This is a genomic window from Burkholderia sp. WP9, from assembly GCF_900104795.1.
GTDB lineage: Bacteria > Pseudomonadota > Gammaproteobacteria > Burkholderiales > Burkholderiaceae > Paraburkholderia.
In genome coordinates this window covers 1-57,671 of the sequence record NZ_FNTG01000004.1, presented here as the reverse complement: position 1 = coordinate 57,671, position 57,671 = coordinate 1, and the positions used below count along the sequence as shown (strand labels likewise).

The 57,671-nt window shown below is 60.4% G+C and carries 46 protein-coding genes, 11 pseudogenes and 1 other annotated feature (1 of these 58 running past the window's edge); of the genes and pseudogenes, 21 read left to right on the top strand and 36 right to left on the bottom strand.

From position 1 onward, the window contains the following. From BLW71_RS38535 to BLW71_RS38525, 3 genes are all read left to right on the top strand, one after another. Positions 1-124, top strand: partial view of a zinc-finger-containing protein gene (locus tag BLW71_RS38535; protein WP_091809787.1) — the 3' end only. It extends 335 nt beyond the left edge of the window; only the last 124 of its 459 coding nucleotides appear in the window; the start codon falls outside the window, past its left edge; it ends in the stop codon at positions 122-124. 54 nt (positions 125-178) lie between these two features. Then, positions 179-538, top strand: coding sequence for a hypothetical protein (locus BLW71_RS38530; RefSeq protein ID WP_502686871.1), 360 nt, complete (start codon positions 179-181; stop codon positions 536-538). Between the two features lie 277 nt (positions 539-815). Beyond that, on the top strand, positions 816-1,124 hold the full coding sequence (locus BLW71_RS38525) for an H-NS histone family protein (protein WP_091809785.1): 309 nt from the start codon (positions 816-818) through the stop codon (positions 1,122-1,124). A gap of 35 nt (positions 1,125-1,159) precedes the next feature. Here BLW71_RS38525 and BLW71_RS38520 read toward each other — a convergent pair whose 3' ends face one another. Beyond that, positions 1,160-1,429: a hypothetical protein gene (locus BLW71_RS38520; protein ID WP_091809783.1), complete on the bottom strand. Its 270-nt coding sequence runs from the start codon at positions 1,427-1,429 to the stop codon at positions 1,160-1,162. 17 nt (positions 1,430-1,446) lie between these two features. Next, entirely contained in the window at positions 1,447-1,725 is a 279-nt protein-coding gene (locus tag BLW71_RS38515; protein ID WP_091809781.1) for an HU family DNA-binding protein, read from the bottom strand. 623 nt (positions 1,726-2,348) lie between these two features. Between BLW71_RS38515 and BLW71_RS38510 the strand changes: the two genes are divergently transcribed. Beyond that, positions 2,349-3,017, top strand: coding sequence for an MlaC/ttg2D family ABC transporter substrate-binding protein (locus BLW71_RS38510; RefSeq protein WP_091809779.1), 669 nt, complete (start codon positions 2,349-2,351; stop codon positions 3,015-3,017). Between the two features lie 256 nt (positions 3,018-3,273). Here BLW71_RS38510 and BLW71_RS38505 read toward each other — a convergent pair whose 3' ends face one another. Continuing rightward, complete coding sequence (locus BLW71_RS38505) at positions 3,274-6,627, bottom strand: DEAD/DEAH box helicase (protein ID WP_091809775.1); 3,354 nt, start codon at positions 6,625-6,627, stop codon at positions 3,274-3,276. Positions 6,628-6,911: 284 nt separating this feature from the next. Between BLW71_RS38505 and BLW71_RS41350 the strand changes: the two are divergent. Further along, positions 6,912-7,082: pseudogene (locus tag BLW71_RS41350) on the top strand (hypothetical protein); the annotation flags it as partial. Positions 7,083-7,327: 245 nt separating this feature from the next. On the opposite strand, the gene BLW71_RS38500 reads toward BLW71_RS41350, so the two are convergent. From BLW71_RS38500 to BLW71_RS38485, 4 genes are all read right to left on the bottom strand, one after another. Continuing rightward, positions 7,328-8,374, bottom strand: coding sequence for a DedA family protein/thiosulfate sulfurtransferase GlpE (locus tag BLW71_RS38500; RefSeq protein WP_286162263.1), 1,047 nt, complete (start codon positions 8,372-8,374; stop codon positions 7,328-7,330). Positions 8,375-8,488: 114 nt separating this feature from the next. After that, a complete protein-coding gene (locus tag BLW71_RS38495) occupies positions 8,489-10,498 on the bottom strand; it encodes a bifunctional DedA family/phosphatase PAP2 family protein (RefSeq protein ID WP_091809770.1) in 2,010 nt (669 codons plus the stop codon). A gap of 277 nt (positions 10,499-10,775) precedes the next feature. Next, the gene (locus tag BLW71_RS38490; RefSeq protein WP_091809767.1) at positions 10,776-11,675 is read right to left on the bottom strand and encodes an IS3 family transposase; all 900 of its coding nucleotides are present in this window, start codon (positions 11,673-11,675) and stop codon (positions 10,776-10,778) included. Beyond that, a complete protein-coding gene (locus tag BLW71_RS38485) occupies positions 11,672-12,061 on the bottom strand; it encodes a hypothetical protein (RefSeq protein WP_091810110.1) in 390 nt (129 codons plus the stop codon). Before BLW71_RS38485 ends, BLW71_RS38490 begins: the two co-directional genes overlap by 4 nt. 71 nt (positions 12,062-12,132) lie before the next feature. Between BLW71_RS38485 and BLW71_RS38480 the strand changes: the two are divergent. Both BLW71_RS38480 and BLW71_RS38475 read left to right on the top strand, forming a co-directional pair. Then, positions 12,133-12,825 (top strand): annotated as a pseudogene (locus BLW71_RS38480) (IS21 family transposase); the annotation flags it as partial. A gap of 266 nt (positions 12,826-13,091) precedes the next feature. Further along, the gene (locus BLW71_RS38475; RefSeq protein WP_091809765.1) at positions 13,092-14,111 is read left to right on the top strand and encodes an IS110 family RNA-guided transposase; all 1,020 of its coding nucleotides are present in this window, start codon (positions 13,092-13,094) and stop codon (positions 14,109-14,111) included. A gap of 350 nt (positions 14,112-14,461) precedes the next feature. Here the strand turns inward: BLW71_RS38475 and tnpC are convergent, their stop codons facing one another. The 3 genes from tnpC to BLW71_RS42600 are packed head-to-tail and all read right to left on the bottom strand — an operon-like array spanning position 14,462 to position 16,851. Then, on the bottom strand, positions 14,462-16,033 hold the full coding sequence (gene tnpC, locus BLW71_RS38470) for an IS66 family transposase (protein WP_091808530.1): 1,572 nt from the start codon (positions 16,031-16,033) through the stop codon (positions 14,462-14,464). A 30-nt stretch (positions 16,034-16,063) separates the two neighbouring features. Further along, complete coding sequence (gene tnpB / locus BLW71_RS38465) at positions 16,064-16,417, bottom strand: IS66 family insertion sequence element accessory protein TnpB (RefSeq protein ID WP_353615908.1); 354 nt, start codon at positions 16,415-16,417, stop codon at positions 16,064-16,066. Continuing rightward, positions 16,405-16,851: a transposase gene (locus tag BLW71_RS42600; RefSeq protein WP_286162208.1), complete on the bottom strand. Its 447-nt coding sequence runs from the start codon at positions 16,849-16,851 to the stop codon at positions 16,405-16,407. Before BLW71_RS42600 ends, tnpB begins: the two co-directional genes overlap by 13 nt. Positions 16,852-17,017: 166 nt before the next feature. Here BLW71_RS42600 and BLW71_RS38455 point away from each other — a divergent pair. From BLW71_RS38455 to BLW71_RS38445, 3 genes and pseudogenes are all read left to right on the top strand, one after another. Then, positions 17,018-17,425: pseudogene (locus BLW71_RS38455) on the top strand (IS21 family transposase); the annotation flags it as partial. A 4-nt stretch (positions 17,426-17,429) separates the two neighbouring features. Then, a pseudogene (locus BLW71_RS38450) lies at positions 17,430-18,371 on the top strand (IS1595 family transposase); the annotation flags it as partial. 20 nt (positions 18,372-18,391) lie between these two features. After that, positions 18,392-18,883: a transposase gene (locus BLW71_RS38445; RefSeq protein ID WP_218157159.1), complete on the top strand. Its 492-nt coding sequence runs from the start codon at positions 18,392-18,394 to the stop codon at positions 18,881-18,883. Between the two features lie 2 nt (positions 18,884-18,885). Here BLW71_RS38445 and BLW71_RS38440 read toward each other — a convergent pair. The 3 genes and pseudogenes from BLW71_RS38440 to BLW71_RS38425 form a co-directional block, all read right to left on the bottom strand. Beyond that, positions 18,886-19,143, bottom strand: a pseudogene (locus BLW71_RS38440) (transposase); the annotation flags it as partial. Between the two features lie 1,168 nt (positions 19,144-20,311). Continuing rightward, a complete protein-coding gene (locus BLW71_RS38430; protein ID WP_091809757.1) occupies positions 20,312-22,051 on the bottom strand; it encodes an IS1634 family transposase in 1,740 nt (579 codons plus the stop codon). Between the two features lie 148 nt (positions 22,052-22,199). Next, positions 22,200-24,290 (bottom strand): FUSC family protein, encoded by a 2,091-nt coding sequence (locus tag BLW71_RS38425; protein WP_091809755.1) that lies wholly within the window; start codon positions 24,288-24,290, stop codon positions 22,200-22,202. 378 nt (positions 24,291-24,668) lie between these two features. Here BLW71_RS38425 and BLW71_RS43045 point away from each other — a divergent pair. Beyond that, a pseudogene (locus BLW71_RS43045) lies at positions 24,669-24,776 on the top strand (IS6 family transposase); the annotation flags it as partial. A gap of 384 nt (positions 24,777-25,160) precedes the next feature. Here the strand turns inward: BLW71_RS43045 and BLW71_RS38415 are convergent. The 14 genes and pseudogenes from BLW71_RS38415 to BLW71_RS42855 all read right to left on the bottom strand — a co-directional run bounded on the left by BLW71_RS38415 (position 25,161) and on the right by BLW71_RS42855 (position 38,470). Next, complete coding sequence (locus BLW71_RS38415; RefSeq protein ID WP_091809750.1) at positions 25,161-26,615, bottom strand: efflux transporter outer membrane subunit; 1,455 nt, start codon at positions 26,613-26,615, stop codon at positions 25,161-25,163. Beyond that, positions 26,612-27,505, bottom strand: a complete 894-nt coding sequence (locus tag BLW71_RS38410; protein ID WP_091809748.1) for an efflux RND transporter periplasmic adaptor subunit — start codon at positions 27,503-27,505, stop codon at positions 26,612-26,614. The genes BLW71_RS38415 and BLW71_RS38410 overlap by 4 nt, the downstream gene beginning before the upstream one ends. Continuing rightward, positions 27,502-27,711: a DUF1656 domain-containing protein gene (locus tag BLW71_RS38405; protein WP_091809745.1), complete on the bottom strand. Its 210-nt coding sequence runs from the start codon at positions 27,709-27,711 to the stop codon at positions 27,502-27,504. The genes BLW71_RS38410 and BLW71_RS38405 overlap by 4 nt, the downstream gene beginning before the upstream one ends. A 22-nt stretch (positions 27,712-27,733) precedes the next feature. Next, a complete protein-coding gene (locus BLW71_RS38400; protein ID WP_091809743.1) occupies positions 27,734-29,785 on the bottom strand; it encodes an FUSC family protein in 2,052 nt (683 codons plus the stop codon). A 6-nt stretch (positions 29,786-29,791) separates the two neighbouring features. After that, entirely contained in the window at positions 29,792-30,244 is a 453-nt protein-coding gene (locus tag BLW71_RS38395) for a MarR family winged helix-turn-helix transcriptional regulator (RefSeq protein ID WP_091809742.1), read from the bottom strand. A 105-nt stretch (positions 30,245-30,349) separates the two neighbouring features. Beyond that, a complete protein-coding gene (locus tag BLW71_RS38390; protein ID WP_091809741.1) occupies positions 30,350-31,462 on the bottom strand; it encodes an NAD(P)/FAD-dependent oxidoreductase in 1,113 nt (370 codons plus the stop codon). Between the two features lie 90 nt (positions 31,463-31,552). Next, positions 31,553-31,930 carry a BON domain-containing protein gene (locus BLW71_RS38385; RefSeq protein WP_177205232.1) on the bottom strand — a complete coding sequence of 126 codons (378 nt, stop codon included), beginning with the start codon at positions 31,928-31,930 and terminating at the stop codon, positions 31,553-31,555. Positions 31,931-32,116: 186 nt separating this feature from the next. Next, positions 32,117-32,260, bottom strand: a complete 144-nt coding sequence (locus BLW71_RS38380; protein ID WP_286162262.1) for a DUF2474 domain-containing protein — start codon at positions 32,258-32,260, stop codon at positions 32,117-32,119. A 641-nt stretch (positions 32,261-32,901) separates the two neighbouring features. Next, positions 32,902-33,504, bottom strand: a complete 603-nt coding sequence (locus BLW71_RS38375; protein WP_091809738.1) for a hypothetical protein — start codon at positions 33,502-33,504, stop codon at positions 32,902-32,904. Next, on the bottom strand, positions 33,501-34,187 hold the full coding sequence (locus BLW71_RS38370) for an SCO family protein (protein ID WP_091809737.1): 687 nt from the start codon (positions 34,185-34,187) through the stop codon (positions 33,501-33,503). Before BLW71_RS38370 ends, BLW71_RS38375 begins: the two co-directional genes overlap by 4 nt. A gap of 26 nt (positions 34,188-34,213) precedes the next feature. Then, positions 34,214-34,810 (bottom strand): c-type cytochrome, encoded by a 597-nt coding sequence (locus BLW71_RS38365; protein WP_091809736.1) that lies wholly within the window; start codon positions 34,808-34,810, stop codon positions 34,214-34,216. A 25-nt stretch (positions 34,811-34,835) separates the two neighbouring features. Next, positions 34,836-35,462: a cbb3-type cytochrome c oxidase subunit II gene (locus BLW71_RS38360; RefSeq protein WP_091809735.1), complete on the bottom strand. Its 627-nt coding sequence runs from the start codon at positions 35,460-35,462 to the stop codon at positions 34,836-34,838. Beyond that, positions 35,459-37,105 (bottom strand): cbb3-type cytochrome c oxidase subunit I, encoded by a 1,647-nt coding sequence (locus BLW71_RS38355; RefSeq protein WP_091809733.1) that lies wholly within the window; start codon positions 37,103-37,105, stop codon positions 35,459-35,461. The genes BLW71_RS38360 and BLW71_RS38355 overlap by 4 nt, the downstream gene beginning before the upstream one ends. Before the next feature lie 903 nt (positions 37,106-38,008). Further along, positions 38,009-38,470, bottom strand: a pseudogene (locus tag BLW71_RS42855) (IS630 family transposase). A gap of 1,242 nt (positions 38,471-39,712) precedes the next feature. Between BLW71_RS42855 and BLW71_RS38345 the strand changes: the two are divergent. Both BLW71_RS38345 and BLW71_RS38340 read left to right on the top strand, forming a co-directional pair. Continuing rightward, positions 39,713-40,024: a high-potential iron-sulfur protein gene (locus BLW71_RS38345; protein WP_091809731.1), complete on the top strand. Its 312-nt coding sequence runs from the start codon at positions 39,713-39,715 to the stop codon at positions 40,022-40,024. Positions 40,025-40,054: 30 nt separating this feature from the next. After that, the gene (locus BLW71_RS38340) at positions 40,055-40,318 is read left to right on the top strand and encodes a hypothetical protein (protein WP_091809728.1); all 264 of its coding nucleotides are present in this window, start codon (positions 40,055-40,057) and stop codon (positions 40,316-40,318) included. A gap of 141 nt (positions 40,319-40,459) precedes the next feature. Here the strand turns inward: BLW71_RS38340 and BLW71_RS42585 are convergent. Continuing rightward, positions 40,460-40,761, bottom strand: a pseudogene (locus tag BLW71_RS42585) (IS6 family transposase); the annotation flags it as partial. 87 nt (positions 40,762-40,848) lie between these two features. Here BLW71_RS42585 and BLW71_RS38330 point away from each other — a divergent pair. Further along, positions 40,849-41,910: an IS110 family RNA-guided transposase gene (locus BLW71_RS38330; protein WP_091809726.1), complete on the top strand. Its 1,062-nt coding sequence runs from the start codon at positions 40,849-40,851 to the stop codon at positions 41,908-41,910. A 324-nt stretch (positions 41,911-42,234) separates the two neighbouring features. Continuing rightward, positions 42,235-42,537: pseudogene (locus BLW71_RS38325) on the top strand (transposase); the annotation flags it as partial. 328 nt (positions 42,538-42,865) lie between these two features. On the opposite strand, the pseudogene BLW71_RS38320 reads toward BLW71_RS38325, so the two are convergent. Beyond that, a pseudogene (locus tag BLW71_RS38320) lies at positions 42,866-43,291 on the bottom strand (IS6 family transposase); the annotation flags it as partial. Continuing rightward, complete coding sequence (locus BLW71_RS38315; protein ID WP_091809725.1) at positions 43,288-43,941, bottom strand: heme-copper oxidase family protein; 654 nt, start codon at positions 43,939-43,941, stop codon at positions 43,288-43,290. The pseudogene BLW71_RS38320 and the gene BLW71_RS38315, both read right to left, overlap by 4 nt. Positions 43,942-45,365: 1,424 nt before the next feature. On the opposite strand from BLW71_RS38315, the gene BLW71_RS42850 reads away from it, so the two are divergent. The 5 genes from BLW71_RS42850 to BLW71_RS38290 all read left to right on the top strand — a co-directional run bounded on the left by BLW71_RS42850 (position 45,366) and on the right by BLW71_RS38290 (position 50,094). Further along, positions 45,366-45,659 carry a DUF3331 domain-containing protein gene (locus BLW71_RS42850; RefSeq protein WP_091809722.1) on the top strand — a complete coding sequence of 98 codons (294 nt, stop codon included), beginning with the start codon at positions 45,366-45,368 and terminating at the stop codon, positions 45,657-45,659. Positions 45,660-45,966: 307 nt separating this feature from the next. Further along, complete coding sequence (locus BLW71_RS38305) at positions 45,967-46,413, top strand: gluconate 2-dehydrogenase subunit 3 family protein (protein WP_091809720.1); 447 nt, start codon at positions 45,967-45,969, stop codon at positions 46,411-46,413. A 55-nt stretch (positions 46,414-46,468) separates the two neighbouring features. After that, positions 46,469-46,813: a twin-arginine translocation pathway signal protein gene (locus BLW71_RS38300; protein ID WP_091809718.1), complete on the top strand. Its 345-nt coding sequence runs from the start codon at positions 46,469-46,471 to the stop codon at positions 46,811-46,813. A 74-nt stretch (positions 46,814-46,887) separates the two neighbouring features. Next, positions 46,888-48,888: a LodA/GoxA family CTQ-dependent oxidase gene (locus tag BLW71_RS38295; RefSeq protein ID WP_091809716.1), complete on the top strand. Its 2,001-nt coding sequence runs from the start codon at positions 46,888-46,890 to the stop codon at positions 48,886-48,888. 3 nt (positions 48,889-48,891) lie between these two features. Then, entirely contained in the window at positions 48,892-50,094 is a 1,203-nt protein-coding gene (locus tag BLW71_RS38290; RefSeq protein WP_091809714.1) for an NAD(P)/FAD-dependent oxidoreductase, read from the top strand. 213 nt (positions 50,095-50,307) lie between these two features. Here the strand turns inward: BLW71_RS38290 and BLW71_RS38285 are convergent, their stop codons facing one another. After that, positions 50,308-50,796 (bottom strand): GlcG/HbpS family heme-binding protein, encoded by a 489-nt coding sequence (locus BLW71_RS38285; RefSeq protein ID WP_091809711.1) that lies wholly within the window; start codon positions 50,794-50,796, stop codon positions 50,308-50,310. Between the two features lie 266 nt (positions 50,797-51,062). Further along, positions 51,063-51,947 carry an SDR family NAD(P)-dependent oxidoreductase gene (locus BLW71_RS38280; RefSeq protein WP_091809709.1) on the bottom strand — a complete coding sequence of 295 codons (885 nt, stop codon included), beginning with the start codon at positions 51,945-51,947 and terminating at the stop codon, positions 51,063-51,065. Positions 51,948-52,458: 511 nt separating this feature from the next. Between BLW71_RS38280 and BLW71_RS38275 the strand changes: the two genes are divergently transcribed. Further along, entirely contained in the window at positions 52,459-53,835 is a 1,377-nt protein-coding gene (locus BLW71_RS38275; protein ID WP_091809707.1) for an IS4 family transposase, read from the top strand. Here the strand turns inward: BLW71_RS38275 and BLW71_RS38270 are convergent. The 4 genes and pseudogenes from BLW71_RS38270 to BLW71_RS38255 all read right to left on the bottom strand — a co-directional run bounded on the left by BLW71_RS38270 (position 53,819) and on the right by BLW71_RS38255 (position 57,472). Then, a pseudogene (locus BLW71_RS38270) lies at positions 53,819-54,764 on the bottom strand (transposase). The gene BLW71_RS38275 and the pseudogene BLW71_RS38270 overlap by 17 nt on opposite strands. Then, positions 54,422-54,537, bottom strand: a sequence feature (AL1L pseudoknot). It overlaps the preceding pseudogene by 116 nt. A 189-nt stretch (positions 54,765-54,953) precedes the next feature. Next, on the bottom strand, positions 54,954-56,240 hold the full coding sequence (locus BLW71_RS38265) for an IS701 family transposase (RefSeq protein WP_286162259.1): 1,287 nt from the start codon (positions 56,238-56,240) through the stop codon (positions 54,954-54,956). A 287-nt stretch (positions 56,241-56,527) separates the two neighbouring features. Continuing rightward, positions 56,528-57,010, bottom strand: coding sequence for a transposase (locus BLW71_RS38260; RefSeq protein ID WP_177205230.1), 483 nt, complete (start codon positions 57,008-57,010; stop codon positions 56,528-56,530). An 18-nt stretch (positions 57,011-57,028) separates the two neighbouring features. Continuing rightward, the gene (locus BLW71_RS38255) at positions 57,029-57,472 is read right to left on the bottom strand and encodes a helix-turn-helix domain-containing protein (RefSeq protein WP_177205229.1); all 444 of its coding nucleotides are present in this window, start codon (positions 57,470-57,472) and stop codon (positions 57,029-57,031) included. Positions 57,473-57,671 lie beyond the last annotated feature (199 nt).

Here is a 57,671-nt window from a genome sequence, read left to right as displayed (position 1 = left end):
CGGTTTCGAGCCGGTGCCGGGATCGATCCACAACCTGTCACTCGAGCAGTGCGAGCAGGCAATCCGGTATGTTGAAGCATTCATCGCGCAACCCCGCGCCGTGCCGTCAGACGGCACGGTCTAGACAACCTCCGGCCGTGGCCGATGTCCCCGGTCAAGAGATCACCAACGAACCCTGATGCCCAAAGCTCTCCCTTTCGCGCGCAACACCACCGCGGCGCGCGCCCGACGCGCCAGAACGATGCTGTTGCCGATGCCACGGGCGACCGCAGATGAACTCGCGCTGCGGGTACACCTCGCGCTCGCAACGATGCGGGGCGGCACCAGCAGCGTGCGGGACGCGCAGACCCTCACGCAGGCGATGTTCCTGACGGGCTTCATTGCAGAGACCGGCTACGGCGCGGCCAAGTACGAGCAACTGGTCGCCGCGGAGGCCACCATTTCGGCCGCGTTCGACCGCGGCCGCGACACGGACGAGTGGCGGCTCGATGATGACGCGGCAGGCCTGTTCGCCTTAAATCGTCACAACCTACGATGAGCAACTGCGCCGCGCGCCGCTGTGGGCAGTCGCCAGCGAGCGAACGGCTCGATCGCTTCCAGGCCGGCGAGGCATATCAACGGACAGACCGCAAGCTGGCCTGAGCGTATCGGGTTGGTGCGACAAAACCGCGCGAAGGCCTTGCGCCAACCGAACAAGGGTTTATACTTAATTCGTCTCCTCCATGTCTCCTCCGATATGGATTCAGCCCGCCAATTGAGCGGGCTTTTTTCTGCCTGTTGCTACAATCCCGCGAACGAAAACCGGGTACTTCCGAATGAAAGGGAAAATCGCTGACGGTGAGGCACGCGAGCGGCTCATCATCTGGATCCGCCGACGCATGCAGGAGTTCGGCATCACATTCGCCGCACTGGAAACGTCCATTCAGGAAGATCTCGCGCACCCGCCGCTATACCGCGACGCGCGAGACCTCGACTGGAACGGGGTCGGTCCGATGCCCGACTGGCTGACGGCCGCCGGACACGCCGGCGTCGACCCTGACTTCTTCCGCATCGAGGAGAAGCCGAAGGAAGAACCACGGCGCAAACGGGATGTGCTCTACAGACAGGCAGACCTCTTCGAATAACCGCCCGTGAAAAAAAACCGGCTTCCGGGCTGGGTTCAGGGCAGGCGTGTGCGCAACGCGTTGCGGTCCAGCATCATCAAAGTGATCTGGACCAGGTGATCGCACAGCACGGCGTCGCTGGCGCCGATGCGGCAAGATCCCGTGCTCAGGTTGAGCCCGGCGAAGAAATAGTTGCGCGCATTCCGCTGCATTTTGCTGTGGCATTTCGGCGGCCCGAAGGCTTCGGCTTCGCAGCAGTACTGAAATTTTCCGCGTCGCCCCTGCCGGGGTGCGTAGTCACGCGGGCGGCCGCCGGCGACCTCCAACCGGCGGCTTTTGTCTGTCAGGCCGCGTTCACGGCGTCCTTGAACGCCTTACCGGCCGTGAACTTCACGGTCTTCGCGGCGGCGATCTGGATTTCAGCACCGGTCGCAGGATTGCGGCCAACCCGCGCGGCGCGGGCGCCCCTCGAAAACGAGCCGAAACCGACCAACTGGACGGTGTCGCCGTTAGTGACGGCAGCCGTGACTGCGCCAATGAACGCGTCAATCGCCTCGCCCGTTGCCGCCTTGCTTGCGCCTGTCGTTGCGGCCACTGCATCCGCCAGTTCCTGCTTGTTCATTACCGATTCCTTCCTGTGGTTGTGATGTCGTTACCGTAAACCATTACCGTGCCTGCGCGCAATCGCCGCCTACCTGGCGTTTGCGCCGTCGCTTCGAGGTCTGCGTTGAGAATGTTGCTGACCGAACCCCGTGCAGCCGATCACCAGCAGGCGGCGGCCGGCCACTTTCTGCCCCAGGACGCGCCTGGAGAGACATCCAATCGCCGGCTTCACCCCGGCAACAGGTCATTCGATTGGCGAAAAGGAACGTTGCTCCATCGACCTATATGGCCGCAATACACCCATGGCGTCGGCGCGTCCGCTACGGATTTCTAACCGACCGCGCCTCACCGCAGATGATCAAGCTCACCGACGAAGGTCGATCAAGTAGTACGATCAGTCGGTGCGCGACGTCGCGAAGAACGGCAGCCGGCTGACGGCAATGGAGGCGCAAGCAAAATCGCGTCTCCAAGACGATAATAGGGGCCGTGCTGATACATTGGCGGAACAGCCCCCGGATACCCGGCGCAATCCATCAGGCACCTGGTATGCCAGCGTCGCCGCATGAGCAGCGAAGCGTCGCGCGAACCGTGCCGTCACCGCTCCGGCGGTCTATCGGGCCCTTCTCGGAATCGAGGTTTGCGATGAAGCACTTCTGCCGAAGCACCATTGTCCGTTCCGCGTTCGTCGCATCGCTGGCGATTGCCGTCGGCATCGGGTCGCTGTGCGCGCCTGAGCACGCCTGGTCCACTCAGATCAACGACCAGACCGACCCGCAGACACTCATCGAGACGGTGACGCAGCAAATCCTCGACGAGTTGCGCCAGCAGGCGCTTACGCCGGACGATATCCCGCGCATCATGATTATCGTGAACCGGGACATCCTCCCATACGTTGACATTCGCCGCACCACGCAGTACGCGATGGGCCGCTTCTGGCGCACGGCGACACCCGGGCAACAGAACCGGGTGGTCGAGCAGTTCAAGCAGTTGCTTATCCACACGTATTCCGGCGCGCTCGCGCTGGTTAACACGGATCAGAAATTCGAGTACCCACCTTCGCCCGCCGAGTCGAGCGGCACCGACGCCGTGGTGCGCACGATCGCGCCAGGCAAAGACGGTCAGGTGCCGATCGACTACCGGCTGTACAAATCACCGCAGGGTTGGCGCGTCTATGACATGAACGTGCTCGGCGTGTGGCTGATCCAGACCTACCGTACGCAATTCAGCGACACGATCCAGCAAAGCGGCGTCGACGGGCTGATCCAGTTTCTCACCGACCGCAACAAGCAACTTACGTCTGGCGATCAGTGACGCGTGGCGGATTCTCGATGTAGGTCTCGACGTGCCCGTGGCCGACGAGCCTTTAACCCTTTAACCTGGTTAGTAAGGGGCGCGACAGGCTGCGGCCGGCTTTTCTTCCGTCGAAGTCGGCTAAAAGTGCCCATCCCCCGAAAACGGAAAATCTTCACTAAACCTTTACGAGGCTTGGCCTGCAGCGAGATCAGACAGCGAAAAATGGTTGATTGTGGCAACTCTTCCCTCTGGAGAGTCTCACAAGTTTCCCGCCCTATGTTCCGATCCTGGTGCGCGGCCGCGCCTTCGCTGCCGGTGAGATGGACGTCGTGAGCGGAATGGGTTCGAACAGCGCCTCGAGATCATCGGTCGAGAACTTGAAGGCGCCGGCGGCATCTTCGGACAGGATGGCGTCGGCAAGCGCTGCCTTCTGTTCCTGCATCGCGACGATCTTCTCCTCGACACTGCCGGCCGTAATCAGCTTGTAGACGAACACGGGCTTGTCCTGTCCGAGACGATGTGCGCGATCGGTGGCCTGATTTTCGACGGCAGGATTCCACCATGGATCGTAGTGAATCACGGTGTCGGCCGCCGTCAGATTCAGGCCGACACCGCCGGCCTTCAGGCTGATCAGGAAGAGTGGCGCCGCGCCTTGCTGGAAGCGCCTGATCGGTGTGCGGCGATCGGTTGTATCGCCGGTCAATACGACGTACGAAATTCCGGCTTCGTTGAGTGCGGCGGCAATCAGCTCGAGCATGCCGGTGAACTGCGAGAACAGCAGGATGCGGCGGCCTTCCTCGATCAGTTCGGGCAACATGTCGAGCAGCAGTGCCAGTTTGGCCGACTCCCTGATGCGGGCGGCCTGGCTGATCTTGACGAGCCGGGGGTCACAGCAGACCTGGCGCAGCTTGAGCAGCGCCTCGAGCACGACGATGTGACTGCGCGCGAGTCCCTTTGCGGTGACGGCGGCACGAACCTTTTCCTGCATCGCCGAGCGTACGGTCTCATACAGGTCGCGCTGCGCGCCTTCGAGTTCGACGGTGCGCACGATGATCGTTTTCGGCGGCAGTTCGGTGGCGACCTCGTCCTTGCGCCGTCGCAGCATGAAGGGGCGAACGCGCCGCGCGAGCAGATCGCGCCGCACGGTGTCGCCGCCTTTTTCAATGGGCGTGCGCCAGCGCTGCGTGAAATCCTTGTGGGCGCCGAGGAAACCGGGCAACAGGAAGTCGAACTGGGCCCACAGTTCGCCGAGATGGTTCTCGAGCGGTGTGCCAGTCAGGCACAGGCGGTGCCGGGCACGTAGTTCGCGGATCGTGGTGGCGGCCTTGGTGGCGGCATTCTTGACGTACTGGGCTTCGTCGAGGATCAGCAGGTGGTACTCGTGTTCGGCGAGCGCTGACTGGTCGCGCCACAGCAGCGGGTAGGTCGTGAGAATCAGGTCGTGTTTGCGGATCTGGTCAAAGCGCTCGTGGCGCTGCGGGCCGTGCAGATCGAGCACGCGCAGCTCCGGTGTGAAGCGTTGCGCTTCCTCACGCCAGTTGTGCATCAGTGTTGTCGGCACAACGATCAGCGCGGGCCGGTCGAGCCGGCCGGCTTCCTTTTCGGTCAGGATATGAGCGAGGGTTTGAACCGTTTTGCCAAGTCCCATGTCGTCGGCAAGCACGCCCGACAGGCTGTGTTCGCGCAGGAACTGCATCCAGCTGAGCCCCTGGCGCTGATAGGTACGCAATTCGGCTTGCAGTCCTCGCGGCACCGGCGTTTCACCCACGCCGGGCCCCGCCATCAGGCGCTGCGCAAGCTCCCGGATCGACGCGTCTCCATGAAACTGCCAGCGGCCGGTGCGGTCGAGCGCATCGAGCCGGGCGGCATCCCACTGCGAAATGCGCAGCCCGCCTTCACCCGGTGAATCGAACAGATCGATCAGCACGCGCACAACGGGTTTGAGCCGGTCAGCACGCAGGCGCAGCCGTTCATTGCGGTCGGTCTTCAGATCGACCGGTTCATCGTCGGCAATGGCGTCAAGCCCACCCGACAGCCAGCGGGAGTCGCGCCGGAACAGATCTGCCAGCAGTGGTTCGAGGCGAACCCTCCGGTCGTTGACCGTGATCCCCATCTCGACATCGAACCAGCCGTCACCGGCCTGATGGAGCGCACCGTCGATCGCCTCGATCTCGATGACATTGTGTCGAAACACTTCGGTCATCGCTACCTGCCAGCCGTTTTCGCGTAACCGGGGCAGAGCCCGCTTCATGAAGACGGCCCAGTCGCCGGCATTGTTGGGCCCTAGCATGCCATCCGGAAATGGACGTGGGCCATGGGCACGACCGGCTGGAATTTTTCGCAGCCCGGCCTTGTGCAGTTCTGCCAGACGGCACTGCTCGATATCGAGAGACCGTTTGATCTGCATCACTTCGCCGCTGGCGGTCCGCACGAGTGTGGTGTTGCTTTGCGCATCGATGTTGACCCCCGCATAATCGAAGCTGACGGTGGCAAAATCGAGCATGTTGGGTGTGTCGGACGTCCAGCCCGATCCGTAGGTCGGCAACGTGTTGAGCGACAAGGCGGGTACCGGGGTGGTGTCGATGACGCGCACGGCCGATACATTGTGCGCAGGCGGCAAGGGCAAATCGGGCGCAACTTCGCGCAGCACGTTACCAACCAGTGCGGCTTCGTCGAGCGAAATCGATGGCATCGCCAGGTACTCCGCGAGATCTTCAGCGGGCCACGGCATGTCCACTGTCCCGGCTTCTCCCGAATGAGGGTCCACGTACCAGCAGGGCTGCGTTGTGGTCAACAGCATCGTTGCAGGTGGTTCGGTATGCAGTACCGGTCGCACACGTGTGTCAGGCTGCGATCGCCAGGCGATCTGTCCGCAGCGCGAAGGTCCGGCATGCAGTACGCCGGGCGCACCAGAGTGCATGGCGCTCGCGCCCGGCGAGGCAAATGCACGCCCCGTGGCGATAAGCTTTTCCAGGATTGCCGCACCGGTTATGCCTTGCAGTCCAAAGCTGCCGGTGTACTCACGGGAGCGGTCCAGCCACAGCCCTCGCAGGATCGGCATGTCCTCCTCGGCAACAAACTTCGGCGGCTTGACGAGCGCGTTCTCCACGTTCTGCCACGCGTCGTCGAGTGAGCGGATCGTGCCGTCGGCGTTGACTCGGGCCTTGTATAGAAAAATTTCTGGGGATCCACGATACGATCCGGCAATCAGGTAGGCAAGCGCATGCGTTGCCCTGGCGGTCGCGGGCTTCTTGCCTCTGGGAGGTGCAGCCGTGCGCTTCGCCCGAAAGCCTTCGAGCCAGGTCACCAGTTCGGGGCGCACGCCGGTGGCGGGCTGCGTCGGGATCAACTCAAGACCCGCGATCAGGAGCGCAGCCACGTGCTTGCAGTCGACGCCGACCGGGCACGTGCATTCGCCTTCAACCCACATGTCGCGATGATCGTCGATATCGTGAAAATACGCACACACATCATACGGACGGGTCCTTGTGCCTTGCACCTGGCCACTCAGGGTGTCGGCGCTTCGCCAGCGCAGCCCGGAGACAGCGTGGGCGTACTCACGTGCTTTGGCGACTGTGTGGGAACCTAACCAGTCCGTGATTTGCTTGCGACTATAGGAGACAGACATGTTGATGGATTCGGGTTGACGAAGCGAGGGGCATTTTACGCGGGCCGGTCGCCGGGCAGCCCGTTCGTTTCCTGCGCGGACGGCACGTGAGTCGTCTGCGCACGGCGGCGATCATCTTCGGCATGCAGATGAGGTATGACCGGCATTCGTTAATATCTGAAGCTTCAGATATAGCAGAGATTTTTTTGGTTGGCGATCGCGGCTACTCACGCGTGAACAGGCCGGTCGGGGCCAGTCCGCGATCGGTAATCAAAAAAATCTCTGCTCTATCTCGTTGGAGACATATGCGCCATACCCATGCAACACACGCGCTAGCCAATGGTGCGACGCTGACAACCGTACGCGATAACCTGCGTCACGCGTCGATCACAACCACCTCCGTATACCTGGACGACGACGAAGTCCAGCGTACCCGGCAGATCGAGCGGATTTTTACGCGGCGGCCGCCGGTATGAGCACCGTCCACGAGACCATCTATCCGGTGCTGCCTGCTGAGCCGGGCGAAGCGGAGCTGAAAGCGGCATTGCACTCTGAGCGCTGCGGAAATCCGCTTCGTGCGCCGGCAATTCCGGCAGGAAGCCACTGAGCCATCCGGGACAGGGCGCGGGCCCGCATCGACCCGGATGTGATCAACAATGGCGGGCGGCACATTCACAAGCATCGGAAAGTAGCCGAGACGCTCGTCGTTAATCGCATACTTTTATTCTTTCCTTATGTTATCTTTGGGAGCAACGGCCCGCAGCGTAACGGCATCACGCTCGCCGGTTATTGATGCAGCAATGCCATCTGGTTCCGCACGGGCATCCGTCTGTGAAGGCAGTGGTTCGACCGGATAGCCGTGATGCTCCCATGCATCGAGTCCTCCCTTCAATGCGCGTATCCTCTTAAATCCTTTTTTGTGCATCTGTCGCGTGATTTGCTTGGCGGTCGCTTCATTCGGACATACGCAGTACACCACAATGTCGTGCTCGAGCAATCCCGCATCGACCTTGTCCGGCGTGCTAAGGTCGAGGAGGATTGCGCCCGGTATCCGATGCGGCTCGGCCTTCCTGACCGCTGCCGGACGCGCGTCCAGGATAACCGGCGGACGGTCGTCGCGCATCATTGCATCAAGCTGAACCGGTGAAATCCGGATATGGGCGAGCCACCTCCGGAATCGAAGGCGCTGAATCCACCGGTACAAGAAGTAAGAAACAAATATCAACCCAAGAACATCCATTACACTCGCGCCGTGAGCTCTCACAGCGGACATCAGTGTTGTCAACTGCCCCCGAAACAGTGCGCCGCCAAGCAGCCAGAAGCCCGACCACGCGAGCGCTCCCGCGAGGTCCCATGCCAGGAAGATTTTCTTGTCGATGAGCGTCGTGCCCAGGAGCGGTGGTGCGATGAGTCCCAGGCCGGGAACAAACTTCGACACAGACAGAATCGGTGCGCCAAACCGTTCAAACCACTCGCGCGTCTTCTTGATGCTCGAGTCTAGCGAGAGCGATATCCGTACAAGCGCGGTTAACACACGGCGCCCGTAGAGCCGCCCTATTGTGAACCATATGCAGTCTGCCAGAATCACCGCAAACACCGCGCCAGCAAGGACATACCAGAACGAAACCAGACCTGCCGAAACAGCTGCCCCTGCGAGAAGCAGCACCGGCGCAGCAGGTATCGGAACACCCAGTTGGGTAGCCAGCACGCTGGCGAACACTGCCCAGGCACCCCAGGTTGAAATCAACGATGGCGAAACTTCGGTCAAGGCCCTGCTCCCTATCATTCGAAATAAAAGCGGCGCTCTTGGGGTTGCGCCAGGTAATCAGCGGCCCATCAAGGCCCCCCCGCGACCGTTTCATGCCGCGTGAAGTGACTGGTCTTATCTGCGCGTAGTCGACAGCAGCATCAATGGCGTTCCGTTGGACTCCCCTGTAGAAATCACATTAACGCCCGGTGCGACAAGCAACGCCTGGTCATTCGCTTTTGACCATCCGGTTGTATCGCTACGCAGGATATTGAAGGGCCATGAAAGGGCTTTCAGGCGCTCATGCGTGAGCGAGCCAACCCACAGCGGCGCTGCTGCTTCACCTTTGCTGCCTGCTATCGTATAACCGCTTTTCCAGAATCGCAGCACGTCCCGTTCTTGGGGTGTCCTGCCGGGCCGAATGAACGTCAGGGTCGAAGGCACGCCGTTATTCAAGCGCGGCAGCACCGGCAGTTCCATGGCGGCAGCGTGCGGCACAACGAGGAACAGCACGTCAAGACCTGAGATCCTTGCGCTCGCCCAACCCAGTACATGGAGCCGCCGTGTCAGGTCCTCGCTGGTCGAGGCCCATTGGACTGTAAAGGGTTCCAGGCGTTCTCCGGTCATATCTGCGCGGCAACAGGGCAGCCTCTTCCAGAGAGCATCTGTCCATTGCCCTTGCGTGCCGAGCACTGTCTCACCATCCGCCGGACGTACATCGAGTTGGCGAGGCGGGTTAAAAGCAAGGTGCAGGCCCACGCTGCACACGGCGGCGAGCAGAAAGACGGCGGGCATGAAACCCCGCGACGCGGGCACGCTCGGGTTTTGCCAGACAGCGATGATCCCAATGATGGCCACCCACACTAACGCGAGCGTCACGCCTGCGACAGCGTCGGAAATCCAGAAGCGTCCGAAGTACAGCCCCTCGAATGCAGTGACGGCTACGATGGTCGCGCTCGTCGAGACGGCGAGAAAGCCGGTAAGGGTACCGCCCCTGCGCGCGATGAAAAAACTGATGAACCCGTAGACAATCACGGACGCGGAAACCTGGCTACTGGCAAAAATATACGTATGTGCTGGGAGAGAGCCGGGCGGCACGCGGTGAATCGTGAACTGGATAGCCAGGACCACGATTTCTGAAGAGGCGACGACGCCCAACCAGGAGGCCACGGTACGCCAGCGGCGCTCCCATGCCATCCAACACACCGCACTCGCCACCAGCGCAATCAGGGTCGACATGCTACTCAGCGTAGCGAAACCGGCCAGCACCGTATCACTCCACGGATTGCGGATCGACTGCATGAAGCGATACACCGAGACGTCAATCTGCAGGAAGGGTGCCGCGCTGATGACGTCCCGAAAAACCCGGAAGAATACAGCGCTACATAGAAGAGCGACCGCAGAGGCAACCACTGTAAAAGCGAGCGTGGTCCGGTCAAGACTCGATAGCTGTCGCGCCATGGAATGGAGTCGCCCATTGCGATTGCCGGCCCAGAACGACAGTCTGATACGCGCCTGTGATGCCCAGGTCATGGCTCGCCGCAACAGAAAGCGTGTAACCCGCAATGTCATCCATACCACTCCGGCCAGAACGGCCAAAACGATAACAAGGCGGAAAGACACAGCGCCCGCCAGTTGTATCGATGCTCCGAAGAGAATGCCCGGCAGGATGTGGGCAGGAGCCCATACCAGCGCCGACATAACATTCATCGCGTAAAAGCGGGCCGGCCGCATGCCAAACATTCCCGCGACGACAGGCACAACGGCGCGCAACGGACCAACAAACCTTGCAAACACGATGCTTTTATCGCCATACCTGACGAAGAAGGCGTGTCCTTTCTTGAGCATTGCAGGGTGCGTTCGAAACGGCCACATCCGGGTAATCGTGTCCCTGTAGCGACTCCCGAGCCAGTAGCTCAACCCGTCGCCTGCGACAGCGCCGGCAAGTGCACAGGCAAGACTCCAGCCAAGATCCAGCGACCCGGTTCCGACAAGCGCACCGCCCAGAAACATCACGGTGCTGCCCGGAATGACGGTGCCTATGACGGCGACAGCCTCGAGAAAGGCCGCCAGAAAAATCACTACCAGTGTCCAGGCCGGGTGACCGGCGAGCAGATGCGCGAGGTGACCGTATGCGTGCTCCATGCCATCTCCTGAGACTGCCGACGCCAGCACGCGCAGGCCGCAATCCCTGAACGCCAGACTGGGACCACCGCCGCTCTGGCTTCGAAATGCATAGCCGCCGCAGCGTGGGTCCGACAATATTCAATAACGTCGCGCGTGATAGATTGCTACGGATACAATATTTCGACGCGTAATCTGTGCTTCACTCCGCACTCATCGACACCGTCAGTTGCCATCCTTAAAGGATCTTACTGTAGCAAGTGTACCGGCTCCTGTTGTTTAGACACGCTTTTGCAGTTCAGGCGGCCAGCTTCATCAGCCCTTCCTGACGGGCTTCGAGGGGTGATTTGAAGCCCAGCTTTTCAAGACGCCAGTCGCGATTGTATCGATCCTTGAACGCAACAGCGGCGGCACGAACTTCCTCCAGCTTGTTGAAGATGCGACCATGAATCGCCTGTTCCTTCATGGTCCGCTTGAACCGCGCGCCGCTGCCCATGGTCTGCGGCTCGGCGACGAATGCGTAGCTCGGTGCGATGCCCCAGAACCTGACCCGATCGCGGAAGTCGTCCGAGGTGTATTGCGAACCGTGATTCATGCGCCGCGACAACCCGAGGCCCGCGTCGGCGGCTACCGAGCCAAACTCGCCCAGCAGCCCCTGGGAGATCGGCTCGAGGGCGGCGAAACGGTCACCGATTTTCGCGGCATGAATGCCGGTGCACATGCTGTCGCAGTGATCGACTGCCGAGAAGATCCACACCATGCCGTCGTCCACGGTGGCAATGCGCACGCCGTCGGTTCCCCACATCTCATTGGGGCAATCCGTCGTGATCCGGCCGTCGTGAAGGTTGTGTTCGCCTCGGGCCTGACGATGCGGCGAGAGCAGACTGTACTCGCGCATCAACCGCAGTACGCGGGTCCTGGAGACTCGGATGTCGCGCACGATGCGCAGCCGCACCCAGACCTTGCGGTGCCCCTCGCCGCTGAATGGCGAAGCTGCCAGATCGCCGCGGATGGCCGTCAGCAGGTCGGCATCGGGCATTTTCGGCTTCGGGGCTCGGCATCCCGGGATGATCGGCACCACGTTGGCGGCTGTCCTCGCACGCACGGCATAGATCGTCGAGCGCGGGAAGTCGAGCACCTGGCAAACCCGTTGCAATCCAAAGGGCTTGCAGACACTGACGGAGATCTCGTGGCTCATGTCGACGATCTCCGAGCAGTCAAAGGGCGACGGGCCTGCCGCTCGCGCTCCTTGTTCAGAATCTCGATTGTCATCGCGAGCTCGCTGACGCGCCGGACGGCCTCGTTGAGCCGGGCTACCAACGGATCGCTGGTCCGTGTCTTCAGTCCAGCCTCCATGCCGGACAGTGCCAGCTCACGCCATTGCTCGCGCTCGGCGAGCGTTACACCGACCTCGCGGGACACGGCGTCGACGGGTTCACCGCGCAAAAATCGAAGCACCACGCCGCGTTTGCGACCGGTCGACCAGCGTTTGACTTCGGCGGCGCCAGAGGCGCTTCCAGCCGCGCTACGCGCTCCTTCCGGCGCCTCTGGCGCAACCCCATTTGCATTGGCTTTCTTCAACATCAACCACTCCAGTTTGGAACACACGTTTTACCCCAAATCTGTGTCCAAAAAAACCGGAGGCGCCGCACGCTGAGATAGTTCCGCTGCTGCAGTCCGCTCCAGGCATCCGGCCGGTTGCGGTACTGGAAGAGATGCTTCGGCACCATCCGCATCTGTCGCGCGCGGCGTGCGCCGCACGCTGGAGCGACGCACGCCGCGTCTAGCGGGCTCTCCATGGCGCGGAACGTGAGGTCGTGTTCCCGAGATGCAAGCCTTGGGCGTCACCGTGGCCGGCGTCGCGCTGGACCATCGCATGTATCACTTTCGACTGGCCTGCTCGCGCTTTGAGCACGCTCACGTCATTCTCGGCGGCGAGAGCTATGTCGCGCTCGCCGAAGGGCTACAGACGCACTGTGGGCGCTCGGTGGTGCGCCGCTTGAGCATCGCAGCGATAGCCCGTCAGCGGCGTTTCGCAACCTCGACCATGAAGCGCGCGACGATCTGACCACGCGTTACGAAGCGCTGTGTGCTCACTACGGTATGCAGCCTACACGCAACAACCGCGGCATCGCCCACGAGAACGGCGCCATCGAGAGCCCTCACGGCCACCTCAAGAGCGCGATCAGTGACGCGCTGCTGCGCGGCAGCGCCGACTTCGCCGACTTCGCCGACCTGCGGGCTATCGCTGCTTCATCGACGAGATCGTCAGTCGCATCAACGCGCGCAATGGCAAGCGTATCGAGGCTGAAGGTCCCTTCCTGCAGTTTCTGCCTGACACGCGCACCCTCGGCGGTCGGTCAAATTCCTCCGGGTATGGTCACTTGAAACTCCCCCACCTGACGACCGTCGGCTGAGCAACTAAAGCTGCCGGGAGAGGTGTTGCAGGACGTCTATCTTCGTCTCCTTCGAAAAAGAAGGAGTTCAGGGAGTGAATTGAAATGAACGCGCTCCACCCGTAACCGCCAGAAAGGATCGTGGACCCCACAGACCAACGAAATCGATGCGCGGAGGTGCAAAATGCACCAATTCCCGATAACCGGAGGATCCAGAGATGAACTCTATGGCGGTGGGCGTTGATATTGCGAAGACGGTGTTTCAGGTGCACTACATCGATCAGGAAACTGGCGAGATCGTGAACAAACAGATCAAGCGGGCAAAGTTTCTCGAGTTCTTCGCGAACCGGGCTCCCTGTCTCGTCGGTATGGAGGCGTGTGGAGGGGCGCACCACTGGGCTCGGCAGTTCACGAAGATGGGCCATCAAGTGAAGCTGATGCCTGCCGCATTCGTCAAGGCTTTCAACATTCGCAACAAAAACGATGCGGCCGATGCGCAGGCGATCTGGCGGGCGGTGCAACAGCCCAGCAAACCGGTGGCGGTCAAAACAGAAATGCAGCAGGCTGTGCTGGCGCTGCACCGGATGCGCGAGCAGCTGGTGAAGTTTCGTACGATGCAGATCAACGCATTGCGCGGTCTGCTGACTGAATACGGCGAGGTGATGGGTAAAGGACGGACTGCGCTGGATAAGGCGATTCCTGAAGTGCTCGCCAGGGTGGCCGAACGGCTGCCGGCCGTGCTCATCGACACGATGCGCGAACAGTGGAACGGCCTGACGGCACTGGATGAGCAGATCGCCGGGATCGAACGGCGCATGCGCGAGTGGAAGAAGGACGATCCGGCTGTCAAGGCGATCAGCGAGATTCCCGGTGTTGGACTGCTGACGGCGACGGCGGCAGTCGCAATGATGGGTGATCCCAAGGCCTTCCGGTCGGGCCGAGAGTTTGCCGCATGGGCTGGACTCGTGCCGCGGCAGACGGGCTCGGGCGGCAAGATAAACCTGCATGGCATCAGCAAGATGGGCGACACCTATCTGCGCAAGTTGCTGATTCACGGCGCCCGCAGCGTGCTCACTCATGCGAAGGAACCAGGGCCGTGGATCAACCAGATCAGCAAACGCCGACCGCCGAATGTGGTGACCGTTGCGCTAGCCAACAAGATGGCACGCACGATCTGGGCGTTACTTGCCCATAACATGCCTTACCAGAAAGACCACTTGAGCGTGAAGCCGGCGTAAGCCACTGCTGTCATGGGGAAAATCAACGTTTAATGCAGTACGAGCTTCGAAGGTTGCGCAGGCAATCGTATGTGATGACACACAGGTAGGACCGTGACCCGCCAAGCCTGAAAGACGTGAAGAGCCTTGAGCTCGCGGAGTGAATGAGGCGCGGGTCAGCGGATTTCATAGTGGGCCGCAGCGTAGCAACTGCAATAAGCCCGGATATAGAGTAAGCGGCTCAGCAGGGCCGGTCCGTGATTCGCGCGCGCGTAGGGCATGATGTGAGGGCGTGGGGAGGTCCGGATAGATCACGTGAGATCGTGCCCATGATCGGCGATCGTGGACACGATCTATCTGGATCTACCCGGTCAAACGGTGGGCGTGGGCGCAGCGGCCGGATTCAGTTTGTCGGCCACGTTCCAGGGAAGCAGCTCGTCGATGCGGTTGACCTTGTGGTCCGCGATATGAGTGAGCACGTATTCGAGGTAGGCGCGCGGATTGATGCCGTTGAGCTTGCACGTACCGATCAGGCTGTACATCGCTGCCGCACGCTCACCGCCGCTGTCGGAGCCGACGAACAGGTAGTTCTTCCTGCCCAGGGCGACACAACGCAGGGCATTTTCTGCGAGCGCGTTGCTGATCTCGGCGCGTCCGTCCTCGCAATAGAACATGAGCGCCGCCCAGTGGTTCAGCGAGTAGTTGATCGCGCCCGCGAGTGCAGACTTCTTCGACAGCGTCGCAAGCTTGGCCCTGATCGTCGATTCGAACGTGGCAAGCAGAGGCTTGCTCTTATCCTGGCGCACACGCAACCGCTCATCGGGCGGCTTGCCGCGAATGTCGGCTTCGATGCTGTAAAGCTCGCCGATCATCTCGAGCAGCTTTTCGGTATCCGGAGTCGGCGTGCGTACGTGAACGTCATAGATGTACCTCCTCGCGTGATCCCAGCACGCCGCTTCGTGGACGTCGCCGCTCGCATACAGCTGATCGAAGCCGGAGTAGGCATCCGCTTGCAGGATTCCCTTGAAGTGGGCGAGGTGCGTCTGCGGATGAACACCCTTGCGGTCGGACGAGTACGAGAACCAGACTGCCGCAGGCTCCGTCGAGCCCGAGCGCCGATCGTCGCGCACATAAACCCAGAACCGACCGGTTGTCGTCTTCTGGTTGCCCGGCGTGAGGACGGGAACCGTCGTGTCGTCGCCATGGAGTTTGCCGGCAGCCAGCACGTAGCGCTGGATCGCCTCGACCAGCACCATGCACAGCTCGACGATCTGACCGATCCAGCGGCCCATGCTGGCGCGATCGAGGGTTACGCGGTCGCGGGCCGCGATCTCCGACTGGCGGTACAGAGGTTGGTGATCCGCGAACTTCGATACCGCGATATCGGCCAGCAGGCTCGGATGCGCGATGCTGCGCTCGATCGGCAGGCCGGGCATCGGCAGTTGTTCGATATGGCCACAGCCGGGGCAAAGCAATTTGCGCCGGATCGTGCGGATCACCTTGAATGCGGCGGTGACCCGCGCGAGCTGTTCAGATACGTCGTCGCCCAGCGGCTGCATGGTCGTCGCGCACCTGGAGCAGAGCGGATCAGGTTCGAGGACGATCTCCTCGCGCGGCAAGTGCGGCGGGAGCGACTCTCGCGAAGACGATTTGCTGGCCGGCGCATCCGGCGCCCTGTTTCGCTGGTTACGCGCCTCGGTAGCACCCCGACCGCCCGTCAGGTCCTCCAGTTGCGCCTCGAGCCGGTCGATCTGCTTCGCGAGTTGTTCGGACTTGCGCCCGAAGTACATTCGCCTGAGCTTGTCGATCTGCGCCTTCAGGCGCTCGATCTCGTCATCTCGTGCGACGAGTTCCTCCCGCATCTTCGCGATCGATGCCTGTTGCGCGAGCACCATGGCATGGAGCTCGGCGACGGTATCGGGAAGCGGCGCGTGATCGGGCATGCGTCGCAGTTTACGAGCCTTCGTCGCGGTTTACAACATCGACAGTGCGGCGGTGCGTCGTGGCTGTCGCCAGTCGATACCCTCGAGCAACATCGACAACTGCGCGCTCGTCAGATGGATCTTGCCGCCATCGGCCTGAGGCCAGATAAACCGGCCTCGCTCCAGGCGCTTTGCGACCAGCCAGAGCCCGTCGTCGGTCGCCCACAGAATCTTCAAAAGATCGCCGCGGCGGCCACGAAAGATGTACAGGCTGCCACCCAGTGGATTCTCCTCGAGTGCCGTTTGTACCTTCGCAGCCAGCCCCTGGAATCCGCAGCGCATGTCGGTGACGCCCGCGGCAAGCCAGATGCGCGTGCCCGCCGGCAGCGTGATCACTTCAGACATTCCTGCAGGAACATCTCGGCGCGCTCGGCCGACAGCCCACGAATCCGGACGCGGCGCTTGCCAATCTCCACTTCGATCTCGCATACCGGCGGCGGCGCCGATACGCAGTCCGCCGTCTTCGACGGCGCGCTCGCCGTTCCTGGCAACGCCCGCGGTGTCGGCATGGGCATATCAATCACATCGACGGCAAACAACTGCGCCGCGCCCACACGGGGCGGAGGCACCTCGTTCGAGTCGGGCAGCACGAGTTTGCCTTCCCGATATTGCTTGCGCCACTCGAAGACCACGTTGGCGTTCATGTCATGGCGTCGCGCCACGATCGAGACCGATGCGCCGGGCTCCAGCGTTTCCTTGATGACTTGCTGCTTGAATTCCCGGGGATATACACGATGCCCCTGCCTGGGGCGGGCATCCTTCGCTGCGCTCTCCGACATCTCGGCAAACCCTCCTGGTTCACGAATCAGCTCACATCATGAAGCTATCTCTCGCGAAGCGGGGAATGGCCCTGACGAGCCGCATACGATATAGAGCTGCAACCGATCCTGTCATGTCAGAACGCACGAGCGCTTGCTCAAACGGGGCGCGTTCATATAGAACGTCTTGAAGCCGCACCTGCAAAGCACCGTATTCACATTACTCGAGCGCAACAAGAGCCAGCGCCAGATCCAGCGGCTTACGGGCATCGACCGCAAGACGATCCGCCGCTATCAGGCGATCTTCGAGTCGGAGAAGTCCGCTTCGGCAAACTCCCCCATGGCGACCACCGGCTCTGAAGCGGCGGTCACGCAAACTCCTCCACCGCCGCGACCACCGGTTTCCGACGGTTCCAGCAAGGCCACAACGTTGAATTTCGCCCGCTCGGCAAGCGAACCGCATCGCGAATGGATCGAGCAGCAGGTCCGCCTGAGGCGCAACGCGCAGGCGATCTATCAGGATCTGGTCGATCAGTTCGCATTCACCGCGAGCTACGAGAGCGTCAAGCGTTTCGCGCGCGCCTTGCGCCACAGCCTGGTTCCCGACTGATGCAGACTGTCCGGACTACCTCGAATGGCTGCGATGGCCTTGCGGCTTCGTCTGCCCGTCCTGTGGGCATCCGGGAGGATGGCGGCTTGGGGACAACCGGTTCATGTGTACTGGATGCGGTAGCCGCATATCAGTGATGGCAGGCACCATCTTTGACCGGACACGTCCTCCCCTCACTGTTTGGTTTTCGGTCTGTTGGCATTTTGCCACCGCCAAAGGCGGGATCTCCGCGCTGAGTTTGAAGCGGACCCTGGAGATCGGCTCCTACCAGACAGTGTGGGCTATTCTTCATCGCCTGCGGTCTGTGCTGATTCGCCCCGATCGGGAGCGCCTTTGCGGGACAGTGGAGGTGGACGAAACCTACATCGGAGGCAAAGAATCCGGACTTTCGGGAGGCCGTGCCAAAGGGAAGAAGATCCTGACGTGTATCGCGATCGAAATCCTGGAGCCGAAGGGATTCGGGCGCTGTCGAATGGCGCCCGTGGCGGATGCCTCCTCAGAATCGCTTCGCTCCTTCGTCTTGGATAACGTCGAACCGGGGGCGACGGTCATCACCGATGCCTGGCAGGGTTACCGGTGCTTGGAGAAGAATGGGTACATCCATGACCGCCGTAGCCAGCGGGCCGCGACGACCCGGGGCGAGGACCCCGGAGAACTTCTGCCAGGTGTGCATCGAATAGCGTCCCTCGCAAAACGATGGCTACTGGGCACCCACCAGGGAGCGGTGGATTCTGCACACTTGCCCAGTTACCTGGACGAGTTCGTGTTCCGTTTCAACCGCCGCCGCTCACGTAGCCGAGGGATGCTGTTCTACCGGGTCATGGAGCTTGCTGTCGCCCATGGACCGGTTCGTTACCAAGACCTTGTTATGACCCAGCGCCCAAAGGCTGTGCGAAGGGACGCAACCGGGCTCAGCAGCCCAACGCGCTGAGCTTCGACGTGCGTAGTCTCATGTACCAGCTCGCTGGCGTCAATCTGACCGAGATCCATGGAATCGGGTCCTACCTGGCTGTGCGTCTGGTCGCCGAATGCGGCACCTATCTCAGCCGATGGCCAACTGCCAAACACTTCACCTCTCGGTTGACCCTGTCGCCAGGGTGCAAGATGAGCGGCGGCAAGGTCCTGTCCTCACGTACGCGCAAGACTACCAATCGCGTGGCTGCCCTTCTGCGGCTGGCTGCCGTCACGTTTGGCAAAACCAGCACGCCGCTGGGTGCGTTCTACCGCCGGCTGGCGGCTCGCGTTGGCAAGGCCAAAGCCGTCACCGCCACGGCGCGCAAGATCGCCGTGCTGTTCTACAACGACATGCGCTTCGGCATGCAATACGTTGACCCGGGAGCCGACCACTACGAACAGCGCTACAAGGAGCGTGTCATCAAGCAGTTGCATAGGCGGGCAGCCGAGTTCGGCTTCTGCCTCCAACCCACGGAAGGCGTTTCTTAGGAATCGTTCACCAATGTCAACTGCCCGATCTTCGCGTGCAGCACCTTCACGTCAATTAGCGGTACCGCCGGCGACACGTTACCCGCTTCGAACACATCGGCAACCCGCTCCTGCAGTTGCTTCTTCCAGTCCGTGTTCTGGTTCGGATGGACATCAAACTGCTGGGCCACCTCTGCCAGCGTCTTGTCGCCCTTGAGCGCTGCCAGTGCCACCTTTGCCTTGAACGCCGGCGAGTGTGTCCGTCGGTTTCGTTTCGTCATCTTCTGGTTCCTTGTCGCCGGCCATTATGACCGACTCAAGCCACAGCTTTTCCACTCAACGAACCGTCCCAATTCTTGGCGCCACCTCTGACAATTGGGAAGTCCGCCCGAACCACGGTTGACTTCCCCATTCAACCCGACCCAAACGCTCGTTATGACGTCCATTCCGCTTGCTCCCGAAGCCGGGTGCGCCTCTAGCATGTCGTGGCGCCCCCCTCTCAGGACGCGCCAGAACCTGAAAGAGTGATGCGACTCCAGCAAGCCAAACTAAGGATTTCGTACCCCTTCGCGACACTGGCACCCGGTGCTTTCCGGTCATGGCTCGCGCGCCGTCAATTCTTTGTTAACTCCCTCCGAAAAAAACGTTGCATTGTGGGTCTATCCGGCATGGTCTGACATGTTTTGCGCCGCTTTGTACCCTCGTGTCGGGCATGCCACCGTATGCTTCCATTCCCGCACCAGGGTCAGAAGCTTGAGTTGCGGTGTTTTCTTGTGGGGCGGGTTGAGAGGCTTGCTGCGTGCCTTGCGAATGCGCAACCCCAGCCATGACAAACAGCGCGCCAGCGAACGCGACGATCAGTAGTGGTTTCATGTTGGCTCCATTTTTACGTTGAGTTTTCCATTCACGCGATTCATTATTCGCGTACCCTGAGCTCGAAATCCACCTAGGATTTTCGAACGTGCGAGGACCCGCTTCGGGTCTGCGGGCCGAAATGCCCGAGGCCACGTTTACAGCTAGTTTGGGAAGATGCAGAGTGCAGTGCGCCCCGCCGGGTCGGGGGTGCGAGTTGGCGTGCGAATTGGCAATGTCAATGGACTTTGTGGTCCCCGACACAAAATAGTCGCCCCTGCAGATATGTTATAGCGCGTGGAATGACGAATCGTTCGCGAATCTTTGAGTCAGGCTTTCTGGACAACGCGGAGGAGGCTTCGGGGCAAGATTAGATCGGACGCCGACTGGTTGCGCAGCGTACCTTCCGTCACTATCGTCCGCTTTCCTCAGGCGCAGAGGGCTCATTGTTTTCATCGGGTTTTCGGTTGCTCATGTACGTGTAGTTACGCACATCGTGGCGTTCCGTCTTATTCAACAGAACCCTAGACCGAGCTTTGAGCGCCGGCGCGCATAATCCTTTGATTTATCACGGTTATGCGCGCGCGAGGGGGACGGCTACTGGGTACAACCAAGGCTGACGTTCAGAAGGCGAAAGGCCTTTTCCTGAACCGGTGTGGGCCGCGTGGACATGACGATTTTGGCGTCCGGATTCAGCGGCGTGTGGCAGATGTTGTAGGTGAGCGTCGCCAGGTCATCGAGCAGCGTACGGAAGCTATGAACCGGCAAGCCGTCCTCGCCAAGTTTGGTCGCGTCCTTGGCTTTGGCCTGGTCCGAACGTCGCGCCTTGGCCACCGGCGAAGGCCGGGCCGCACGCGCCTGCTCGACGTATTCATCGTCAAACAGCATCGGCTTTAACTTCTCGCGCATGTGCCACTCGACGTAGTAAGCGAGCATGCACAGAAAGACGTGCGCACGCACGCGCCCGGCATTCCAATGGAACACCGGGCGCACCTGCAGATCGACTGTCTTCAGCGAACGGAACGCCCGCTCCACCACCGCCAGACCCTTGTAGGCCGTTACGGCCGCCTCGGCTGACAGAGCCGCTGCCGGCAGACTCGTACGCACCACATACAGACCATCAAGTGCGGCCTCCTGCTGGATCTGTACCGTCTTGCGCTCCCAGCTAAAGCTCGAGTCGGTGATGCTCAGCTCGAAGTGCTTGGCCATCCTGTAGTGATCGATGACCCGGCCCACGCGCAAGGCAATCGCCTCGGTACCCTTGAGGCGGTTGCGGGCGCGCGTGGTCGCTTCGGCGATCTTCATCAGCTCTGCTTCGGTGGCCTGCAGCAAGGCCTCGCGCTTGCGGGTGCGCTCTTCGGCCAGCAGCGGATTGCGACACACGATAAGCCGCTCGCCGGGGAACGCCTCACTGGTGACTTCGAGCAGGTTGCGCTCATCGAACAGCGACGGCTGGAAGGGTCCCTTCTCCTGGGCGAGCGCGGCCATCTGTGGCGCGCGCAGGCTGCTCACCCAGTCCAGTCCGGCCGGGCGCAATACCGTGTCGATGCGCGCCTGCGTGAGCATGCCCCGGTCGCCCACCCAGGCAAGCTTCTCGATGCCATAGCGGTGCTTGAGCTTGTCCACCTGCGAGGCCACGGTAGCCGGATCGGCGGTGTTACCGGCGAAGACTTCGACGGCCACTGGGCAGCCCTCAGGAGTGCAAACCAGACCGAACACAATTTGCGGATCGTCGCGCTTGCCATCGCGGCTGTAGCCGTGAGCGGCGAGCTCGCAGCAGCGGCCGGTCACCCACGTGGAGGTGAGGTCATAGAGCACCAGCGTACTGCCACCCAGATGCTGCCGGGCAAGGCGCTTCTCGATGCCTTCCTGAGCCTCTCCCAGCCAGTCAAGCGCGGCATAGACCTGCTCGAGTTCGACCTCACCCAGCTTGAGCAGCCGTGACAGCGAGTGGGTCGCGGTCTCGTCGCGCAACATGCGATGGGTGGCGAGCTTGGAAGCAGGCGAGACCACCCGCGCCACCAGCAGCGCAATCACTACCGAACGTAGCGCGGCAGGCGCCGACGCAAGCCACTGCTCGGCGCCGCAGGCGCGCGCGGCGCCGAGCACCGCCGCCACGTGTCCGTGTGGCAGGCTGCGCTCGATCACGAAGGCCTCATCGGCGGACGACACCGCGACGCCGCCGCGCAGCAGGACCTTCAGTCCTTCGATGACCTCGGCGGGCAGCGAGGAGAGATTGGCGAGGGTGCGTTTTCTGACCGTGTTGCCGTCGCGATAGGACTCACGCAGCAGGATCGCGGGGGGCGAGTTACGGTTGGGGACGTGTTCGATATACATGAACACTTATTAAAGCATAATTTCGCAGAGAAGCAATACATTAATACTATTTTACATGGCTACATGATAGTCCCAAAAGATAGCCGAAACCCAGCGCTGATGGGGATTCCGGCTATTTGAAAAGTTAAAGCTCGGCCTAGACGGTGCATTACTCTGCGGGTCTCTCCTCGCGAGGCAATCCAGATGAAATCGATGGCGGAAAGAGTGACAGGCGCAGAGCAACGAGTGCATTGACCGTATCGCGCAAAAGCCGCTCCGAGCTTGCCGGGCCGGCTGCAGCATTGGCGGCGTGCTGTTCTGTGACCCGCTTGATGGCGGCATCGAGCGACCACATCAAACTTTCCTGAATCGGCCGGCGTGCACGGTGCTCGATACACCTTTCAAAATGCAGGCGCACGTCTTCCAGTACGCGATTGATGGCGCCCGGTGCATCGCCTCGAAGACGGGGGCGCAGACGACGCAGATCAAGAGCACTGAACGCGATGCGCAAGTCGCGGAAGCTATCGATGGACGGATGGTAACGATCGTCGGTCGCGGCTAGTCTCGGGATCAGTTGCATCAGGCGATCGAGCATACGGGCGGTGAGATTGCGCTGATCGTCGATTGGCCCTGTCGAGGCGCTGAACACTACATCTTCCCAGCTCGAGCGTATGAGCCGCGCCGCAGCCAGCTCGGCGCCGAATGGCCGCGTCACGCGTGTCCAGAGAAACGCGAACAACAGGCCAGCAACGCCTGCCATGTTCGTGTTCAGAAAGACAAGGAAATCAGCCTCGTAAGCGCTTTGAATGCTAATGAAATTGGCAGTATTGAACGCGGTGAGCATGGCCACCAGGCTGAAGCGCGGGCGCGCGATCTGTGTGCCGATCAACATGAACGGGCCAGCGAAGGCGATCACCAGCATGGGAAAGTCACTGATGCGCGGCAACACGGCAAACAGCCAGAAGCCTCCGACCACGAGGCTGACGCACGCGGCAATGAAGAACTTGAATACGCCCGAAGCAGGTTCGTCGAGTGCGGCGAACAACGAGCATGCAATCGCAGCTAGCGACACAGCGCTAGCGCCGTCGTGCCATCCGGAACCGATCCACAGGCTGCTCGCGGCGACGATCGCGAGCGCGGCCGTGCCGGCGGAGAACAGCAGGATGCCTCGATCGAAATAGCGTTCGGAACCGCCAAAGCGCCAATGACGAAAACGTGGTTTCCAGATGCCGCCTTCGTGCGGGATGTTCGCGCGCAATGAGCGGCAGTCCTGCCATACATCGACGAGTTGGCGCAGACGCCACAATGGATTCGATTCAAGCGCCCGCTCCCAGGTGCCGAGTGAATCGGCCGGCGGCTGAAGCTGGGCGATGCGCTGACGCAACGTGTCGGCTTCGCGGTCGAAGTATTGCGTCCCGCCTCTGGGAGCCAGCGGAGCGGCAAACCATTTGGCGACGTCGGCGAGCAGCGCCTCGAATCCGGCAGGTCGCTCCTGCCTGTCGCCGAGCAGCGCGATGAGCGGATCGGCAAGCGATGACACGATGGGCAGCAGCAATTGCATGCGACCGCTCAACGCATGACTGCGCGCGATGATGTGGGGTGGCGCATGGTCGTAAGCCAGCTGGCTCAACAGAAACTCGAGACCGTTGACGTTCAAAGCGAGACGTTGCCGACAGGCCGAGACGGCTGCGCTCGCAATCCGCCCGGAAAGCATTTCCGTTGCGTAGAAGGCGGCGTCGCGAAACCACGAGTCGGTGCGCTCAACGAGGGACGGCGCGAGACGGTTTGGAAAGATCGCCCCTCCCACTACGCTTGCGCACAGGATGCCCAGAATGATCTCTTCCGTCCGTGCGATTGCGATGTCGAAAACGGCGGTCGGATTCGTTACTGCCGGTAATGCGATGAGCGGCAGCGTATAACCGGCAAGCATGAAGACATAGCTGCGCGCGGTGCGATCGTAAAGTGCGAGGTAAAGCAGGATTCCGGTCCATAGCGCGACAATCACGCTGAAGAAATACGGGGCTTCGACGAACGGCGGGACGATGAGAATCGCGACGGCCGCACCGACGGCGGTGCCGACGACCCGATAAAGCGCTTTCGAGCGCGTGGCCCCAAGGAACGGATTGGAGACGATATACACGGTCGCCATTGCCCAGTACGGACGCGGCAACTCAAGCGCAAGCGCAAGATAGAGCGCGATCATCGCTGCAGTGAAGGTCTTCAGCGAAAACAGCCAGTCGTGCCGGGTGGGAAAGTTCATAGGCATCCGTGAGAGGCGACTTGCGCACAGCGCTTTTGCTGCCGGATCCTTCTCCACGCCTGACCGCGAGAGCCCCATGGATTTTGCCGACGCGCCTCGACTAACGGCAACGGTCGCAGCGTAATGGTTGCTTACTGACGCAGCTGGACCGAAGACGCCCGGCTGAAAGCGCGCCGGGCTTCCGGGTTGTGAGGTAAACCGTTGGCTACCGCCGGACTACTCGCAGCCGTCCCTCACCAGTTCAAATTCAGGTTTGCGAAAGCCGCTTTCCCGTCCAGCAGCCTACCACTTTGACAATCGAATAGCCCGAGTTGCCTCCGGTGCAAATCGGAGAAGCCGGTCGGTTAAGCTCGGGTTTTGACTAGCGCGAGCTAGGCTATGCGTAAGCTCATAAACATCGACAGGCTGTTCAGCAGTCGCCACTTTGACCGCGAAGTCATCGTGCGGTGTGTGACCCGGTATCTGCGTTACAAGCTCAGCTTTCGAGCCGCTTGTGCACTCGTATCTGTCACAGCTGCCCTCTACTCGTCCTACTCTCGGAATGTGGGGAGGATGCGCCGGCAGGGATGGCGTTGCAGGTTCTCTCTGGCCGAACGCGTTCGCGATCGGCCAGAGAGAACCTGCAACTACTACACTGTACTGAAAACTCTTCACGGCGCGCTCCCAATGATTGAACGGTTGCCCACACGGTGCATGATGCAACCCAGCGCCTGCTGCCCGACATCCCGGTTAGCAACGACATGTTTCACTGCCGCCCGCAGCTAGGTTAGTAGTGCGTGGCAAATTTCACAACCTGGCAAATCCGGTCCACGCTACGGGGCCGTCGACACGCCGGATCGACTCGTGCGATCACTTCGACCCGGCACGCTGTCAACGCGGGACGGCGTTTTTCACCGCGGGTGCCTGAGTGTCGGTGTTCCATCCGCCCCCGAGAGCCAGAAAAAGGTTGACCTGGTCCTGCGCAACCACGTCTTCAGCCTCCGCGACCTGCGCTTCGACGGAAGTCAACGTGCGGGAAGCGTCCAGATCCGACAGGAACGAATCGCGCCCGGCGATATAAAGCCGATGGGTTTCGGCCGCCGACCGGGCAGCCGAGGTGCGCGCACCCTCGAGAGCCTGCAGGCGCCTGAGGTCTGCGGCGTAAGTGGACAGGGTCGTGCGGGTCTCACGCAGCGCGTTCAGTACGACCCCATCGAAGCGGGCGAGCTCCGCCTGGGCGCCCGCCTGTGCTTCCTGCACGCGTTGGCGCGCGCCGTGGGCCGGAAAATTCCAGCTGATCAGCGGCCCAAAACCCCAGCGCTGGGCCGAGGGCGCACCGATATCGGCGATGGCTCCAGTTAGCCCCGCGGATGCGCCGAAGCTGACCGAAGGATAAAGTTCTCCAGTGGCAACACCGATACGCGCCGTCGCAGCAGCCAGCCGCCGTTCGGCCTCGCGTATATCGGGCCGGCGTTTCAGCAAGGCCGCGCCGTCACCCACCGGCAGACTCTGGCGAATCCGTGGTGTCCTGCCGCAGACTCGCACGGCTGCTGGCAGCGCTTCTGGCGCGATGGCCAATAACATCGCCAGCCGATATTGTGCTGCCTGCTGGCGTGCCTCAAAGCGTGGAATCTCCGCGCTCACCGTCTGGACCTGCGTTAGTGAGCGCGTGACGTCTGGCTGATTGCCCCGGCCCGCGAGCCGCAACCTTTCCGTCAGTTGCGCGCTTTGCTGCTGCAAGGCTAGCGAGTGGCGGGCAATGTTCGCGTCGTCCGCAGCCGAACAGCTTTCTATGTAGGCACGTGCGACGTCGGCGACGATCGTGATGCGCGCCACGTCCGCGGCCGCCTCGACGCTTTCGTCTTCGGCGCGCGCGGCCTCAATGCCGCGCCGCAACGTGCCAAACAGGTCGAACTGGTACGAGACGGATATCCCAAAATCGCCGATGTTCGTCACCGGCACTTTTTCCGTCAGCAGGAACGCCTGGGCCGATTCCTGCGCGCGCTGGACCGAAGCGGACGCGCTGCCGCCGAAGCCGATCGCTGCCTCCGCTTCGCTTACCTGCGCCCGCGAGCGCGCGAGATTGGCTGCGGCAACGCGCAGATCCGTATTCGAACGCAGCGCCGCAGCGATCAGATCGTTCATCACGGGATCGTCATACAGATGCCACCACGCAGCCGGCACCGGCGCGTCGGAGATTTCACCGCCATGCGCGCGACTCAGCGATGCCTGCGCGTCCGGCGTATTGACCGCGGCGCCGGCAGGCAGCCGGTAATTGGGGCCAACCGGCGCGCAGGCGGCCATGCATAGCACCCATAACGCAGACAGTGCGTGGTGGCTTTTCATCGTGCGCCGCCATGGGGTCGATCGTCGGGCTGGTCGATCGAGACGGTAGCCGTGCGGCCGGCAATCATCAGAAAGCCGGCCGGCACGTCGTCGAGCGCGATGCTGACCGGAATGCGCTGCGCGAGACGCACCCAGCTGAATGCGGGATTCACATCGGGCAACAGATTGCGGCCCTGGTCGCGGTCGCGGTCTTCAATCCCCGCCGCGATGCTGCGCACGTGACCATGCAGGACAATGGTCTCACCCATCAGCTCGATGGTGGCCTTTTGCCCGAGTCCGATGTGACGAAGCTTGGTTTCCTCAAAATAACCGTCCACGTGAAACGACGTGGTATCGACCACCGATAGTACCGGGCGCCCCGCCGTCACGAATTCACCCAGGCGTGGCGCCCGGTCATTCAGATATCCATCCGCCGGACTGACGATCACGGTACGGTCCAGGTTCAGCTGGGCCACGCCGATCGCAACATGGGCTTCATCGAGTGAAGCCTGCGCCTGCTGCATTTTTGTCAGACTTTCTTCGAGCGTCTCGTGGGCCACCAGTTCGCCAAGGTTACGGTTGCGCCCATATTCACGCCGCGCCTGGGCGAGGGTGGCGTCGCGTTGCCCGGCAGTTGCCTTCGCTTCCTGCAGCGCCAATGCGTAGCGCGCCTGATCAATGACGAACAGCACCTGCCCGTGCGTGACAGGCTCATTGTCGGTAACGGTCACGCTGGTGATCAGCCCCGACACGTCCGGCGCCACCTGCACGACGTCCGCACGAACACGGCCGTCACGCGTCCATGGTGAAAACATATAGTAGCTGACCACGTGCCATAGCACCGCTGCCGCGACCAGCACCACGATCACGGTCAGCAGGATCTGCGCGAAGGAGAACAGGGATTTCCTCATTTCCCGACCCATCGGGACGCGGATACCACCGCGCCAAGCACCATCACGTACAGGCCCAGGTCGAGCAGGGAACGGTGCCATACGAGCCGGTAAAAGCCGGTTCGGGCAAGCACCCTGCGCAGCACGATAAAGACGCACCAGGAAACGAACATCAATCCTGCCACCGCAGACACGAATACACCGACGATATCGATATCCTTGAACACGATCGCCTCCGCAGGCCGGGCGCTAGGTAGACCGTGACGCGGGCGCCGCCGCGATTACGGAGACGAAACGGGCCGGAAACAGCGACAGTTTCAGACCGACCAGGAAATGCACCGGATCACGCGAATAACGGGCGATGTCAGGCGAAGCTGCATAGGCAAACGCCGCTTCGATCCTGGGCAGCAAGGTCTCAGGAACCGGCACACGCCTACGGGCCTGCACACAGTTCACAAAGTGGGCGTGCAGGCCATCGAGCACGTCCTCGACGAGCTGCATGCCGTCGGCGCGCATGCGGCCGAGATGCACGCGCAGATCGAGTGCATTGAGGCCGGCTCGCAGTTCGCGAAAGCTATCCACCGAAGGGCGTTGATTGTCTTCCGCGGCCGCAACACGCGGCTGCAACTGCATGGTCCGGTCGAGCATCCTTGAAGCGAGTTCCCGAGGGTGCAAATCCGCGGCGGGGGAGGCTGCCGCCGCCACATCCGACCAGCCTGAAACGGTCAGGCGTCTCACTGACATCTCTGCGCCGAACGGACGCGTCACACGCATCCACTGATACGCCAGGAAAAGACCTATCGGCCCGGCAATATTGCCGTTCATGAAGGTCAGAAAGTTGGCGTCGTACGCATCCTGAAGGCTCACGAACGAAGCGACATTGATCGCAATGGTCATGGCTGCCGCATTGAACCGCGGCTGCGCCATCAACGTGCCGGCGCTGACAAACGGGATGGCCAGCAGCAGGATCAGCATCGGGAAATCATGCACGAGCGGCAGGATCGCGAACAGATAGACACCGGCAATCACGACGCTCACCGAGGTCCAGGCAAACATGCCGAAGACCTTCGGCGCAGGCTCATCCAGCGAAGCAAAGAGACTGCATGCAACCGCAACCATCGACACCATCCCCGCCCCATTCTCCCAGCCGGACAGGATCCACAGCGCACAGGCAAAGAAGATGGCGACCACCGCAGACCCCGCCTGAAAGACCATGAGGCCGCGATCGAAATAGGGCGTTGAACCGCCCAGGCGCCAGTGCAAGAAACGCGGCTGCCACGCCGGCGCATCAGGATTAGCCCACGTCTGTCGCAGCGTGCAGCAGTCCTGCCACAAGTCGATCAACTGCCGCAGACGCCAGAGGATGACCGACTGCAATGCCCGGGGCCATTGCGCAAGCGAATCGACCGACGGCTCGAGCCGGACCAGTTCCAGGCGCAGTTCGTCCGCTGTCGCGGCGGAGAGTCCGTCTTCCCACGTCCCAATCCATGCGCCAGTCCGCGCGATCAGCGCATCGAGGTCTGGACTCCACGCTTGCGGCAAGCCACGTAACGCGAGAATCGGATCGACCAGTGCGGAACTGACGGGCAACAGCACGGCCATTCTCCCCCGCAAGGCCCGGGCGTTTCCCAGCACGCCAGGTGAGACGTCGTCGTAGGTGAGCTGGCTCAGTGTCACCTCGAGGCTGTTGACCGTTGCGGCCAGCCGTTGCCTTCGATCGGACACGTCTTTGCCGGCGGGCTGACCCATCAGATAGGCGCGCGCTGCAGCAGCCGCATCCCGGAACCACCCGGTGGTGTTTTCCGCGAGCACCGGCGCAATCCTGCTCGGAAATAGCGCCCCGCTAAACACACTGGCGCACAGGATGCCCAGCAGGATTTCTTCGCTGCGTGCGACCGCCACATCGAAAATGCGCTCGGGCGTCGCGATGGTGGGAAGCGCAATCAGCGGCAGCGAGTAGCCCGCCAGCAGAAAGACGTAGGCCCGGGCGGTGCGATCGGATATACCGAGAAACAGCAGTGTGCCGGTCCAGATAGACGCGATCAGGCTGAAGAGCACGGGGGTCTGCACGAATGGCGGCACGAACGCCACCGCCGCGGCGGCGCCCAGTAAAGTGCCTGCGGCGCGGTACAGCGCTTTCGAGCGGGTCGCCCCCAGCAGCGGACTCGAGACGATATAGACGCTGGACATCGCCCAGTACGGGCGAGGCAACGCAAAGAAGAATGCGAGGTACAGCGCGACGGTCGCAGCACCGAAGGTCTTCAAGGAAAACAGCCAGTCGCGACCCGATGGCCAGTTCATCTGACATCACCCCGCTTCGCCAGACCCACGTCCCATTCCAGCAGCCGCCTCCAGTACGCGCATCGCCGCTTCCAGCTCCGCCCGGGTGCAACCGATGAAAATGTCGGCTTCCAGTGCAACCAGCGCGTTCCTCGCGGCCTTAGCCGCCTCGGCACCCTTGCGGGTCAGAGATAGAACTTTCGCCCGATGGTCGGCTTTATCAGACGTCCGGTCGACCAGTCCCGCGGCGGACAGCTGGTCAAGCGTACGAACGAGCGCTGACGTGCCGAGCCCGAGATGTTCGGCCACCGTGACCTGATAGATACCGTCGCCCAGACGGGCGATCATCAGTAGCGGCGCAGCGGTTGCACTCGACAGTCCGTAGGCTTTAAGTATTGCGTCACTAATCCGGCGCAAGTTCACAGCCGCCGGGACCAGCATGCCGCAAACCGTGAAACGCAGTTCGTTCAGACTCGTCATGATCCGTACCCACCCCTTTCGTGAACAGGACAGTTTTAAGTCTTGCGGCCAGACTTGCGTAAAGACGGCGATTCTGATTGGTAGAACTCTACGTCTGGTAGCAGGTTAAGCATTCAGGACTGTAGTCGCCACGTGTGACAGCGTAGAAGCTGACCGCAAGACCAAGCAGCACCGCAATCTGGTTCGCCGTCGACGAAGGTATCGCTTTCTCGAGGTCGCCAACAGTGGGCCGCGCATCAATAATGCCGGCTCCGGCAGGCCAGCGGAACAGGCCGTACAGTCGCCCAGCGCAAATATGTTGTCGTCCAGCGTCGTCTGGAGAGTCGGGCGGACCACAAGCTGGTTGATATGCTTTGCCTCAAGACCGTCGAACTTCCCGAGAAGCGAGGGCGCGCGGATTCCTGCTGCCCATACCTTGAGGCTGACGCGAATCAGGCCGCCATCCGCAGTCCTGAGAACGTCGGCGGTGACCTCAACCACCCGTGCCGAGAGCAGTACGGTTACACCCAGCTCTTCCAGCCTTTGCTGCACCGGCGTGCTGATGCGCTCGGGCAGCGCCGGCAGAACCTTCGGGTTGCCCTCCACCAGCGTGATCTGCATGTCCTGAGGCCGGTTGCCGTTCAATCCGTAAGCGGCAAGCTCGTGCGCGGCATTGTGCAACTCCGCCGCCAGCTCCACGCCGGTGGCACCCGCACCGACAATGGCCACACTGATCCCGCCCTGCTCATTGGGACGCGCATGCGCACTCAGGTAATGGTCGAGTAACCGACGGTGGAAGCGCCGGGCCTGATCGGGTGTATCGAGGAATATGCAATGCTGCGCTGCGCCTGGCGTAGCGAAATCATTCGTCCACCTCCCCACCGCGATCACCAGGCTGTCGTAACCAAGCGATCTTGCGGGCACCAGCTCGGCGCCGTCCTCCCCCGACGTTGCCGAAATCTGGATCAGCCGCTGTGCGCGGTCGAGCCCGCACAGCCTTCCGATCTGGAATTCGAAGTGATTCCATTTCGCCTGCGCAATGTAGTTGAGTTCGTTTGCAGCCGCATCAAGCGAGCCTGCCGCCACTTCGTGCAGCAGAGGCTTCCAGATGTGCGTCAGATGTGCGTCGACGAGCGTGATCTGCGCCTGACCGCGTCGGCCCAGTGTGCGCCCAAGGCGCGTGAGCAGTTCCAGCCCGCCTGCTCCGCCGCCCACGATAACAATACGGTGCAACGCCATGAGCGCCCCGAGTCAGTCAGCCTGTTCATTTGCCCGACGCGCCCCAATGACCCCGCGTCATCCACCTTCCGATGCGACCTGAAGCAGGCGCTAGTTTCCCTTCATTTTCACCGTAAGGTCGTTCCTCACACCCGTCACCCCGGGCACGCCAGCAGCGACCTGCGCCGCCCTGTCAATCTGATCCGACGACGGGACGGTGCCGGTCAGGGCAACCCGGCCATGCTTGACCAGCACGACAAAGCCGGACATGTCCAGTCCTTTGGTGTGCGCAAGGGCACGGCGCACCTTCTTTGCCAACTGACGGTCATCGGCTTTCGACGGCATCGCATGCGGCGACGAAGCCATCGGCATCGCTGCCGCCTGGCCGGACATGCCGGGGGCAGGCTCACTGGTCTGCGCATGAACCGGGGACATCGCCATCACGACAAGAACGCCGCCCACCACCCTGAGTACATTCGACTGTTTCATTGCAGTTCTCCTTGGTAGGACATCAACCAGTACGTATCGCAGGTCCGCGTCAGTCACAGGCATTCACGCCTTCCGCGCCGCTTCCTTCCTGCTCCCCGGCACCACACCTATCGTCATATATTTTGACCGTCGCGCGGGAGTCTCGTATCCCCGCTGCCATGGCCCCTCTGTTTCAATCCGGTCTGCTCAGTGTGTTTTAAATCCCGCCGCAGCCATGCCCAGACGGATGATTTCGACCACTACGCCGAGCGACAGTACGCTCGCCAGCCAGATGCCGCCCAGCCATGCCAGACGCTTCAATAGAGGCTGCGCATTTTTCCTCTCACTCACCGCGGATGTCTCCTGCAACATACTAGCCCTCAGTGATAGCCTTCACCGACTTTCACCTTGCCTCGAAAGACGTGACGGCATCCCTGATTCTTGTGCTCGTGCTCTGATCGACTTCCTCTACCGCCTCGCCCTTATATGCGAACAACGATACGAGCACGAACTGCGTCGCGACTCCGACAAACGCTATCGCGCGACAATGGATCCCGATCAACCCTGGCGCCGTAAAACCGACCCTCCAATCTAGCGCCGCCGTCGCGCACTAAACGAGGCCCATTCCATTCCTCGTTTAGTGCGCTACGCCCCTCGCAATCTCACGCAACATAGCTCGCGATGACAACCCTGATTTAGGCCGGGACGTAACACTAGGACCCACCGCTATCACCTTACGGACCTGGGCTTGCAGACCGCCCTGTTCTATACACGTGTGTACTCGCGCATCCTGCGGCCCGGCCTCGCACTGGCCAGCCCTCAGGCACAAGCGGCCTCACCAGCATCATTGAAGCGCAGCTTCGCTCCGCCGGACAGGCCGACAACACATGGTGCGACAAAGCGAAAATCGCTGCATAGAAAAACCCGACTCAATTGCTACGAAATCAATTCGGTCAAGGAATCTAGTGAACTGCATATTCTGGGCGTCCGGCTTATACCTCCTGGGCAGCGCCAAGCCGCATCATCTGACGCAGGGCCAGCGCACCGAGCACCAGCGCGAGCAGTACCAGGCCGGTACCGGTATTGCTTTGGTCATCGGTCAGGTAGTTTGCGCACAGGCGCGACGTGATGTCCATATAGAGCATGCCAGCGGTGGCGCTCGTCCATGACAGGTTGCCTACAAAAAACAGCAGCAACTCCGGTGTCATGCGGCGCCAGCTGCCTGCCAGCATCAGGCCGGCGAGCCACCAACTGGCGTACTTGGCCGCTGCTACAGGAGCCACCAATAGCGTGGCGTCGAGTGCTGCCGGGATCATCCAGAACATCACCACGCAGGTGACCACGCTGGCACTTGTCAAACCACCCCAGTCCAGCAGGGACAGTACCCTTCCGGTGCGTGGAAGCCGCCGCGTTGCGGCGGGCAGGAGCAGATCGCGCGCAGCCCAGCCTGCGGCGAACAACACCGGAAACTCGACCAGCATGTGCAGCAGCATCCGGATTTCAATCAGGTGGCGCAGCGTGGGCCACAGCAGTACCAGCGGAAGAACCGTCAGCAGGCCGGCAACGGGCTTTCGCAAGCGGGTGCTGTGAATCATGGTATCTCGCGTCGCGCCGTCGCGAGCTGCTTTGCTGCTTCGAGCGCTAGGGGCCATTGGTCGAATTCGTACAGACCGCGCAGCCGCCCCGAGGCGTCGAGAAGGTGGATGGCTCCATTGTGAACAAAGCCGCCCAGACCGTCCGGAATGGCGATGACTTCAAGGGAGCGCATCAGCGCCTGGGTATCCGCCGCCGTGGCTGGCATCGCGAGAGTCCACAGCGCGGGATCGATCCGGTGTTCGCGGGCGTACGCGCGCAGGCTGGCCGGGTCGTCGTGTTCCGCATCAAATGAGATGGAGACCAGATGCACGGCGGCCAATGCCGGGTTGCGGGCGCGCTGCGCGACCAGTTGTGCCTGCATTTGCTGGTACTCGTCGCCGAGCACGCGGCAGACACTCGGACAGCGAGTGTAGATGAAATCGACGAGGTAGGCCGCAGGCGCACTTTTTGTGCCGCGCCAGAGAGTGACTGACGCAGTGCCCATCTCGCGCAGCGGCACCTGTGCGGCGCGCAGTTCGCCGGCCTGCAATGCCTGCTGGCGCTGGCCTTCGAAGGTCCACACTCCGAAGTTTGCCGTGTAACGGTACAGGCCCCAGACAAAGGTCGCCAGCAGCGCGGCGCACACCGCCACCGTCAAGCGGCGCGCGAGCGGGCTATCGGCAGGGGCGGTTGAATTCGGCACAAGGTGCCCTCGGTCGCACCACGCCGCTACTTCAGCGGGCCGAGTTCGGCGTCGCCCTTGAACGGCTCGGTGCGTGAGGCCGTATCCTTGCGCACCGCGGCGACGGCGTCGGCGGTAATGGGCGCGCCGGTGTTGCCCCACTGGCTGCGCACGTGCGTCAACACGGCCGCCACCTCGGCATCCTGCAATTGACCCTGAAAGGTCGGCATGGCGCCGCTAAAGAGTTTGCCCTCAACGGTTAAGGGCCCGTTGACGCCATGCAGCACGATGGCGATCAGCGTGGTTTCCTTGCCGGCCACCCAGTCCGAGCCCGCCAGCGGCGGAAACACACCAGGAAGGCCGGCGCCGGTGGCCTGGTGGCAGGCGACGCAGCGCGACGCAAACACCGCAGCACCGTCAACCGCTGCGCCTGCCGCCAGCGCCGGAGGGCCTTGCAACTCGGCAGCCGTGCGGCCATCGCCCCAGGCGGCCGGGGTTTTCAGTGTGGTCCGCATGATGTACACCACGCCAAAGATAAATAGCGCGGTCACCAGCAAGAAGATGAACCACGGTGTCGGGTTAGTGCCTTCCACGGGCTCCGGGTTTTCGCGCTCTTGCTGCGGCAGGATTTCAGGCTTTGTCATGATCGTGCTCGGTTGGTGCGGTGCTTCAGTGTTTGGCCGATGCCGGCGTCGCGGGTGCGTTCTCTGCGGGGGGGGCCTCGATGGCCGGGAAACTGCGATTCAGTGACAACAGGTACTTCACCAGGTCGAGTGCTTCCGGGCGCGCGACCACAACCTTGTTGGCAGGCGTGTAGCCCGGTGGCAGCGTCACGACCACTTCATCCTTGTCCGCCTGCGCCTTGACCTCGAACAGGAACGGAAAGGCCGGCATGATGCTGCCGGGCACGTAAGCACGAGGCTCATACAGGTGGCCCAGATTCCATTGCTCGCTGGGTTGGCGAACGCCGATATTCATCAGGTCGGGACCCATGCGCATGTCACCCAGCAGGGGCGGCGAATCGTAGGCATAGTCGCCGGCGACCGTGGCGCGGCCCCAGCCGCGCTTGAAATCCGCGGGTGCGAATTCCTTGGTGCGTGGCTGCTGCGTGTGGCAGTAGACGCATCCGTTACTAATATACACATGTCGCCCGCGCAACTCGGCGCTGGTATAGGGCTTCAGCCCCGGCGTGGGGGCGATGTCGTGCAGCTCGATGGAAGGCACTATCACGAGAGCGCTGACGGACAGCGCCATCATTATCATGGCGCCGCCGATGAGTGTGGTTTCACTTTTCATGGTGCCACCTTCTTGGCCAGCAAATGCGAAAACAGCGCCGGCTGGTTGCGCGTCGGTCCGAAATTGAGCACCATCGCAATGAAGTGGGCCGCGAATATCAGGTGGCCCAAGCCCATGATGGCGCCGCCAATGCTGCGAGCCTTGAGGTACGGGATCGTTACTGCCACCGAATCCATGAACGGCCGGGTCCCGTCCAGCATGGCCTCACCCTGCAACCAGCCGCCAATCGTCAGGCTGATAAAGTAGAGGGCGAAGCCGCCGCTGACAAGCCAGAAGTGGGCGGAGATAAGCCGGGGGTAGGGCCACTCGCGCGCGGTGATGCGTGGCATCACGAAATACATCGCGCCGAAGAACACAAAGGTGACGAAACCGTACAGGCCCAAGTGGGCGTGAGCAACGGTGAAGTGCGTGAAGTGGACGATGCGATTCACGCTGCGCAATGCCTCGATCGAGCCTTGCAGCGAAGCGACGGCATACATCAGGCCGCCGACGCCGATGAAACGCAGGGTGGGCGAATAGCGAAACGTGGATAGGTGTCCTTTAAGAGTCTGATACATGTTCACGGAGAAGGCGGCCACCGGGATGATCATCATCATGCTCTGGACGATGGACAGCGTAATCATCCACTCCGGCACCGGCCCGCCAATCAGATGGTGGCCGCCGACCTGGCCGTAGAAAAAAGCAAGCGCCCAGAATCCCCACAGTGACAGATTGTAGGAGCCGATGGGGCGGCCGATGATTTTTGGAAGAAAATAGTAGATGGACGCCAGCGCCAGCGGTGTGAAGAAATATCCGAGCACATTGTGTCCGAACCACCAGTTCATGGTGCCCGCCTGTACGCCCTGGTACAGGCCGGGGATCTTCGCCGTGATGAACAGCACGGGAAACCAGAACAGCGCGGCACCCATGTACCAGACGGACACATAGAGGTGTTTGACGCGACGGGTTACCAGCGTCAGCAACAGGGGCAGGGCAATCAGGGCGCCCCCCACGGCCATCAGGATGCTGACCTGCCACGGCATTTCAAGCCACATGAGGCCGGCGTTGAAGCCCATCGCGATGGCACCCAAGCCGGCAATCAGGCTGGCGTTCCACAAAATAGCGCCCAAAAATGCGAAGCGCATGCCAATCAATGGCGTCTTGAGCACGCGCGGGATGATGAATAACGCCGTGCCCAAACCCGCCATGGGTGCCCAGCCGTAGGCCACCGAATTGAGGTGCAGGGTTCGAATGATGCCGAAGGTGAGCCACTGTTGCGACGTCAGCCAGTCCGGCTCGTGAAATTTTATGGAGGCGGTGAGTCCCGCCGCCGACGCCACCAGCAGCCAGACCATGGAGCAGCAGTAGAAGAAAAATATCAGCGGGCCGGTGGATGCGTCGGCGGCGGCCCGCTCGGCAATTTCGTGGGGGTCGCCATGGGCGGCCGTCCCGGTACCAGCGGCATCGACCGCGCCCTGCAATGCCTGTTGTGAACTGGCCGTTCCAGCTGGCTCTTCGATGCGGCCAATTTCGCCGGGCGCGAAGATGACTTTGGCACCGGTGCTGCTGCGATCAAATAGGCCGATGCGTTGCGACCCGATAAATATGACTAGCCCCACGAACGAAATGACAAACGCTGAAAGCAGAATGGCAGCTGGATTCACGGATGCCTCCTCAAGTTGGATTTGCTTGGCAATGGTACTGAACACGTAGATTCACGATCAAGCTCCCCGCCCCAAGGGTTTGCCACAGATACTGCTCATCATGTTCAACCCGTCGGTTCCAGGCCGCGCGGACAAGCCAATCAACGCCGTCCAGTCGTTCAGCCATGAACACGTCGCCTTACAAGCAGGGGCATACGTGCGTCAGTCGGGCATCCCCGAAGTCGGCCGCGCCAAACTCGTCATCCGCCCAGTCATCACTTTCATCCGCCGCCAGAGAACAGGTCTGCTCAAAGTTAACATCGCACGACACGGTTTACACCCCCCGCCAGCCTTGATCCGCCGCCCCCGCGCCCGAGATGCGGGTAATCCTCAGCCCCAAGGGGCGGGGTATGAACGGCGCCTTTCCAAACCGCCGATCTTCGATCGGCCTACGTCTCAAGCGCCGGGGCATCTGACCCGAAGCGATTGAAGTATAGGAGCAGATATGTGCCACGCAATAGGTATTTCCAATTCTGCTCGTTGAAAATCTGGATTTTTGGAAAGCGCGTCGAAGTAGGACTCCGGTCCGATTTCGGTAGCTCTCTTGTGGCCATGTTTCGAGGGTTTGTTCGTACATGGACAGCCCTGTTTGCCAAGCTTTCATTTCACGATCACTGAAGGTAAAGATTGCACCCGTACATTCGGACTTTATTGGTCGCACTTTGCCACGGTCCCAGATGGAATGCGCTGACAGGTGCCTCAATTGGAAGGACGCACTCTTTGGTGCCCCGAACAAAGCTGGCTTTACCAACCACAGTCCGACCTGTCTCGCCATCACTGCTTGATCGCCTGAGCAATCGGCGGTGTACTCCTTTCGAATCGTTGTGCTGTTGCTGACAGGTGCATCAAATCTTGCCGTTTTTGTCAGGCGGCATCGCGGACATCCTTTTCTTTGAACAGGTTGCGAATCACGTGAGGCTCTTTCTGTCGGCGATGCAAATGACGGCGGACTGTACCGATCAACTCGGCCTTGCTGGTCGATCGACTCTTGCCCAGCGCGTTGGTCTTCACGTCGTGAGCGAGCAGTCCGTCGGGGTTCAATTCGGCGCAATAGCCCGGCAGTCGAATCAAACGTAGGCGCTGCGCGTTCTGATCAACGAATTTCCTGACTGCGACGGACCGATGCCCAGGATGTCAATCGACGATCACGTAGATCTTGCGTGTGGCCTGCCTGAGCAAGCGCTTCATGAATTCGATGAATTTCGCGTTCTTGAACGTCCCTTCGAAAACCATGAAGTTCAGCTCGCCGCGGTTCGTGATGGCGGAAATCATCTTGCAACCGAAACGCCTCCCGGACGCCCGCGCCACCGGCGTCTCGCCTTTCAAGGCAAAGCTCGTACCCGCTCACGTATTCCTGAACCGCTGTGGCCAGCCAATTACCTGCTTCGGCATCCATACTTTGGTTGAGCCGTCCGCATCCAGAGCTTGCACGCAAATCCCTTCGTTAGAGAGCAAACGTGTCAGCCCACACACGGTTCGACATTCCACCGTGACGGCGCTGCTACTGGCCGGCGTCGATATCAACACAATCCGCGGCTCGCTGGACCAAGTCGCACTTACTAGCGGGTAAGAGAGCAGCGTCTCCGCTACTCCCTCCCCAAAGAACCGTACAAGCGACTTTCACCGCATACGGCTCAGGCACGGCTAAAGCATCAATAAGTCGATACCGGTCTCGCCATTCCGCGCAAATCCTTCGCTGACGTCATATCGTTGGTCCATCTCGTTGCTGAGACGAGGGCGCTGAACTGCCACCCGGCAGCCTCTTCCAAGCTTCCCTACGTCGAACCTCAGGTACTGGTCCGCGACAGCTACCCCTCGCGGAAGTCTGCGCCCTTGTTCGGCAGCTTCCCAGGTATTACGCAGCAGTCCGACTTCCCGCGCCCATGACTCATCGTCGTACGCCCTCAGGCTTCACGATGCGCACTGCACCCAACGCTTCCCAGCGGGGTCCAGTAGAGCGCGGGATCTCCCGGTTCCCGAGCAAAGTGTTTCCGCGCGTGCACGGGGTCTCTGACCGCGCGGGGTCCACTACTGCCTCGCCAATACGGCAGCAACGGTGTGGCCTTCGATATCTGCCTAGCATCTCGGCACCCCGAACATCTCGCGGCTCTCGCCACGAGGCTCTATTACGCGGCTCAATACCCGGCCCTCGCGTACCCCTGTCAACGCTTCGCCTGCACCCTCGCGGATACACACGCATGACTCGGGGCCGCCGTGACTGGCTAGGCCTTCAACGTATGACTCTTTCATTCACCACACTTTGCCGGTTTTGACCGGCGCACAGACAGAAACGAGCTTTACCGCCTGCAACATGCCGCTTTGACGCGCGGCAGACGGCGACACGTGTCGCACTCAAAAATGCATAGTTGCGTCCACTGCACAGGAACTCGTACCCATCCGAATAAAGCCTCTCGACAGCATATGAGCGATCGAACGGTACAACCCGTCCAGACCAATTTGAGCTTAAGGACACATTTTCGCTAGCTCCTTCCATAGAATCTAGATAATATTTAGAGATCGTCGTCGATAAGAACGGCGCATACCCCCAATACAATGGAGCACAATCTCATGAAGTCCTCACGACGCACGTTCCTGATTTCGAGCATTGGCGTGGCATCGGCGCTGGCGGTATCGCGTACCGCATTCGCCGACTCCGTCAAACTGGCCGAATCAGATCCGACGGCGCAAAGCCTCGGCTACAAGCTCGATGCCACAACCGTCGATAAAAACAAATTCCCGCGCTACGCCGCCGGTCAGGATTGCGGCAATTGCTCGTTCTATCAAGGCAAACCGACCGACGCGTTCGCCGGCTGCCCGCTATTCGCCGGCAAGCAGGTTGCATCGAAGGGGTGGTGCAACTCGTATAACAAGAAAGCCTGAGCAGCCCAGAACAGACTTGCAACAAAACCGGTGATTATCATCGAAACGCGCCCCACCACGCAGGCCGGGCGCGTTTTTTTATCGCCGCTTGAAAACGATCTCAGCGCTCTTTACACTGGCCAAGGCATCCGGCCCAACGTGTCGAAACGCCGCAGCTTCGACGTATGCGACAAAACCGAGCGCAACCGAAACATCCTGCGGCGAAGGCGACATGGCAATCGTGAGAGACGCTGCCGCATTGACGCGGGCGAGGTAAAATTCGAGGCGGACGAAAACGCTCTGGCCACACGATGAAGAAGCCAATAACGCCACGAACGACGCTTGCTCCGGACATCGCCAAGGTTCTGAAGCGGCTGCACTATCCGCGGCTTTGTCAAGTTGACAGGTGCAGACTGCATTTTTGGTTAAATAGTAGTTATCCTTATAATTATAACCTTAGCGACTGTCGAAGCGACAGTCCAATCTCCAATCATGCCATGCGGCGAGGCGTTGCTGGAGTATGGCACGATGACATGCCGCGTTCATCTGATATCTCGGCAGTTCGAAGTGCTGACGGACCGGGCCGAAGCATGAGAAGAATGCCTGCGTGCGCAGGGGGTTGCGGAAACCCTGCATTTGACGTTCGCGCCTGCGGGTGGGCTGTGGCTATTTTCGGCACGATTGTTCACGCGTGCGTCCGCCTTGACGAAAACGTGATTCACATGCGCGAGCTCGGGAATGTCGGCCTTCGCCGCCGGAATTGGTAAGGAGCTCCCGTCCCTGTGGCGCCTGCGCCTCCTGGTGCCATCATGATAGCCGTTGCACATCTGTGGAAGGGGAAAGTCATGAACGCAATTACCCGTGTTGGTGTTGATCTTGCCAAAAATGTCATGCAGATCCACGCGGTCGATGCTGGTGAACATGTTGTGGTACGTAAGGCCATTGCGCGTGAGAATTTCATGAGCTGGTTTGCCAACCTTGCCCCCTGTCTGGTGGCGATGGAGGCGTGCAGCGCTGCGCACTATTGGGCGCGCAAGCTCCGCGGTCTCGGGCACGATGCGCGGCTGATTCCCCCGCAATTTGCGGCTCCTTACCGCAAAGGTGGCGCTGGCGTCAAAAATGACGCCCTCGATGCTGAAGCGATCTGCGAGGCAGCCAGCCGCCCACACATGCGTTTCGTGCCCGTCAAGTCAGCCGCGCAGCAAAGCGTGCTGGTCCTTCACCGCATGCGCACCGGTTTCGTGGAGGAACGCACGGCGCTCGTGAATCGCTTGCGAGGCCTGCTAGCCGAGTTCGGCGTCTTCCTGCCGCAAGGCATCGGTCGGTTCCGAAGCCATTTCGTTGACCGTGTTGAGGATGGCAATAACGAACTCGCCGGTCCGGCCCGTCAGGCGCTGATGCATGGCTGGGCCCAATGGCAGGCGCTGGATGAGCAAATCGGTTGGCTAGACCGGCAGATCACCGAACACGCCAGTCACGATCCACAGACGCAGCGCTGTATGGCCATATGTGGCGTGGGCCGAATCACCGCATCTGCCGTCGTAGCGACCGTGGTCAACGCCCGTCAGTTCAGAAACGGCCGGCAGATGGCCGCCTGGATCGGCCTCGTTCCCAAACAGAACAGCAGCGGCGGCAAACAGCGGCTCGGCCGGATCACCAAACAGGGCAGCGACTACCTGCGCACGCTCCTGTTCCAGGGCGCCCGATCGGCCATTCTCACAGCGCACCGACGCGATGACCGGCTCTCGCGCTGGATCGTCCAGCTGCATGCGCGTATTGGCTACTATAAGACGCTGGTCGCGGTTGCCAACAAGCACGCCCGCATCCTCTGGGCCGTATTGGCCAGGGACGAACGCTTCGATCCATCCCATGCGCCCGCCCGCAATGCAATGGCGGCGCACGCATGAACTACAGAACAGCAAGTGCAATGCCACCATGAATTGACTTCCAGGCGCAGCACGAATCACGCAGGGATAGCGACAGGTCAGACCGACAGCGGGCGAACTCGAGCAGCTATCAGGCGCTACAGTTCTTGTATTCGCCGTCGCCGGAATGGAGTCCCGCTGTGCGGTTACTATCCGGGCCCGGGCGCAGCAATCACAGCGCCCAAACAGGCCGTTTATAGGTTTGCAGTCTGCCTCGTCTGCCCTCATGCTTCCGTGCACGCGCTGACAACACAGGATTCGACGTATGCCCTATTAAACCCAGCTTGCAAGAAACGGAAGCTCCTTATAGTTCCCAAACAGAACAGCAGCGGCGGCAAACAGCGGCTCGGCCGGATCACCAAACAGGGCAGCGACTATCTGCGCACGCTCCTGTTCCAGGGCGCTCGATCGGCCATTCTCACAGCGCACCGACGCGATGACCGGCTCTCGCGCTGGATCGTCCAGCTGCATGCGCGTATTGGCTACTATAAGACGCTGGTCGCGGTTGCCAACAAGCACGCTCGCATCCTCTGGGCCGTATTGGCCAGGGACGAACGCTTCGATCCATCCCATGCGCCCGCCGGCAATGCAATGGCGGCGCACGCATGAACTACAGAACAGAAAGTGCAATGCCACCATGAATTGACTTCCAGGCGCAGCACGAATCACGCAGGGATAGCGACAGGTCAGACCGACAGCGGGCGAACTCGAGCAGCTATCAGGCGCTACAGTTCTTGTATTCGCCGTCGCCGGAATGGAGTCCCGCTGTGCGGTTACTATCCGGGCCCGGGCGCAGCAATCACAGCGCCCAAACAGGCCGTTTATAGGTTTGCAGTCTGCCTCGTCTGCCCTCATGCTTCCGTGCACGCGCTGACAACACAGGATTCGACGTATGCCCTATTAAACCCAGCTTGCAAGAAACGGAAGCTCCTTATAGATAGCTGCGTAGCTGCTCGGTAACGATCTTGCGCGGCACCGGGTTTGAGCGCAGCACGCTGCGGAAGAAGCGCTTTGCCGCGGCCTTGTCGCGTCCTTTTTGCACCAGCGCGTCGAGTTAGGCAGCATGCTCGTCAACCGCTCGCCACAACAGATACGGCTCGCCGCGCAGCGTCACGAACATTTTGTCCAGATGCCATGTACTGCGCGGTTTGCGCCGCGCCGCTTTGGCACGCTGCGCGAATCCAGCGCCGAACTCGTCGCACCGGCAACGGATCGTTCCGTACGTGACACGACACCGCGCTCGAGCAACAACTCCTCAATGTCCCGCAGGCCTCAGGCTGAAGCGGAAATACCAGCGAACTGCGCAACTGATGACGAGGGCGGGGAAGCGGTGACCCTGATAAAGCGATTTTGTTTTTTTCATCGCCTCACTCTACCGCCGACGCCGCACCAACCTGACAAAGCTATCGCGACGACACCAGCGGCCACACCGGCGTTCCATAGACCGGCGCCGGCCACCGCAAAACGCTTGCCCATCAGGTTGATCTCCAACAACATTGGGAGCATCCACAGCGCGATGCCCACGCCAGCCATCGAGGCCCAGCCGTAGATGACCATGTTCAGGTGCGCGGTTCCGACGCGAACAAATGTAAGCCACGCGGATTCCGTCAGGAAATCGGGGGAGGCCAGCTTCTGAGAAGCGATCAATCCAGCGTCGGAACCAAGCACCCGCCAGAGAATCGACGAGGTCAGGAACGCGAACGTAGCGGCACGGCTCGACCGGTCTCGCGCTTCGCGGGCTTCCAATTCTGGGGAGGCGGCCGCTATTCCTGTCGGACCGGCACTGAAAAATGTATCAGCGGATTTGCTTTCAATTTCCGGAAGCAAATCGCGCTGTCTCGACGAAATGGACGGCTCTTGAACCACCCCGACTTCGCCCTTCTCGAATATGACGCGCGCTGCATCGGGGCCGGCTCGCATCAGACCCTGCGTCAGCGCCCAAATGAACAAGAATAGGCCGAACACCGAGATGAGGAACGACAGAGCAAGCAAGGCACCTATTGTGAGGGTCATGGCTGCAACGCTTATTGGTTTTTAAAGCGCTTTGACGACAACTGCGACAGTGGTCCCATCCATAATCAAATGCTCGAAACGGAGAAAGTGGCGTAACAGCTCAATAGATAGGCGAATGCGATTCGCCCGCTTCCGGACAGATCATCGGAAGTGGCGTGCGGGAGCTACAGGTAAGAAGCTGTTTGAACACGTAGATTGGAATTGAAGTATAGGAAAGAATATTTGCCACGCAATAGGTATTTGAGGCTCCCCCCGAAATTTCGTCTTCCATGAGTTCGTGTGTAAACTCGACTAAAGTTGCTCGAACTGCGCAACGCTCAATTTCGTTGGAACCCCTTTCCCGCATTGACTTCTAGCCATCCGTAACATCCACAAATCCGGACTTTAACGGTCGCAGATCACCAGATCCAGCCCTGATGCGGCTCGCAGACAAATTTAGCCGCTTCAGAAAACCCGCAATCAGTTGCTTAAAACTTTGTGCTCGCATCGGACAACGTTTCTTCAGGTCAGGAACTCGTGCAATAGCGCAGCCACTGCGGGCCAGTCACGCCATCTGGCTTGTGCGAACAATTCGTTGTCCAAACGAGCATAGGCACGGTTTGCAAGTTGCACAAGGATGTTTATAAATCTATTACTGGGGTCTTACACGAACCGGTCGTTTTAATTACCATTGTAAGGATTCCGTATTTGCTCGTGGGTAGCAATGTGCTCATATTCTATCCCCGCATTTTCCGCGAAAGCGAGCACAATCGGATCTAACGTTCTCCTCGCCCTCAAGGGCGTTCCCTGGCCCGCTTCCATGCGGGCTTTTTTTTGTTCGGCAGGATCGTTTCGCAATCAACGGCCGTTGACATGCAGCGAACGTTATCATCAGGCGAAAGCCTGGATGCGATTGATTTGCAGTCAGCATGCCCCTTCGGTCCGCCTGCCTCAATGCCAGCGTTGTCATCTGGCTTGACTATTAGAAGCATCAAGGAAAGCTGCCACAGTCAAAATGCCAAACATTGCGAGACGGATCGTGACAACGATGATTGACAGAAGTGAACAGTGAAACTACAAATCTTCTACAAGTCGTGCGCATGATTCATGACTGCAACGGTACCGTGTGAATGCCTGATGCCGGTGCTGCTCAGGGAGCAGTGCAGTTGAGGCAGTCACCACCAGAATGTGACCGCGTCCATTTGAGGAACATCTTCACCTGGCCGTTTCACTTCGACAAGGCGGTAAGCAGGCTGGCGCTAGAGTACGGAGAACGCCACGTCATGATCACGAGACAACGGCAGCGAAAAATCTGGTCAGGCATTGTGGACCTCCTGCTATTCCCATCCATCAGTTCAGGAGCCCGGGTGTCTAGATCGGATCGCACCGTCGCGCGACACTGAGCGTCAGTGCGGAGAGGGTCCTCATAACAGAACAGAAACCATCTGGTCGCCGTACTTGAGCGGGTCGCTCGAGACATAATCGTCGTATCATGGCGCGATCCGCAGCGGTGCTGTTACGCAGAGCAGCCATGGGGCGTGCGGCTGGCCCCACACCACGGGACGTGCGCGCTCAGCGGGCGGTCGATCGCCAAGGGCTCACCCGTGTTCATGCCGTTTTGGCGCCCCCGTGCGGCCAATGCCGACGAAATGATCCATCCGGCCACATTGTCTCCAGATGGAAGGGTGCTCAATGAAACTACGCTCCCGGCCTTCGCAACCCATGACGATGACACATGATGCGTCTATCGTTTCACGCACCACCTGATCGCAGACCGACGGTTTTGCTGCAGAGTCCCCTTGCAATATTCAGACAGGCACGTTGCCCTAAAAATATGAAAGGAGCTGCAATGGATGCGAACGACAAGCTCAATGGGCAGCGCAACTTCGTGCGCAAGACTGTCACGCTGATTCCTCTGGGCCCGCTCACTGCGTGTGAACAGCGAACGACGACACAAACAGGCGCAATGAGTTGCAGCGAGGGCGACCAAGCACAAACGCCAAGCTCCGAAACGCCATGCAGGCCACGCTTCTTCGACGCCGGTGAATGGTGCTTCCTCGAAGCGGCGTTCGGTCGTCTGATTCCAGCCGACGCTCACGGCCCATGGGTCGTGGATTCCGCGTCCTGGAGTTCATCGACAGGCCGATGGATACGCTCTATGGGCATGGCGCGCTGTGGTACATGCAGGCGCAGTTTGCTGTGGGCGTTCCCGAACTGGTCTATCAATCGGAACTCGTGCCGCGGGGCCTCTATCGCCTTGGCATTAGGGCAGTCGATGAATACTGCCTGCATGAACGCGGCAAGCGCTTTGCCGATCTGCCGCCTGAGGCGCGACGAGGTACTATTTCGCACTGCAGAATTATCGGTTCGAGTTTGACGAGGTGCCTGCCATACTTTTCTTCGCGCAGCTCCCGCAGAACATTCGCGACAGAATTAACTCGCAACTGGTTGTCAGTATCTATACAGTCTTTTGAAACGCGATTACCCTGTTGACTTTCCGCAAACTTGTTTTATATTTAATCCAACCTATAAGAAGAGGAGCTGGAACATGGACGTCAAGCGTAGAGATTTCGTCAAATGGTGCGCAGCGGCCTCTGTCCTGTTGCTGCCAGGCATCGCGAGCGCCGCAAAAGGCGAAAACGCGAACAACGCACCGGTCTCAGGTGCCGATTCTCAAACCGAGAAATCGATCAAGGCGAGCTTCGGTGGTGGCTTTTCGGTGCGGGCTCAAACCCAATCAGGCGGACTGACCTACGCCGACATCGAACATTTTGGCAACCGGTACGCGGTCGCCTCCGCAGACTTGCTGGACTGGAAGATCGTTGGATCCTCTCTGAGCAACCCGGGCTTCGCATCTCCTTCTGTCAGCAGATTGTCGATTTCTATGGTGTGAGGACACTTGGATATCGATGGCTGAGGTGCCCTTTCAGCGCCGAATTAAACAGCAGTTTGTCGAGGGAATGAACCGTGTCCGAGAAAATCAAGAGCATTCGTATCCACCCCGGCATCGGCATTGCGCGTTTGGGGGACAGTGACGAGTTTTACATCGGTCCCGAAGCGCCGGGCGTCGTGGTCGATCCGGGCGGTAGCGGTGGCCCGGGACCGAACGGTGGAACCTACCGCGACAGCGGGGCGCGTTTGAAACGCCAAGCGCAGCGGTATCGGGTGTATGCCTACGATGCCAACGATAAGGTCGTAGCGGAACTCACCTTGGGTTCGGGCCTGGTCAAATCCGTGCGCTGGCGAGTCCATGTCAGGAACATGAAAGCGGCGAATTATGCGTTTCAGGGTGCGTATCTGTTTGACCCGGACAAGTTACGAAACCCGTCCATCCAGCCTGGTAAGAAGCCGATCGAACGTGATAAGTTGATTATCGATCCTGGTGTGCATACGATCGCCTCCGGGCAGGCCGGACCGGTTGTCATGAAGGGTGATGTTTTCACTGGCATTGAAAGAGGTTCGGTGCCGGGCGAATTGCGATTCGAGGGTTTCACGCCGAAGGACTCTTCGAAAGAAGTTGAGGTCACTTATAAAGCCGCCAAGGATATCGAGTTGGGGCAGCTTCGCCTAGATTCCAAGGGCCGTCTGCTGTTCGTTGCCGGGCCCGGGAAGGCCGAATGCGTTATGACGCCCAAGGTGGCGTTGTCGAACCCGAGCGAAACGGTCAACCCCCCGAATGGTCCGGAGAACGGCAAAAACCCACTGACGAACCAGTTCGCCTATTTCAACGTTCCAGGCTGGTGGGACGATACTTGCGGTGGTGAAATCGACGTTACGGTTACGCTCAAGGACGGCACGGTATTGAGCACACGCGACAGCGTGAAATCGGTCACGGACGAAGGCACGAGAAACCCGCATGCAGGGGCATGGATCGTCACTGCACCACCGAAGTTTGCACCCCACATGTACCACGTCGTGTCCATTCTGGATCGCGTCTACGAGGCTTTTCCTGAGGCGTACCCCCACGCCAAGCAGAAGACGAATTTCTACCGCGATGTCTATCCGGTGTTTGCCAAGGCGGTGAACTACGGCTGGGTGAGCGCCCAAGCCGCGGGCGTCACGCCCGAAACCAAGGACGCCGCTCATGGCCCGAAGCAGCCGGGCAACTTGCTCGGCCCTCAGTACATGTCGGCTTTCACCGATCCATCAGAAAAAAGCAAGCCGATGAGACACTTTGTCTATGATCTGATGCGTCATGCGCCCGGAAAGCGCGGACGGCTGGTTGATTCGTTGCTGCCTGCCCCCCCGCAGCGGCCAACCAGCTGGAAGAACGAAGAGTTCAATCGCGACGAGGAAGCCAACAAGATGCCTTTGCTGTGGGGCTCGGGGGGCAAGCCGGAGCAGAATAAGCAACTGGGCAATCATCTCCCGGACGAATTCCTGAGCCTGACCGACTGGCAGTTAAATCATCTGAAGGAATGGGCAGACGGAAACTTTGAGGTCGGAGTTCCGCAAAAGCCCGTCTCATTGGAGCAGTTGCCGTTGACCGAGCAGCCGCATGCCCTCGACAGCTCGGCGCTCGAACCGACCATCGGTGGTGGCTTCCACCCGGGTATCGAATTTCCTTACTTGATCATCTATCGGGAGAATTTTGCCGAGGCGTTTCGCGTGAATAAAGACATTGAGCCTGGCGCGGTTGCTGCCTATATGTCGAGCCCGTGGCAAGGCGACTTCTGGTCGTGCAACGTGGCATGGTGGCCGACACAACGGCCAGATATCGTTTTCGAGTACGATAAAAAGAACCAGACCAGAACCTATAAGGAGTGGTTCCGCGGATACGATGCTAAGGGCGAACCGCTATCATCCACCGATGGTTACGACCAGATGGTCTATGCTTGGTCGAAACTGGGGATGGTGCTCCCGATCAAGACCGAGGGCGGCGGTTTCTTGAAAGACAACGGTGAGATCGTGTTCGTCGAACAAGAGCGTAATCCGGCACTGAACCGGCCGCCCGCCAAAGGAAAATAATTCGTGCCATCGACCCGACCCGACCCGGCCGATACAACATGGGACGTTGTAATCGTCGGTGCCGGACCGGCGGGAGCCGCAACCGCGATCACGCTGGCCAAGTACGGCCAGCGTGTGCTGTTAGTGGAGGAGCGGGTCTCCCCTAGCTTCAAGCTGGGTGAATCGCTGCCGCCGACCTCTATCGGTCTGGTCAAACACTTCCTGGGTGACCCTGAAGGTCCAGAACAGCAACTTCCAGGCCTTTTCAGAACGGCTGGCAACGTTTCGCTATGGGCGACCGAGGAGGCCGATGTCGCGGACTTCTTCTTCACGTCGACCGGCTTCGGCCTGTGTGTCGAACGATTGGCTTTCGATGAGGCCCTGCGGTCGAATGCGGTTGCAGCCGGCGCAACCTTGCTCAAGGGTGTCCGCTTCCAATCCTGTGCGCGTATCGCTGACCGTTCTTTCAATTGGCAACTGACGCTAACCTCGGAAACGCGGACGCGGCAGTATCGCGCACGTTATCTGGTCGACTGTTCCGGTCGGCGGGCGGTCGTGGCCAGAACGCTCGGTGTCCAGACTGTCCACAACGACGACAGGTTGTTCGCCTACGCACAATGGTTTTCCCGCGTCGGCGACGATGATGACCGCTATACCCGGATTGAGGCCGCGCCACACGGCTGGTGGTATAGCAACCGCTTGCCAAGCACTGAAGGCAATGAAACCAAGCGATTGGTGGTTTTGCACACCGACAAGGACCTGCCGGCGGCGAGAATGGCTGCGTGCCGCCAAGGCTTCGATCAACTGCTGGACGACTCAACGCATATCGCGCCATTGCTCAAAGCTATGGGCTATCACCCTTGCGGGACAATCCGAGGCGCACCGGCCAACAGCCAGCGATTACGGGACTTCTGCGGTGACGCCTGGATGGCGGTGGGCGATGCGGCGCAAGCGTATGATCCGCTGTCCTCGCAAGGCATCGACAAGGCGCTCAGGACGGCCAGTTACGCCGGACACATGATCCATTACGCGCTGACAGACTGTCCGCAGGGCACGGCAGGATTGGACAGCCGCAATGCGTACGTTCATCAATACGATGAGCAACAGCACCAACTCTGGCAAGCGTACTTGTCGCAACGAGACTTCTACTATGGCATCCAGCCCCGCTGGTCTGATCAGACGTTCTGGCAACGTCGGCGGCAGTCGGCAAATGAAGCTGATCGGTAGCCTCCTGCCATCGAATCGCACCTTTCGCATTGTAAACCCATGCTCAAATGGCTTTCGGATCACCGGACCTCCCCGACAGGAGGCCGAAATCCTGTCTCTGTTCATCACAGGCGCTCTGACGGTGCCCCCCAACAATTATCCAGTTCGGAGTTCGTTCGAGCGGTTGGATTTGCCCGGATGGGCGGTCAGGATCAGCAATGCCTCATAGAAATACTACTGTCCTAAAGCCGCCGCGCCGGCCTTCGCTATTTGCTCATCATGTACTGGCGTATCAGTTGAGACGCCGATGGCGCCCACTACTTGACCGTCAGCGACAATAGGTACGCCGCCGCGCATGAGAACGAATCCGCGCGCCGTCGCTACCGCAGGTCGATTTCCATTTATGGCGTCCTCGAGTGCACCGCTTGGTCGTCGGAAGAGCGCTGCTGTACGTGCTTTCTCTGGAGCGAGATCAACGCCGGCTGGGAGCAGCGCGTGGTCCATGCGAACTTGGACGATGAGCCTCCCCGCACTATCTACAACCGCGATGACGCACGGCCAACCCTCGGCCTGTGCTGTCGCTTGTGCGGCAGCCACGACCCGTTGCGCCGCCTCCAAGGTAAGGACGGGCTCGGTCGGAAGAGTTGAGGCCACTGCAATTTGGGAGGACAGCAACAAGGGAACGGCAATTGTGGAAACGGCACGAGACACGATACTAATCATTTTGATGACTCTTCCGGTTAGATTGGCGAGACTGCATTGAGAGGCATCCCACCAGCAGTTTCAGCGCCCAAGCTTTTCGGTATATATTCTGGTTCCATCTTCCTTGTTCGAACAAAAGGATTGACGACCATCGCTCAGTCAATGCGTCTCCCAAGACGGATCTCGCGCAACTGGAAGGGGAGAAGCCTCAAGTGCGTCGAGCTCGTTTGAATTCGCCAATACTTACTCGGAAAGATGAAGCTACGAGACCGCTGGCTTGCCCTCGCCTATGTGTTATTGGCGCTATCGCCACCAGTGACGTCGTACGTCGCGCCCGTCACCATTCGCGCGTCGTCGGAAGCGAGGAAGACCGCGACAGGGGCCACGTCGTCAGGATCAATCCAAGGAATACCTAAAGGCGACTTGGCCACTAACTTCTTTATTGCCTGTTCCTCGAGTGTTTGCGTGCTCGCGGTGGACTTCAAGTCATCGACTGCTTGTGCGTAGCGCTGGCGGTGGCGGGTAAGGCTGGTGTCTATCAAACCCGGTATCAAGGCGTTTACCGTGATTTTGTGTTCCCCGAGCTCGAGGGCCGCCGACTTCATCAGGCCTATGATGCCCCACTTCGAAGCTGAATAGGCTGCTCCGTATTTGGTCCCGTGGCGGCCTTGCGTAGACGATGTCACAATGATTCTTCCTCCGCCGTTTCTCACCATATGTGGTGCAAAGGCACGAATGGCGTTCGCGGTGCCGGTCAGATTCACGTCGATCTGATCGTGCCAATCCTCATCCTCCCACTCAAGAATAGGCTTGAATGCTTGGATACCTGCGTTGGCAAATAAAATATCAATTCGTCCAAACGTAGCGATTGCTTGATCAGATGCTGCCCGCAAAGCTGATATGTCGCGCTGATCGAGTTGTGCGCAGCACCAGCTGGCCGCCAATGCTTCCACTAGGCGCCCCGTTTCGTGCAGTTCATCCAAAGTTGCCGGTTTGACCTCAAGGGTACGACTGACCGGACCGGCGATATCGATCCCCATAATGTCCGCGCCCTCGCGAGCGAACGCTATTGCCACGGCACGACCAATTCCCCGCGCGACGCCGGTGACTACGGCGACCTTACCGACCAAACGCTGCGAAGTTGACCTGTCTATTGGCAGTTGGACCGACATATCCGTTCTCCGTGCGTATCTCACTCAATACAGTCATTTCTGGAGCGATCTCGCCGATGTGGAACGCTAATCACTTAGATTGGAACGAACGCAACCGTGGCACAGCCTTGGTTCAGTCAAGTGTATGACAGGACTACCTGAAAGAGCCATCACGTTAGTTAGTGATGGCAAGGCGTCCGCTCAAGACCCCTCATCGCGGGAAACTAGGACCGTACGACGCGACCACTGGCACAATTGCGCCGTTGTGTAGTCAGCCTATACCAAGATCCGACGCTTCGCTGCGATCTTCGCAGGATCTGTGACGTCGAACATATCGCGAAGGTCTGCCAAAAATGCGCGGGCCTGTAAGCTATGAATCGCCCCGGGTTTCCCGGAGACTGTTTTGCTTGGGTCACGCCTCTATGACCTCAGGATTACCCACATCTTTGTTGGCGGAGCAGTGAATCTGCGCTTGTAAACGGTCGGCGTCGATGTTAACTTGCGTGGATTCTGTTCGCAGCGACAACTGAGATTGATCGACGAGAACGATACGGATGACTGGGCAAGTGCCGAATTCAGCGAGGCGAATCTGGGTGATGCGCGGCTGACGCAACGTCTTGTTGTGTTGGCTCGCCGTCTCGCGAGCAGTCCGCAAGTTTCTTTTCCACAATCGCTCAAACCAGCTGAGCTGAAGGGCGCGTACCGTTTCTTCCACAATGTGCAGGTCGATGCGAACGGGATACTCGCGCCGCATATTGCGCAAACGCTCGATCGCATGAGCGTGGTCCCGGTTGTGCTGGCGGTGCAGGATACGACCGAATTCAACCTGTCGCATCTGCACGCGACTGAGGGCCTGGGTTACGGTAGCGGGCGTCACGAGCGCGGTTTCATCATGCACAGCCTGCTGGCCGTGACCCCGGAGGGTCTGCCGCTGGGTGTGTTGGGCATGAAGACCTGGGTGCGCCCCGAAGAAGAGTTCGGCAAGAAGCCTCACCCGAATACACGCCGGATCGAAGAGAAGGAAAGTATCAGATGGCTCGAGGGAATTGAACATCTCGCGGCGCTCAAGGCACGTTGTGCACAGACCCGGTTTGTCTGTGTTGGGGACCGCGAGAGCGACCTGTACGAACTGTTTGCCGCCAAACGCCCCGCCGGGGTGGACTGGCTGATCCGCGCAGCACACAACCGCCGGGCCCGCCATCCGCAGGGCTACCTTTGGGAGGCCGTTCTGGCCACCGCACCTCTGGGCAAGACGCAGCTGTGCGTGCCTGCCAGAAGCAACCTCCCTCAACGCACAGCGCGCCTGACGTTGCGTTGTTCGACAGTACGATTGCGGCCCCCAAAGGCGCGTGCGAGCCGCCTGCCCGAGGTCGACATCTTTGCGATTCACGCAATCGAGGATAATCCCCCGCGCGGCGTTGAACCGCTTGAATGGATGCTGCTGAGTTCGGTGCCCACGACCTCGCTTGATGAGGTTCTCGAACGACTGGCCTGGTACGCGCGGCGCTGGACCATCGAGACGTGGCATCGCGTGCTCAAAAGCGGCTGCCATATCGAGGCGCGCCAGTTCGGTACCCTTGAACGGTTCGTGAGAGCCACCGCCCTGTTTGCTGTCATCGCCTGGCGCATCCTGTATGCCACACTGCTGGCGCGAACCGATACGGACCTGTGCTGCCAAGTATTGTTGCAACCGGTTGAATGGCAGGCGCTGTATTGCCACACCCACCGCACGACGCAGCTGCCAAAGGAGGTCCCGACACTGCAGCAGACCATATTGTGGATAGGCATGCTGGGCGGCTACCTGAATCGCAAACATGACCGGCCACCCGGACCAACCGTTATATGGCGCGGGTTCCTCCTCCTGCACGAGATCACGAAGATGTATCAGCTCTTCAGGCAAAGCGGATAACATGGCCACTCAACTTGTGGGTAATCCTGAGCTCTATGACGGACTCGGCAATTTGACGATAGTAAGCTGCTTCGGCTTCGGCAGGCGGGATGTTGCCGATCGGTCCGAGCAGGCGACGGTTGTTGAACCAGTCGACCCATTCGAGCGTCGCCAGTTCAACCGCCTGCAGACTACGCCACGGACCGCGTTTATGAATGAGCTCAGCCTTGTACAGAATCGTCTCGGCCAGCGCATTGTCGTACGAGTCCCCCACGCTGCCCACCGACAGCTCGATGCCGGCGTCCTTCAGGCGCTCCGTGTAGCGGATCGCACGCTGCGGTCGGAATGATGGATCAACCTGTCCTGCTGCCCGGGCTGGCGCGCGTAGAGCGCCTGCTCCAGCGCGTCCAGCACGAAGTCTGTGCGCGACGACGCCGACACGCGCCAGCCAACGATGTAACGGGCAAACACATTGATGATCAACGCGACATAGATGAAGCCCTGCCAGGTCGAGACACAGGTGAAATCCGACACCCACAGCGCGCCGGGCGCGCGCCGGTAGCAGTGCCGGGTCGGCCCGGCGCAACGCATGCGTGTAATACGTCGACGGAACGATCGGCAGCACCGGCAGATCGGCTCGACTCCGTGCAACGCGCGATGGTCGTCAATGAACGTGATCATGATTTCGATCGGCGGTCGAGCTCCGCCTGCGCGAAATACGCCGATGCCTTACGCAGGATTTCGTTGACCTGCCGCAGCTCCCGGTTCTCCCGTTCGAGTTCCCTGATCCGCTCCTGTTCCTGCGTTGTCGACCCTGGCCGCAGGCCACGATCACGCTCGGCCTGCCGCACCCAGTTGCGCAATGTTTCGCCCGAGCAGCCGAACTTCGCTGCAATCGACGCGATCACCTTCCATTGCGAACCGGGCTCGCCCCGATGCTCCAGAACCATCCGCACCGCGCGTTCGCGCACCTCCGGCGAATACTTCGGTGCCGCTTTCTTCTTTATATTGCTTTCTGGCTTTAAGCTGAACTTTAGACACTCGAACGCCGTCCTCGACTGCGCGTGAAGCGAGGTCGAGATGCAACGAACGAGACTGGAATCGCGATGAAACGTCCGGGCGAAGCCGCCGCAACGATATCAGCCCGTTCTGCAAGCGGCGGAACGCGCACGCGGCCAGCGGATTTTCTCGGACTTGCCGTGTCCCCGAAGGTAATCGGCAAGTCCGGTAAATTCCCGGCGCAGCCATTGCGCGACCAGACCGGCGGTGACCGGTTGGCCGAGCCGCCAGGGTGCAATCTGCTCCATCGGGAACGCGTCGGCGATCGCCAGACTGAGCAACTGCGTGAGCGTCCAGGCGCACGAGCGGATCTGCATCCACAGTTCGAGTACGGTGCGCGTCTGTTGCCAGAGGTTGTTCAGCCCCCACCAGCGCTTGAGGTTGTGGAACAGCGGTTCTATCCCCCAGCGGCGGGCGTACAGTTGCGTGACCGTTTCGGCATCCAGATCTGTTTCGGTGGCGAGCATCAGGCGCGCTCGTGCCCAGCACTGCCGCTTGTCGTCGTAGAACTGACACCACACGGCGCGAACCGGGGTGCCCTTGAGGAAACGCGCGAGCGACAGCGTCGAACGCAGACGAACGCGCTGCTCCTTGCCGTAGAGGCGCATCGTCAATTCCGTCGCGGGCAATGCTTCGATGTCCTGCGCACGCAGGCGATCGCCGTAGATTCGGGGCCGTCCGCGCCGGGGGCAATCGGGTATCGCGGGCGGCAGGAACAGCGCCGTGTCGATACGCGCCTGGCCGATGACGTGCATGTTCCGGCGCAACAGCGGCAGCACCAATCGGGCCCGCATGAACCACGAGTCGAACAGCAACCGGATGGGACGGTCGGTCACGCCAGAGAGCGCACGCACGAGCGCGAGCGCAATCTTGAGCTTGTTGCGATTGCCGGTCTGGGGAACCAGACGCGAGAGGATCGGAAGGACCCAGCCGACGCCGCCATTGCCCAGCACGCTCACGCCCAGCGTGACGATGCATTGGGCCCAGACGTACTTCGGCCGGTTGGTCTTGCCGCTGTGTTCGTGCCGCCACGCCACGCCCGGTGCCTTTTTCGAACATCGCATGTTCAGCGTGTCGTCGAGCACCAGGGTCAGCACATCGTTGGGCAACACGGTGATCACCAGCCGCAGCAGTGCGCGGGCAAGCCGCACGGTGCGCAGGTTGCCGCGTTGCAGGAGCTTGTAGTACGTTGTCCAGTGACGGGAGCCGCCGCTGGCCGTGATGGCTCTCGTGACCCAGCCCTCGGGCGAGATCATGCAGCCGCACAGCAGCTCGATGAAGCATGCGCGGGAGCGAAGCGGCACGGCGGTGAGCAGGACGTTGATCCATTCGTGCAGGTAAAAGCGTATGCGTTCGGACAGGGACATGAGCAACCGGTGAGGAATCGAAAACGATCCTCATTGGCCGCCGCGTTGCTTGCGCCAAAACCTCGCGCAAGCAACGCGGCGGCCTCACGATTGTTCACTCATGTCAAGCGTTTCGCGTATTCATTTCGTGTTCGAAACCCTGTTCGGCGTCCCTCTCTTGGGGTGTCGAATGTCTAAAGTTCAGGCTTTAAGATTTCCACGGCTCCATTCTGGTAAGAAGCCCTTATGACGGAGAAGCTGGCTGCACCGGATATCCAAGATCCGTAAGGCGTTTTAAACACAGCGTTTTAAATAATGCAGCATAGTCTTCGCAGCACCTCGTTTGGTCTCTTCCACTGCCGGAAGCAGGCGTCGACCGCCAAAATGACTTCGGCGAGCGTGGCGAAGTACCGGTTATGTAGCGACAGGCGCCATGTCAGCTTCCGTACGCGTTCGATCGGCGCCAGTTGCGGGCTGTATGGCGGGATGAACAACAACGTCAGGTGGCACCTGTACTTTCGCAGTAACGGCTTGAGCAGGATGGCATGGTGGTACCTGGCGTTGTCCAGCACGACGACGATGCGCTTGCCGCGACGTCGATGGCGCAGTAGCTGGCGCAGAAAGGACGCAAACAGACAGGGCACACCTGCCAGACGAAGCGGCCAGTGCTCAAGCTGACGGCGCCAAAGCACGCCACCGATTTGCGCGTCGGCGCATGCAGCAGCACCGGATCGTGGATCTCCGGCGCAACCCACATGCGACAGCGCGATCCGTGTTGCTGGAAATGGCATTCGTCCAGGCTCCATAGCTCAATGTCTTCGCACCTTGCCAGCGGGCGCAGTTTTTTTTACCGCCGCAACGCGGACAGGATCAGACTGCGCAACCTGCGGGCGCGGCTTGCGCAGCCGAAAACCCATCTGGCGAAACAGCCGCTGGCACTGCCGCACACCGAGCTTGATGCCGTAGCGCTTACGCAAGTGCTCCGACAGAACGGGCCCATCCCACAGGCCCGCTTCAAATCCGAAGTCGCGCGGTGTCCTCCGCAGATCCGCCTCAATGCGAGGCCATTGCGATTCGTCCAACGCACGCGGACGTCCGGGCCGTTCGCCTTCTCGCAATCCGTCGAAACCGCCCTGCTCGAAGCGTCGGACCCATCGCTGGACTGTCGTGGCGGCCTGACCCAGAAAACTGACCCACTTCGGTGCACGAGTACCCGTTACTGACCAGCAGCACTCCGTGCAGCCGATGGTCATATCGCGACTCCTCACTCCGCTCGATTTCCTGCCGAATCGCCAGTTGCATGATTTCCGCATCTGCAATTTCCAGCTTGCGCATGGTCGTCTCTCAAAAGAATGACCATGCAATCATACATGCTGCAATATTTATGTCGCCGTGTTTAGCAATCGCTTAACGGTGCTCTGCAAATAGAGCGCGAGCATCGTACGGTGATGG

Excerpts from the sequence above, each read along its gene's own strand:
- BLW71_RS38530 (WP_502686871.1), top strand. The coding sequence starts at position 179 with ATGCCCAAAGCTCTCCCTTTCGCGCGCAACACCACCGCGGCGCGCGCC.
- BLW71_RS38525 (WP_091809785.1), top strand. The coding sequence starts at position 816 with ATGAAAGGGAAAATCGCTGACGGTGAGGCACGCGAGCGGCTCATCATC.
- BLW71_RS38515 (WP_091809781.1), bottom strand. The coding sequence starts at position 1,725 with ATGAACAAGCAGGAACTGGCGGATGCAGTGGCCGCAACGACAGGCGCA.
- BLW71_RS38510 (WP_091809779.1), top strand. The coding sequence starts at position 2,349 with ATGAAGCACTTCTGCCGAAGCACCATTGTCCGTTCCGCGTTCGTCGCA.
- BLW71_RS38505 (WP_091809775.1), bottom strand. The coding sequence starts at position 6,627 with ATGTCTGTCTCCTATAGTCGCAAGCAAATCACGGACTGGTTAGGTTCC.
- BLW71_RS38495 (WP_091809770.1), bottom strand. The coding sequence starts at position 10,498 with ATGGAGCACGCATACGGTCACCTCGCGCATCTGCTCGCCGGTCACCCG.
- BLW71_RS38490 (WP_091809767.1), bottom strand. The coding sequence starts at position 11,675 with ATGAGCCACGAGATCTCCGTCAGTGTCTGCAAGCCCTTTGGATTGCAA.
- BLW71_RS38485 (WP_091810110.1), bottom strand. The coding sequence starts at position 12,061 with ATGTTGAAGAAAGCCAATGCAAATGGGGTTGCGCCAGAGGCGCCGGAA.
- BLW71_RS38475 (WP_091809765.1), top strand. The coding sequence starts at position 13,092 with ATGAACTCTATGGCGGTGGGCGTTGATATTGCGAAGACGGTGTTTCAG.
- tnpC (WP_091808530.1), bottom strand. The coding sequence starts at position 16,033 with ATGCCCGATCACGCGCCGCTTCCCGATACCGTCGCCGAGCTCCATGCC.
- tnpB (WP_353615908.1), bottom strand. The coding sequence starts at position 16,417 with ATGTCTGAAGTGATCACGCTGCCGGCGGGCACGCGCATCTGGCTTGCC.
- BLW71_RS42600 (WP_286162208.1), bottom strand. The coding sequence starts at position 16,851 with ATGTCGGAGAGCGCAGCGAAGGATGCCCGCCCCAGGCAGGGGCATCGT.
- BLW71_RS38445 (WP_218157159.1), top strand. The coding sequence starts at position 18,392 with ATGTACCAGCTCGCTGGCGTCAATCTGACCGAGATCCATGGAATCGGG.
- BLW71_RS38430 (WP_091809757.1), bottom strand. The coding sequence starts at position 22,051 with ATGTATATCGAACACGTCCCCAACCGTAACTCGCCCCCCGCGATCCTG.
- BLW71_RS38425 (WP_091809755.1), bottom strand. The coding sequence starts at position 24,290 with ATGAACTTTCCCACCCGGCACGACTGGCTGTTTTCGCTGAAGACCTTC.
- BLW71_RS38415 (WP_091809750.1), bottom strand. The coding sequence starts at position 26,615 with ATGAAAAGCCACCACGCACTGTCTGCGTTATGGGTGCTATGCATGGCC.
- BLW71_RS38410 (WP_091809748.1), bottom strand. The coding sequence starts at position 27,505 with ATGAGGAAATCCCTGTTCTCCTTCGCGCAGATCCTGCTGACCGTGATC.
- BLW71_RS38400 (WP_091809743.1), bottom strand. The coding sequence starts at position 29,785 with ATGAACTGGCCATCGGGTCGCGACTGGCTGTTTTCCTTGAAGACCTTC.
- BLW71_RS38395 (WP_091809742.1), bottom strand. The coding sequence starts at position 30,244 with ATGACGAGTCTGAACGAACTGCGTTTCACGGTTTGCGGCATGCTGGTC.
- BLW71_RS38390 (WP_091809741.1), bottom strand. The coding sequence starts at position 31,462 with ATGGCGTTGCACCGTATTGTTATCGTGGGCGGCGGAGCAGGCGGGCTG.
- BLW71_RS38385 (WP_177205232.1), bottom strand. The coding sequence starts at position 31,930 with ATGAAACAGTCGAATGTACTCAGGGTGGTGGGCGGCGTTCTTGTCGTG.
- BLW71_RS38375 (WP_091809738.1), bottom strand. The coding sequence starts at position 33,504 with ATGATTCACAGCACCCGCTTGCGAAAGCCCGTTGCCGGCCTGCTGACG.
- BLW71_RS38365 (WP_091809736.1), bottom strand. The coding sequence starts at position 34,810 with ATGACAAAGCCTGAAATCCTGCCGCAGCAAGAGCGCGAAAACCCGGAG.
- BLW71_RS38360 (WP_091809735.1), bottom strand. The coding sequence starts at position 35,462 with ATGAAAAGTGAAACCACACTCATCGGCGGCGCCATGATAATGATGGCG.
- BLW71_RS38345 (WP_091809731.1), top strand. The coding sequence starts at position 39,713 with ATGAAGTCCTCACGACGCACGTTCCTGATTTCGAGCATTGGCGTGGCA.
- BLW71_RS38330 (WP_091809726.1), top strand. The coding sequence starts at position 40,849 with ATGAACGCAATTACCCGTGTTGGTGTTGATCTTGCCAAAAATGTCATG.
- BLW71_RS38315 (WP_091809725.1), bottom strand. The coding sequence starts at position 43,941 with ATGACCCTCACAATAGGTGCCTTGCTTGCTCTGTCGTTCCTCATCTCG.
- BLW71_RS38305 (WP_091809720.1), top strand. The coding sequence starts at position 45,967 with ATGGTGCTTCCTCGAAGCGGCGTTCGGTCGTCTGATTCCAGCCGACGC.
- BLW71_RS38300 (WP_091809718.1), top strand. The coding sequence starts at position 46,469 with ATGGACGTCAAGCGTAGAGATTTCGTCAAATGGTGCGCAGCGGCCTCT.
- BLW71_RS38285 (WP_091809711.1), bottom strand. The coding sequence starts at position 50,796 with ATGATTAGTATCGTGTCTCGTGCCGTTTCCACAATTGCCGTTCCCTTG.
- BLW71_RS38280 (WP_091809709.1), bottom strand. The coding sequence starts at position 51,947 with ATGTCGGTCCAACTGCCAATAGACAGGTCAACTTCGCAGCGTTTGGTC.
- BLW71_RS38265 (WP_286162259.1), bottom strand. The coding sequence starts at position 56,240 with ATGTCCCTGTCCGAACGCATACGCTTTTACCTGCACGAATGGATCAAC.
- BLW71_RS38260 (WP_177205230.1), bottom strand. The coding sequence starts at position 57,010 with ATGCCATTTCCAGCAACACGGATCGCGCTGTCGCATGTGGGTTGCGCC.
- BLW71_RS38255 (WP_177205229.1), bottom strand. The coding sequence starts at position 57,472 with ATGACCATCGGCTGCACGGAGTGCTGCTGGTCAGTAACGGGTACTCGT.